Origin of the sequence: Shinella zoogloeoides, from assembly GCF_003574625.1 — a bacterium.
GTDB classification, from domain to species: domain Bacteria; phylum Pseudomonadota; class Alphaproteobacteria; order Rhizobiales; family Rhizobiaceae; genus Shinella; species Shinella zoogloeoides_A.
The window spans coordinates 167,498-224,482 of sequence record NZ_QNUJ01000003.1 but is presented as its reverse complement, the minus strand read 5'-3'; the positions used below and the strand labels follow the sequence as shown (position 1 = coordinate 224,482).

Sequence of the window (56,985 nt, the reverse complement as noted above, 5' to 3'; positions counted from 1 at the left end):
GCTACACTTTCTCCGCCGGGCTTGCCTGGGCGGAAAGCGGCGAGGAGCCGAGCGACATCTACCGCAGGGCCGATCTTGCCCTCTACGCCGCCAAGATGCGTGGCCGCGACCAGCTCAGCATCGAGATCCAGCCCCGGCGGCATCTCGGAGAGGCAAGGGCGGAACAAGGATAGTCGGCGTCATTTCCACTCGTAGGTCTTCTGCGCGCGGTGCGGGCGTTCCGCGACGAAAGCGGCCTGATCCATCGCATTCGAAACGAATTGCAGGGCATCGCCGTCGTCGTTGAACCCGGCGAAGACCATGAGCATGGAGCGGGCGGCGGGCTGGCCCTTCTTGCGATAGGAGAAGTTGACGGCGCAGTGCGGATAGCGCGCATCCAGCGTCTCGGAGGCAGCATCGGTCAGCGCGACGAACTGCCCAAGCGCAAGGAACCGGTCGATGGCGGCAAACGCCGCCGCGCGGGACATCTGCTGGTTGGCGCTGGCGGCCGCCGGCCGGCCGTAGAAAAGACTGTCCGTCTGCCCCTTGCGCCGCTTCGTCTCATAGACGACGAGGCCGCCGGCCACGGCCAGTTCCAGACGCACGTCGAAGGTCTGGAACCCTTCGGGGCGGCTGTCGAGATCCGTAAACAGCGTCCGCAGGTCGGCAATGTAATCGGCATAGAAGGCAACGTTCATCGGGTGCGTCCGTCTGTTGTCGGTCGAGTCGGGGCGGGCATATCACAGGCGCATGCCGGGCGACACTATCTCCACGCAACGTCATCCCCAGGCCCGAAGCGCGGATGTCATGCGGGTGTCATCGCGATCTGCTGAAACGAGCCCCATGTCGTTCGGCAATCGGGGCGATCGGGCGAAGCCTCACGCAAGGCTTATGCATCGCTCCCGGCCGCGGCGAGAGAGATGTTCCAGCCTGGGAAACGTACCCCGATGATCGAAACGGCCACCTCCGCCATCCCTTCTCCTGTAGCAGCGCGCGCGGACGGGGCAGCCAAGCGCCTCCATCGCGCCGTGCGCCGCAATCCGCTGCTGACGCCTTCCGGAATGTCGGAATATGTCTTTTCGCGGCTGTTCCGAAGCCTCGTCTATGCGCAGATCTGGGAAGATCCCGAGGTGGACATGGCAGCGCTGCAGATCGCGCCGGGCAACAGCATCGTCACCATCGCCTCGGGCGGGTGCAACGCACTTTCCTACCTCGTCGCCGATCCGGCCCGTATCGAGGCGGTCGACCTCAATCCCGCGCATGTGGCCTTCAACCGCCTGAAACTCGCGGCGGCGGCCCGCCTGCCGGATTACGAAACCTTCTACCGCTTCTATGGCAGTGGCGACGACCGGCGGAACATCGCGGCCTATCGCACCTATCTGCAACCCCATCTCGACGCGGAGACCCGCGCCTATTGGGAAGGCCGCACGGTGACCGGCCGCCGCCGCATCTCCATCTTCCATCGCCGCCTCTATCGCCACGGGCTTCTCGGCGGCTTCATCGGGCTCGGCCACAAGATGGCCCGGCTCTATGGCGCCGATCCGCGCGGATTGCTCGATGCCCGGACCATGGAAGACCAGCGGCGCTTCTTCGACGAGACCCTCGCGCCGCTGTTCGACAAGCGGCTCATTCGCTGGGCGACGGGGCGCAAGAGCTCGCTCTTCGGTCTCGGCATTCCGCCGCAGCAATATGAAGCGCTTTCAGGCGCGGGCGGCGACATGGCGACGATCCTGCGCCAGCGGGTCGAAAAGCTTGCCTGCGGCTTCCCGCTATCGGAGAACTACTTCGCCTGGCAGGCCTTCGGCCGCGGCTATGGCCCCGGCGACAGGGCGCCCTTGCCGCCCTACCTCGCCCGGCAGAATCACGAGACTATTCGCAGCCGCGCTTCCCGCATTTCCATCACCAACACGTCGCTGACGGAATTCCTCGCGGCCAAGCCCGCCGGTTCGGTCGACCGCTTCATCCTGCTCGATGCGCAGGACTGGATGACGGACGGGCAGCTTAATGCCCTCTGGGCCGAGATCACCCGCAGCGCGGCCCCCGGCGCGCGTGTCATCTTCCGCACGGCGCCGGCCGAAAGCCTGCTGCCCGGACGGCTCGACAATGCGCTTCTCGACCGATGGGCCTATCACGAAGCGGAATCGCGCGCCCTGCACGAGAGGGACCGCTCGTCGATCTATGGCGGCTTCCATCTTTACGTGCTGAAGGACCAGGCGGCATGAGCGCGGTCTCCGACCACGCCCTGCTGATGGACCGGATCTACCGCTGGCAGCGGCGGTTCGGCATCTATGACGCGACGCGCAAATATTACCTGCTCGGCCGCGACCCGATGCTCGCCGGCCTCCGCCCAAAGCCCGGCGGCGCGGTGCTGGAAATCGGCTGCGGCACGGGCCGCAATCTGGTGAAGGCCGCGATGCTCTACCCCGAAGCCCGCTTCCACGGCATCGACATTTCGCAGGAAATGCTCGCGGCTGCAGAAGATGCGATCGAGGGCGCCAGCCTTGGCGACAGGGTCCGGCTGGCGCGGGCCGATGCCGCCGCCTTCGATCCGCAATCGGCCTTCGGTGAGAAGGGTTACGACCGAATCTTCATTTCCTACGCCGTCTCGATGATCCCGCAATGGCGGCATGTCGTGGCGGAGGCGATGACGCGCCTTGCCCCGGGCGGCGAGCTGCACATAGCGGATTTCGGCGATATGCAAGGCCTGCCGCGCTGGTTCGGCCGCGCCATGACCCGCTGGCTCGACTGGCATCACGTGACGCCGCGCGCCGATCTCTTCACCGTCGCCGCTGAACAGGCCGGGCGCAGCGTGGAGAAGCGGCTTCACCGCGGCTTCTCATGGATCACCATCATCCGGAAGGATTGAAGGCGGACGCTCCCGGTGCGTTCGGACCGGGAGCGGCATGGTCCTACTTGCGCAGGAAGTCCTTGAGGCGCTCGAGGCCGTCGACGAGCTTGTCTTCCGAGACGGCATGGCACCAGCGCAGCCAGCCCTCGCCCTCTGCGCCGAAGGCGGCGCCCGGTGCAAGACCGAGGCCCACTTCCCGCACCAGCCGCTGCGCCAGCTCCAGCGAATTCTCGTAGCCTTCGATGCGAAGGAACGCATACATGGCGCCGCCGGCTTCCGGTACGCTCACGCGGTTCATGCCGCGCAGGCCCTCGACGAGAAGCGCGCGGGTCCTGGTGAGATGGGCGCGCAGGCGCTGTACTTCCCCCTCCCCCTCGCGGATCGCGACGGTCGCAGCCCGCTGGGTCGGCTCGAAGATGCAGGAGAAATTGTACTCGACCAGCTTGGTCGCATCCGCGATCAGCGCGTGCGGAACGACCATCCAGCCGACGCGCCAGCCGGTCATCGACCAGGCCTTGGAAAAGCTGTTGACCGCGAGAATCCGGTCGCCTTCCTGATAGTGCCGCAGGAAGGACGGGGCGAAGGACTGCGCGGCATCGTAGACCAGACGCTGGTAGACCTCGTCGGCGAGGATCCAGATGCCGTGCTTGCGGCAATGGGCGAGGATGGTGCGGATGCTCTCGTCATCGATCGTCCAGCCCGTCGGGTTGTTGGGCGAATTGATGATGACCATGCGCGTGTCCGGCGTCAGCGCGGCAAGCAGCTTGTCCACGTCGAGCGACCAGCGGCCGTCATCGACCGAGAGCGCGACGCGCTCGACATTCGCGCCGAGGATGAGCGGCGCCTCGCTGATATTCGGCCAGAGCGGCGTAACCGCCACCACGCGGTCGCCCGGCGACAGGACGAGCTGCAGGGCGATCTGCAGGCCGCTCATGCCCGAACCGACGGCGATCACCCGGTCGGCGGAAATGCTGCAGCCGAGAAGCGCACTCTGGTAGGCCGCGATTGCCTCGCGCAGATAGGGCCGGCCGAGGTTCTGGGAATAGAACGTCTCGCCTTTCAGGAGAGAGTCCGCCGCCGCATCGCGGATGAACTGCGGCGTGGGCGTGTCGGATTCGCCGAACCAGAATGGCAGGACATTGGATGCCCCCATCGCGGCATTCGCGACCTCGCGGATGAGCGAACTGGAGAGCGCGCGGACAGCAGGCCGCGCTTCGACAGCGGTGTCAATCATCGTGCGTGACTTTCGTTTATGCGTTTTGAATCAGCCGGCAGCGCCATGCATGATGGAGCTGAGGAAGGCCTTGGCGCGCTCGGTCCGCGGCGTGTCGAACAGCGCATCGGGCGCGTTCTGCTCGATGATCTGGCCGCTTTCCATGAAGACGACGCGGTGCGCTACGCGGCGGGCAAAGCCCATTTCGTGCGTCACGACGAGCATGGTGACGCCCGTTGCCGCAAGGCTCTGCATGACGTCCAGCACCTCGCCGACCATTTCCGGATCGAGCGCCGAGGTCGGCTCGTCGAAAAGCAGGACCGCCGGTTCCATGGCGAGCGCGCGGGCAATCGCCACGCGCTGCTGCTGGCCACCCGAAAGCTGGTCGGGGAACTTTTCCATATGCGCGCCGAGACCGACGCGCTCCAGAAGCTGGCGGGCGCGCTTTTCGGCTTCCGCCTTGGCGATGCCGCGCACGCGGATCGGCGCGATGGCGACGTTGCGTAGCGCCGTCATGTGCGGGAAGAGGTTGAACTGCTGGAAGACCATGCCGACTTCGGCGCGCACCAGCGCAAGGTTCTTGCCCTGCTCCACCTTCACGCCATCGACGACGATCTCGCCGGAGGAGATGGTCTCGAGACGGTTGATGCAGCGGATCAGCGTCGACTTGCCCGAGCCCGACGGCCCGATGATGGCGACCACCTCGCCGCGCTTGACTTCGAGGTTGACGCCTTGCAGCGCGTGGAAGGTGCCGTAGTGCTTTTCGACATTGCGCATCGCAATGATCGGGTCGGCGCTCGAAGGCGCAGGCGTATTCTGGCTCATGTCGGTTGCTCCGAAAAGGCTGCGGGCGCACCCATCAGCGCGAGGGCTTCTTGCGGGCTTCCAGGAAGCTGACCAGGCGCACCAGCGGCAGGAGAAGGATCAGGTACAGCAGCGCGGCGCCGACGAGGGGCGACGGATTGGCGTAGAAGGCCTGCGTCTGCGTTGCCTGCTTGAGAAGGTCGGGCATGGCGACGACCGAGCCGAGCGCGGTATCCTTGATCAGGCCGATGGACACGCCCGTGGTCGGCGGTACGACGAGACGCATCGCCTGCGGCAGGATGATGTCGGACATCATGCGCGGCCAGCCGAAACCGAGCGACTGCGCGGCCTCGAACTGCCCCTTCGGTACGGCCTCGATGCCGGCGCGGAAGGTTTCGGCCATATAGGCCGAGGCGACCGCCGAAAGCGCCGCCGCCGCCGCCCAGAAGGAGGACAGGCGGATGCCGACGAACGGCAGGGCATAATAGACGAGGATCAACAGCACCAGCAGCGGAACCGCGCGGAACAGGTCGATGTAACAGATGGACAGCCAGCGCAACGGGGTCGGCGCGTAAAGACGAACCAGAACCAGCAGAAGGCCGAGCGCTAGAGAAATCACAAGGCTCACCGCGCCGAGCTGAACCGTCAGCCAGAAGCCCTTGAGCAACAGCGGCGCCGCCTGGATCAGCACGTCGATGTTGAAGAATGTCGTGAACAGATCCATGCGATCCCTCGATGGAGTGTTCGGCCCGGACGCATCCAAGCCGAACGTTGATTGGGAGTGGACGGGAGGCTTAGCGCCCCGGAATCGGCTGAACCGTAATGGTGCTCGAATCGGCGGCGGCGTCGATGCCGAACCACTTCTTGTGCAGCTCCGCCAGCTTGCCGTCCTTCTTCAGGTCGGTGATGATGCCGTCGACCTGCTCCAGAAGCGGGCTGCCCTTCGGCAGCATCAGGCCGAACTGTTCCTGCGTCGGGATGGTCGCGACGATGGCGAACTGCGGCTTGTCCTTGATGTAATAGGCATCGATCGGGCAATCGTGCACGAGGCCGTCGATACGGCCCGTCGCGATGTCCAGCATCGGGTCCTGATTGCCGTCGTAGCGGTTGACCGAGCCGATCTTCAGCTTGCCTTCGTTCTCATTGGCCCACATCTCGCCGGTCGTGCCGGTGATGACGGCGAGTGCCTTGCCTTCGAGGCCCTCGACACCCTTGATGCCGCTGGCCGAAGCGACCGTCAGGCACTGGTTGGCATCGTAGAAGGGCTGCGTGAACGAAACGGCTTCGAGACGCTTCGGCGTGATGGTGATGGAGCCGATGGCGATATCCGAGCGGCTCGACTGAACGGCCGCGAACAGGCTCTGGAACGGCATTTCCTGGAATTCGACCGTCTTGCCGAGCTTTTCGCCGACGAGGTTCAGGAGGTCGACTTCGAAGCCCATCAGGGTGCCGGCGCCGTCCTGGAATTCGAAGGGCGGGTTGGCGATGTTGGTCGCGACATTGATGTTGTCGGCATGGGCGACGGTTGCACCGACGACGAAGAAGGCCGATGCGAGCAGAGACTTGAGTTTCATGGGGTCCTCCCGAGATTGACGTCCGCTGTCTACCAGATGCCGGCATGCCCAAATATCCTCTCGCGGGGGGACAAGCCGAGCGAAAGCCTGTGAGCCGGCGGCAGCGTTGCGGCGCATGATTGCCATGGCCGGCCCCTTACGCCTGAAACGCGGAAAGAGGAAGACAGCCGTTCAATCAGACTTGTCGATTTTATCATCTGATGATAACTGGAAGCCATCATATTATTCACAGGATCGACGGATGGCCCGGGAAAAGCGCGCGGACGAGGTGTTGGACTGGCTGGGAACGGCGATCGCCCGCGGCGACTATCCCGTCGGCCAGACGATCCCGACCGAGCCGGAACTGATGGAGCTTTGCGATGTCGGCCGCTCGACGGTGCGCGAGGCAATCCGCGTGCTCGGCAGCCTCGGGGTCGTGGAGACGGCCTTGCGCCGCGGGACCGTGGTAACGGAGCGCGCGCGCTGGAACGTCCTCAACCGCGACGTCCTGCGTTGGGTGATGGCGAGCCGCGGCCATGCGGCCGATCTCATGTCGGCGATCAACGAGGCCCGCCTCGTCTTCGAGCCCGCCGCCGCGGCCCTCGTTGCCGAGCGGGCGGACCGGATGCAGATCATCGCCATCGAGACCGCCTTCGCGCGCATGGAGGCGGCGGCGGCGGCCGGCGATACCACGGCAGCCATCACGGCCGACCGGGCCTTCCACCTCGCCATCCTGAGCGCGACCGGCAATCCCATTCTCGAAGCCTTCGATTCCGCCATCGACGGGATTCTCGGCATCCTGTTCTCGGTGGCGGCCAACCACATGGAAAACTACCGGGCCAATCTTTCCAACCACCTCGCCATCATCGAGGCGATCCGCCAGCGCGATCCCGAGGCGGCGCGCGCGGCCATGACCGCCACCATCACCTTCACCACCCGCCGCATGAAGGAGGCAGGCCTCGTCGGCTGATCCCAAGTCCCGAGCCCATGCGGCCTCACCGAACCAACCAAGGAGTAAGCGCGTGTATACAAACATGAAGGGGTCGACCCATGTCCTCGCCCCGAGCGAAATTGCCCTCAAGGCCATTCCCGACGACGATCGCGTCTGGGTTCCCCAGGCGCCGAACGTCTTCTTCCGCCCGATGTTCCTCAACACGCTGACCGGCCAGTGGTGCAACCTGCTCAAGGTCACGCGCTCGGGCATCCTGTCGCGCCACCTGCATCCTGCCCCGGTCTTCGGCATGGTGCTGAAGGGCAAGTGGCACTATTTCGAGCACGACTGGGTCGCCGAGGAAGGCTCCTTCGTCTACGAGCCGCCGGGCGAGATCCACACGCTGAACGTTCCGGAAGACTGCGGCGAGATGATCACCTTCTTCAACATCTCGGGCTGCATGGTCTACCTCAACGAGGAGAACAAGCAGATCGGCTACGAGGACGTCTTCACCAAGATCGACATGTGTCGTGCGCATTATGAGAAAGTCGGGCTCGGAGCGGATTATGTCGACCAGTTCATCCGCTGATTGGGCCGCGGGCTGGCTCGAGGGCCGCACGGTCCTGGTGACCGGCGGCACGGGCGGCATTGGCGGGGCGCTCGCGGAAGCCTTCCGCGATGCCGGCGCCCATGTCGTCGCCACCGGCGCGACGGAGCGTGAAATCGCGGAAGCCGACGCGCGGGAAAGCGCGTCCGGCATCGTCCACCGCCTCCTCGACGTGCGCAGCACCGAGGCGGTGCGCGGCTTCGTCTCCGCCTTCGAGGCCCTCGACGTCGTGGTCAATTGCGCCGGCATCATCCGCCGGGGCGAAGAGCTGGACGCGGAGGTCTTCGAGAAGGTCGTCGACATCAACCTCAACGGCTCGATGCGCGTGTGCGAGGCGGCCGCGCCGCTTCTCGAAAGGTCCGGCGGGTCGATCATCAACATCGCCTCGATGCTCAGCTTCTTCGGCGGCGGGCTGGTTCCGGGCTATTCCTCCTCCAAGGGCGGCATTGCGCAGTTGACGAAGTCCCTCGCAATCGCCTATGCCCCCAAGGGCATCCGGGTGAACGCCATCGCGCCGGGCTGGATCGCAACCCCGTTGACCGTCGCCCTGCAGAACGACCCGTCACGCGCCGGGCCGATCCTTTCCCGCACACCGATGGCCCGCTGGGGGCGCCCCGAGGATCTGCGCGGCATCGCGCTCTTCCTTGCCGGCCCCCATGCCGGGTTCATTACCGGAAGCGTTATTCCCGTGGACGGCGGTTACTCGATCAGCTGATCCGATCGAACCGACGTTCGAGATAAGGAGACGTGCATGTCCTTGTCCGATAACGCCCCTGCGACACGCTTGGCGATCCCCGAGCGTGTCCGCCCTCCGACGACGCGCCGGTCGGACGACGCGCTGGCGCGCCTCATCCAGGCTTCAGAGCGGCCCGAATTCGACCGCCACCTGACAGAGACCCTGCAGGAGCTGATCTCCTTCGACCTCGCGATGATCTCGCTCTACCGGGACAATACGCTGGTGGAAGTCAGCAGCCGCTCTGCGCCCGAACGAATTCACGAAGACGTGCTCGGCTCGTACCTGAAGCACACCTTCACGCACAGTCCGTTCTTCCAGATGCATCGCCGCAAGATGAAGAGCGGTTTCTACCTGATGGAGAAGCTCGCGCGCACCCCGCAGCTTCGCAAACCCTCCTCGGCCGCGGAGATGCTGGAGATCGACGATGGCGAGGAGATCGGCTATCTCACCGCCGGCTGGCCCAAGCGCCTGAAGGAGATGGACCTCGCCCTTCGCCTCTCGGACCAGTACACGGTGCAGGTTGCCCTGTATCGCAGCGGCAACCGCGGCTTCAGCCAGGCCGACCTCGCTTCCGTCGAGCCCATCTACGCCTCCATGCTGGCCGTCTGCAAACAGCATTGGGACAAGCGCATAAAGCATCTGGAAACCGACAACGACCCGATCCGCAACGGGCTGCGGCGGCTCGGCTCGGCGGAGCTTTCCGCGCGGGAGCTGCAGATCATGCGCTCCCTGATCGCCGGCCTTTCGGAGAAGGAAATCGCCGAGGAACTGGACGTCAGCACCGAGACCGTGAAGACGCACCGCAAACGCGCCTATCAGAAGCTGGACGTCTCCTCGCGCATCGAACTCATGGCACGGCTGCTCGGCCTCGACAGGTCGCAGCGCATCTGAGCCGGAATCGAACGGCCCGCCTCTTCGAAGCTCGATGAGGGCGGGCCGGTTCAGACTCTAGGCAGCCACTCGCGCGGGCGGCTTACGCGCCTTCGATGGCGCGGACCCAATGGTGCCTGTCTTCGCGGGTGCCGCGCTGGATGCCGACCAGCGCCTCGCGCAGCTTGTCGGTGACCGGGCCGGTCTCGCCGTTACCGATCCGGAACTCGCCGCCGGAATGCTTGACCGTGCCGATGCCGGCGACGACCGCAGCCGTGCCGCAGGCGAAGGCTTCCGTCACCTTGCCGCTCTCGACGTCGGCCTTCCACTGATCGAAGGAATAACGCTCCTCGTTGACGGTGAAGCCTTCCTCGCGCGCAAGCGCGACGAGGGACTTGCGCGTGATGCCGGGAAGGATGGTGCCGCCGAGCGGCGGCGTCGTGATCGAACCGTCCTGCATGACGAAGAAGACGTTCATGCCGCCCAGTTCCTCGATCCAGCGATGCTCGGCGGCATCGAGGAATACGACCTGGTCGCAGCCCTGCGCCGCCGCTTCCGACTGCGCGACGAGGCTTGCGGCATAGTTGCCGCCGCACTTGGCGGCGCCCGTGCCGCCGGCGGCCGCGCGGGTATAGGTCTCGGAAACCCAGATCTTCACCGGCTTTGCGCCGCCCTTGAAATAGGGGCCGACCGGCGAGGCGATGACGCAGAAGATATATTCCTTCGACGGGCGAACGCCGAGGAAGGTCTCGCTGGCGAACATGAAGGGACGCAGGTAAAGGCTCCCCTCGCCTTCAGGAATCCACTTCGCGTCGATCCGCACCAGCGCCTCGACGGCGGCGAGGAAGTCCGCCTCCGGCAGTTCCGGCATCGCCATGCGGCGGGCAGAGTCGTTGAAGCGGCGCGCGTTCTCCTCCGGGCGGAACAGGACCGCGCGGCCATCCGCCGTGCGATATGCCTTCATGCCTTCGAAGATTTCCTGCGCATAGTGCAGGACGCTGCTGGCCGGATCGATCGGGAACGGCGCGCGCGCCGTGATTTCGGCGCCATGCCAGCCCTTGTCCGCGCTCCACCGCACGACGGCCATATGGTCGGAAAACAGCGTTCCGAAGCCCAGGTTTTCGAAGGCCTTGAGACGGCTTGCCTCGTCCATGGGATGGGCGTTCGGCTTGACGTCGAAGGAAAGACGGTTGGCTTGCATGGAGATGATCTTTCAGCAGTTCTCGGAAGATGGCGAAAATGCTCTCTTACGCCCTGTTTCTCAACGTTGCCATGCGAAAAATGTCGTGGCGGCAATTCTGTTGCGGCGGGTCCGCCGCATCGAAAGGATTTTCCACCCTTCCGGCCCTCTCACGCCTGACGGACGATGGCGCCGATGACATTGACGAGGAGACGCGCGGCAGTCAGTGCCGACAGGCCCTCGATATCGGCCGGGGGATAGAGTTCGACAAGATCGAACCCGGCGATCCTTCCCCGCTTGCCGAGGCCGGCGATCAGGTCGATCACCTGCATATAGGTGAGGCCGCCGGGTGTGCGCGCCGCGACGCCCGGCATGACGGCGGGATCGAGACCGTCGCAATCGAGGGTGATCACGATCCGGGCACCTTCGGGCACATGCCTGAGGGCGGCCTCGACGCCCTCGGCATGCACCTCGCGGGCGGTCACGATGCGGCTGCCGTACTGGCGGGCCGCCCCGATCTCGACGGCGCGCGCGCTGCCGACGCCGCGCATGCCGACCTGTACCATGCCGGCGACATGCGCCATTTCGCTCGCCCGCCGCATCGGGTTCGAATAGCCGTAGCGTTCGCCATGCAACTCGTCGCGCCAGTCCATATGCGCGTCGATCTGCACGATCCAGATCGGCCCCTGATCGGCAAATCCAGCAAGGAAGGGAATAGGCACGGAATCGTCGCCGCCAAGCAGGATCGGCACGGCCCCCATTGCAAGAATCTCGCGGGTCTTCACCTCGATCTTCGCACGGTTCCCCGCATTGTCGTGCATGACGGTCGGTACGTCGCCACTATCGACGCAGCAGATCGGCCGGCCGTCGAACAGCGGGCCGCCGAGATCGAAATCCCAATGCTCCACAAGGCCGGCATCCGTCTGGCTCGCCGCACGGATGGCGTCGGCGGCCGTGGCATAGCCGGTGCTGTCCTTGCCGGGATAAGTGCTGCCATGGCTGGCCCCGAAGATCACCGCGCGGGGACTGCGGCCATCGGCAAGGCTGGAGGGCAAACCGAGGAAGAGGGGCGAGGCGGTCATGATGGCGATCCTGCAAATACATTTGACGTGAAAATCGTTCGCCGAGGAAGGTGGAAGCCGGCGCGAATGTCAACTGGGGTGGGGCGCCCGCCGGCCAAAGCGCGCCATCCGCCCCGAGGCACTAGGCGAAAACTATCACCTCGCCTTTTAGGTGAGTTTTAACGATATCCCTTCACTGTCCCGCCCCGGGAGCATTCGCTTCGACACCGCCATGAAGGCATGATTTTTCAGCATTTTTCGACATGCCAGACCTCGCGAGCCTTGAATGGCGCGCGGGCCGATGGTGGAGTACGGGGGAATTCCTTGAGCAAGCGTCTCAACCTTATGACCAAGATACTGCTGGCGGCATCGCTTGCCGTCATCGCCGCCTTCTGCGGTTTCTCGGTCTACATCGACAATCTCCAGCGCAATGCCATTTCCCGCGGGGTGGAATCGCAGATCCAGTCCTCCGGCCAGCTGGCCGCGACGGGCATCGCCAACTGGCTGAACGCCCGCGTCATGCTGACCGAGACCGCGGCGGAAGCCTCCGCGAGGACCGCCAGCAAGGAAGAGCTCCTCCAGCGTTTCGACAGCCCGCTGATGACGCACGAATTCGACATGATCTATTTCGGCGACCAGGCCGACGGCAGCTTCACCCGCATGCCGCCCGCCGAGATGCCGAAGGGCTACGATCCGCGCCAGCGCGGCTGGTACAAGGATGCCGTCGCACTCGACGCGCCGCTCCTGACCGATCCCTATAACGACGCCGCCAGCAACCAGCTGGTGATCAGCGCCGCCATCCCCGTCAAGCGCGATGGCAAGCTGCTCGGCGTCGCCGGCACGGACTTCTCGCTGAAGGGCCTGATCGGCGTGGTCGACGAAGTCACGCTCGGCGGCATGGGCTCGGCCTTCCTCGTCAACAGCGCCGGCACGGTCCTGGTGCATCCCGACGTGGCACTGGTCTCCAAGTCCCTCACCGACGTGTTTCCGGACCAGACGCCCGCCATCGATGGCAAGGGCCTGATGGAAACCCGGCTCGGCGACAAGCCCGTCCTCGTCAGCTTCATGCCGATCAAGGGCCTGCCGGTCGGCAACTGGTATCTCTGCCTGATCGTCGACCGCGACATCGCCTATGCCAGCATCGGTGAATTCCGCATCGCCGCCTCCATCGGCACGGCGGTCGGCGTCATCGCCATGGTCGGCGTTCTCGCGCTGCTTCTGTCCGCACTGGTGGTCAAGCCGGTGCTGCGCATGACGGGCATGATGAGCAAGCTCGCCCGCGGCGACGTTTCCGAACAGATTCCGGATGCCGACCGCACGGACGAGATCGGCCAGATGGCCGCCGCCGTCGCCGTGTTCCGCGAGAACATCATCGAGCGCGGCCGCCTCGCCCGCGAGGCGGAGGAGAACCAGTCGCTCACCGAGAAGGAGCGCCAGCAGCGCGAAGCGATCAAGGCCGAGGAAGCGAAAAACGTCAATTTCGCGATCGGAACCGTCGCAGATGCGCTCGGCCGCCTTGCCGAGGGCGACCTCGCCTCGCGCATCGACACGCCGTTTGCCGGCGATCTCGACCGGCTGCGCAACGACTTCAACCATTCCGTCGCAAGGCTGCACAAGGCCATGTCGACGGTCGGCGAGAAGGCCATGGCCATCGACGGCGGCGCCAGCGAGATCCGCGCTTCCGCCGACCAGCTCGCCCGCCGCACCGAGCAGCAGGCGGCCTCCGTCGAGGAAACCGCAGCGGCGTTGGAAGAGATCACCACGACCGTCAAGGATTCCACACGCCGGGCGGAAGAAGTGGGCTCTCTCGTCGCCCGCGCCCGCACGGGTGCAGAAAAGTCCGGCGAGATCGTGCGCCGCGCCGTCACGGCCATGGAGGGCATCGAGCAGTCCTCGGGCGAAATCTCCAACATCATCGGCGTCATCGACGATATCGCCTTCCAGACCAACCTTCTCGCGCTGAATGCCGGCGTCGAGGCGGCGCGGGCGGGCGAAGCCGGCAAGGGCTTTGCGGTCGTGGCACAGGAAGTGCGGGAACTTGCCCAGCGTTCGGCAAACGCGGCCAAGGAGATCAAGGCGCTCATCACCACCTCCGGCGATCAGGTGCGCTCCGGCGTGACCCTCGTCGGCGAGACGGGCGCGGCGCTGGAAGCCATCGTCCGCGAAGTGCAGGAGATCAACAGCCACGTGGATGCCATCGTTCTCGCCGCGCGCGAGCAGTCGACGGGCCTCAACGAGATCAACACCGCCGTCAACACGATGGACCAGGGCACGCAGCAGAACGCCGCTATGGTGGAGGAACAGACCGCCGCCAGCCACGGTCTTGCGACCGAGGCCGCCGAGCTCAACGCACTGCTCGCCCAGTTCAGGCTCGGCAATACGGTAGCGCCGAAGGCCGCGCGAACCGGCATGGCATACGCCGCCTGACCGGTTCCTGAAACGAAAAAGCCCGCCGCGACCATGTCGTGGCGGGCTTTTTCATGAATGGCGTATTCTAGCGAATGATGACGTCCGTCTTTTCGAAGCGGGTGACGTCGATCAGGCCGACATCGGAAATGCGCAGTTCCGGGATCACCACCAGCGCCAGCAGCGAGTGCTGCATATAGGCGTTGTTGAGCGTGCAGCCGCAGGCGCGCATGCCTTCCACCAGACGATTGGCTTTTTCCGCAACGACTTCCGCCCGCTCGTCCGACATCAGGCCGGCGACGGGAAGCTCGACCAGCGCAAGTTCCTTGCCGCCGGCAATCAGCACGATGCCGCCGCCGACTTCCTGAAGGCGATTGGCGGCCTGCGCCATGTCGGCCTTGTTGGTGCCGACGACGATCATGTGATGGCTGTCATGGGCGACCGTCGAGGCCATGGCGCAATCGGTATCGTAGCCGAAGCCGGAGACGAAGGCGTTCACCACGCCGCCCGTGCCGCGATGGCGCTCCACCAGCGCGATCTGGCAGACATCGCCCGGCCGGTCCATCGCGACCACGCCGCCCTTGACCGGCAGGCTGCGCTGCAAGGCCTTTGTTGGCGCCTGGTTCTCAACGACGCCGATCACCCGCACATCCACCTGCGCGGCGCCGGCGGCTGCGATGTCAAAGTCCGCGGCAGTCAGCGCCTTGCCGAGCTTGACCGTGTTCTTCGCGCTGGCCGGGTAGTCGTAGGCCGGAATGTCGGCGACGAGCGCCCCATCTTCCGCCAGCAGCCGCCCGCGGGCGAAGACCATCTCGACCGGAAGGGCGGCAAGGTCCGAGGTCACGATCAGGTCGGCGCGGCGGCCGGGGGCAATCGAGCCCAGTTCGCGTTCGACGCCGAAATGCTGCGCCGTGTTGAGGGTCGCCATCTGGATCGCCGTGATCGGCCTGAGGCCCTGTGCGATCGCATGGCGCACCACCCGGTTCATGTGGCCGTCATTGACCAGCGTGCCGGAATGGCTGTCGTCCGTGCAGAGCACGAAGTTCCGCGGATCGACGCCGCGTTCGGTGATGGCCTTGACCTGCGCGGCCACATCGAACCAGGCGGAGCCAAGGCGCAGCATGGCGCGCATGCCCTGGCGGACGCGCGCGATGGCATCGTCCACGGTGGTTCCCTCGTGGTCATCGGCCGGGCCGCCCGCCGCATAGGCGTGGAAGGCCCGGCCGAGGTCCGGGGAGGCATAGTGACCGCCGACCGTCAGGCGGGCGTTCTGCGTCGCGGCGATTTCCGCGACCATCTTGGGGTCGTTCGCGGCAACGCCCGGGAAATTCATCATCTCGCCGAGGCCGATGATGTTCGGCCATGCGAGGGCCTCGCGCACGTCCTCGGCGTTCAGCGTCGCGCCGGCATTTTCCAGGCCCGGCGCGCTCGGGACGCAGCTCGGAACCTGTACGAAGATGTTGAGGGGCAGGCTCTGCGCCTCGTCGTTCATCAGCTTCACGCCCGCCATGCCGAGCACGTTGGCAATCTCGTGCGGATCGATGAACATGGTGGTCGTGCCGTGCGGGGCGACCGCGCGGGCGAATTCCGTCACCGTCACGAGGCCGCTTTCCACGTGCATATGCGCATCGCAAAGGCCGGGAACGAGGTAACGTCCGCCGGCATCCACGACCTTGGTCCCCTCGCCGATCGTATGGCCGGCATCGGGGCCGACATAGGCGAAGCGCCCGGCGGCAACCGCGATGTCGGTATTCGGGACGATCTCGCCCGAATAGACGTTCACCCATCGGCCGTTGCGGATGACGAGGTCCGCGGGCTTGCGCCCCATTGCGACATCCACCAGAAGCGGCGCGGTTTCAGACCATGATTGCAGCATTTCCGCCTGTTCCTTCCTAACCCGGTTTATGCATGCGGCGGCACGTCATCGCGCCGCCGCAAATAATCATTGAACCTGCATCACCAGCATGGCGGCGAGCACCGCGACAAACCACATGACCGGCCGCACCTCCCGCGCCTTGCCGAGTACCAGCTTCATGACGACGAAGCCGATGATGGCGAGCGACAGGCCGAGCGTGATGGAGAAGGTCAGCGGGATGAGCACGATGGCGAGGAAGGCCGGAATGGCATCCTCCATGTCGCCCCAGTTGATCCGCCCCATCGGCTCGGACATGAAGAGGCCGGTCAGGATGAGGACCGGCGCCGTGGCGATTGCCGGCACCAGCGAGAGCAGCGGCGACAGGAACAGGAACGGCAGGAAGCAGAGCCCCGCAATGAAGGCGACGAGGCCGGTGCGCCCGCCCTGCGCGATGCCCGCGCCCGATTCCAGGTAGACGGTCGCCGGGCTCGTGCCGAGCGGCGCGGAGATGAGGGCCGCGACGGCATCGACATGCATCGATTCCTTCACGTTGCGCGGCATGCCGTTCTCGTCCTTCAGGTTGGCCGCTTCCGCAAGGCCGAGGAAGGTCGAGAGCGCTTCCACGAAATTGGTGAAGAGGAAGACGAAGACAAAGGGCACATAGGCGATCTGCAGCGCGCCGACCAGGTCGATCCGGCCAACGAAGCTGAAGTCCGGGGCCGCGAGAAGCCCGCTCCAGTTGACGAGCGTGTGCACGTCGGGCGTGCCGGCAAAGGCGCTGCCGTCGCCCCACCAGCGGCCGATCGGGATCGCCAGCACGGTGGTGACGATCATGCCCGCCATCATGGCGCCCGGCACCCGGCGGATCACCAGCGCGGCGGTAATGATGAAGCCGGCGATGAAGGTGAGCGTGACGGGCGTGAACTGGGTGAGCGCGACGATGGTGTCGGGGCTCGCCACGATGAACTTGGCGTTCTCGAAGCCGATCAGCGCGATGAAGAGGCCGATGCCGCAGGCAATGCCGTAGCGCAGGTCCTTCGGGATCGCGTCGATGACGGCCGTGCGAAGGTTCAGCATGGCAAGGATGGTGAAGAGCACGCCCGCCCAGAAGACGCAGCCGAGCGCGATCTCCAGCGGCACGTTCGCGCCCATCACCATCGTATAGGCAAAGAGCGCGTTGATGCCCATGCCGGGCGCGACCAGAATGGGGCTGCGCGCGTAAAGACCCATCGCGCAGCTGCCGACGAGGCTGACGAGCACCGTCGCCGTCACGCCCGCCGAAAAGGGAATGCCGGCATTCTGCAGGATCGCCGGATTGACCACGATGACATAGGACGCCGCCAGGAACGTGGTCAGGGCGGCGATGATTTCCGTGCGGATCGTCGATCCGCCCCGGGTAACCTCAAACAGGCGGTCGATGGTGCCGGCGAGCCGGGACTGTGACCGGCTCGCGGGATCTTCCGCGACTTTCGATTGATAGTTCATGTCGTTCCTCCCCTATTGAACACCATCGATGCCGCCTTGACGGTTCTCCTACTCCGCCGCAAGCGTTTTCGCAGCAGCGGACCCGTCCGGATCGAGCGGCGAAATGATCTGCAGATTGACGCAATCGACGACGCCGAGATCGGTGATGGCATAGTCGGGGATCGCGGTGATCTGCAGCACGAACATGTACATGAACGGCCAGGGCAGATCGCAGCCGAGGCCGCGCGCCGCATCGTCGAGCCGTATTTCCAGCGCCGCCATCTCCGCAGGATCGATATCGGAGACGATGCCGCCGATGGGCAGGTGCAGGAATTCCACGACCTTGCCCTTGTCGACCACCACCTGGCCGCCATTGTTGGCGATGAGGTGGTTGATGGCGATCGCCATGTCTTCCGGATCGGCGCCGATGCAGATGATGTTGTTGTCGTCGGGCGCCGTGGAGCTGGCGATGGCGCCGGATTTCAGGTTGAAGCCCGAGACGAAGGCGACGGGGCGGTTCTGCGTCTTGCCGTAACGCTCGACGACCGTCACGTACTGCACGTTCTGGCTGACATCGGCGAGGACCTTGCCGTCGACGACCGGCAGGGTGACGTCGCGCCGCGTGCGCACGAAGATCTTCTCCGGCGTCAGCGCGATTGCAAGCACCTTGGCGGAAGACGACGTGCCGTCGAAAGGCACGGCGATGTCGGCGGCGGTGACGGGCTTCGCCTTGACCGATTGCAGCAGGCCGGCGCTGCGCTTCGGCGGAACGAGTTCGATCGCCATCCGCCCGTCGCGGGCGGCGAGCTTGCCGTTCGCCACCACGGCCTCGATCTGGAAGTCGCGCAGGTCGTTGACGATCAGGATGTCCGCCGTGCGGCCCGGCGAGATCGAACCGACCTTGTGGTCGATGCGCAGCGCTTCGGCGCCGTTGATCGTCGCCATCTGGATGGCGGCCATCGGCGAGATGCCCATGGCGATGGCCATGCGGACCATGTTGTCGAGATGGCCGCGCGACAGGATATCGCTCGCCACCACGTCGTCGGTGCAGAAGCTGATGCGGCGCAGCGCCTTTACGCCCATCTCCGTGACGATGCGCAGATTGTCGGAGAGGAAGTGGGAGATGGAGGATTCACGCACGACGACGTGCATGCCGGCGCGCAGCTTTTCCAGCATCTCTTCGGGCGTGTAGCTCTCGTGGTCGGCCCGAACGCCCGACTGCATGTAGCCGTTGAGGCGTGCGCCGCGGGTCATCGGGCAGCAGCCCAGCACCGGCAGGCGGCTTGCCGCGCCGATCTCGATGGCCTGCAGGACGTCCTCGTCCTCCTCCTGGATGAATTCGCGCACCGTTTCCCAGATGCCGACGCATTCCGGCCAGTGATGGGTGTCGCGGTGGTCCTTCGGGCTGAAGTAATGGCCAACGGTGGAGCGCGGCATGGTATAGGGCGTCTTGCAGGGCGCGCCCCAGAACACCTTGAGCGGCGTCTCCTTGACCTCGTCGAGGAATTCGCGCGCTGCATCCGGCCCGCCGACGACGATGATCTGGTCGAGGCCCGTCACGATCGAGGTGGTGCCGAGCGGCACGACGGCCTTGGCGAAGCTGGTGAGCGAGAGCTTCGAGCACTCGACATGGAGGTGGCCGTCGATCATGCCCGGGGCAAGGTATTTGCCGGTCGCGTCGATGATCTCGGTCTGCGGCCCGATATATTCGCTGATGTCGCCGACGGCGATGATGCGGTCGCGGTAGATCGCGATATCCGCCTGGTAGATTTCCTCGGACACGACGTTGACCAGCCGGCCGCCCCGCACGGCAACGGTTGCCTTGGATTCCCCGCCGGATGCGGCGCGAATGAATTCTCGAATGTCGGACATGCAGACCTCCCTGTTTCGGCCCGACTATTTCAGTCCCGCACCGTTTGAACAACTGGCCGAATTCAGGCTATTATCGAACGTATCGTCCAATTTCTTGAACGAAAGGCAGGCGGGAGAATGGACCTCTCGGTGATGGAATGCTTCGTGAAGGTGGCGGATGCCCGCTCGATTTCGGCCGCCTCGCGGTTGCACCGCCTGCCGAAATCGACCCTCAGCCACCGCATACGCCAGCTCGAGGACGAATTCGGCGTCGAACTCTTCGTGCGCGAGGGGCATCAACTGCATCTGACGGATGCGGGCTCGGAACTGCTTCGCCATGCGCGAAAAATCCAGGCGAGCTGCGACGATGCCGCGACCGCGATGGCCGAGATGCATCAGGAGGTCGCCGGGACCCTGCGCGTCGGCTCGACCGGCGAATTCGGCACCACCATCACGTCGGAACTGCTCTATGCCTTCCAGAAGACCTATCCGCAGGTCATCCTCGACGTGGTCTTCCTCTCGGCGCGCCAGCCCTTCACCGATGTGTCCGACATGGCGCTCGACGGCATCTTCCACTGGGGCGAGCCGTCCGATGTCGATTATGTCAGCCGCCGGCTGGCGACGGCCTCCTACGGGCTCTATGCCAGCCCGGACTATCTCGCACAGCACGGCCATCCGGCCACGACGGACGATCTCGCCAGGCACCGGAGCCTGCTCTTCCGCAACACCACGCGGCTGCAACCCTGGTATCTCTCCCGCCAGGGCGTCGAGGAAACCGAGATCCTCGTGCCGTCGAGCCTGATCGCCAACGACTACTGGACCCTGAAATATTTCGCCGTGGCCGGACAGGGCATCACCTACCTGCCGGGTTTCTTCGTCGAAACCGAATGCCAGAGCGATCTCCTGCTGCCGGTCCTGCCCGAATGGCGCTCGCGGGAGACGGCGATCAACCTCATCTATTCCCGCCGCCGCCACGTCTCGCGCCGCTTCAAGGCCTTCGTGACCTTCTGCATGGAGTTCTACCGCCGCCGCGAGCGCGACCAGATCCCGCGCTACTTCGTCGAGAAGATCATGCGCGGCCAGAATGAAAAATAAAAATTCCGCATAAAAACAGCATGTTGCAATGCCAACACTCAAGAAGGATGCACACATCCCTTTGTACCTGTCAGCGATAGGTGAGCGCTCATACGCATATCGTCGCAACGAAGTCGGCAGCATGCGGACCGTCTGGGTCTTCAATGACAACCGCTTGCGCACTCTTCATTCGACTGGCGTTACCGGAAGAGCGCATGGAGGTCCCTGCTCATCGAATATGGGACCCGGATGCGCTCCCCGGAAACGTCAGCTCCAAATGCACGTCCAATGCACGGCAGTTTTTGCACGAAGAAGACGGTTTACAGCGGACAAAGCGTCTCCTTCCACCGGAATCAGGTTCTCCTTGAGATAGTTATTTGAGATGACGAAACCCGGCTGCGTAAATTACTTTGCTTCCGGATCATCATAGACTAATCACAACTTTTGATAACAGATAGTCGTAAAAAAGGATTAGCCCATCACTCTATATTGACCATTCCGAAAGAAGATAATGCTGCTTCTGTCCTGTTTTTTACGCGAAGTTTTTTGTATATGCTTCGAACATGCGCCTTGATGGTGTTTTCCGAGAGCTTCAGACTGTGAGCGATAAGCTTGTTTTGCGTGCCCTTGCACAGAAGATCGAGTATCTCGACCTCACGCACCGTCAGATGCGCTTCATGCATCGCCGGAAGCGGGGAGGCTGAAGGAGAAACCGGCATGCCCGCCTTTTCCGGAGATTTCAGCCGACGCAGCAACGTGGAGGGAAAATGCTCTCCGCCCTTTATGAGCAGCTCCACCCCGGTCAGAAACACGTCCAGGCGCACATCGAGCGGTAAAATGCCATCGATATGCCTGTCCTCGGCCAAAAGGCCCACAATGGGATCCAGCGCGGCGGAATCCCCAATCAGAATGCCGATGGAAATCGACGCAGTCTCCGCCTCCATATCCGTCAGAATCCGGGCAATATCGGTTGCATCCTTGCCATGAAACAGCATGAGGTCCATGCGCGCCCGATGCGTCCGCAGCAGATTTTCCGCCTCCCGATCGACCAAGATTTCATGATCGGAAAAGCGGCGTTTCAGCGCCTCCGACAAGCACTCGATCAGAAAATCCGGCTCCGCCACTATAACGATCAGACGCCGTTCGCTGCCCTCGCGCCGCTGTCGCGGCTGCCCCGGTCTCACAGCTTCACCCACAGCCCTTCCCCACCAACGCAATACAGATGAGAAACAAATGGCAGGAATTTCTTTCTCGCCTGCCAGCTTTTTAATTCTTCGATGATACAGTATTAATCAATTTTTCGTCAAATAATCACTTCGGGTGATGCCCGCGGCAAAAATCTTATCGTTCGCTCGGCGTAAATATATCGGAAAACGGGTCTTTTGGCCGCAAATGCAATCACAACAATACTATGGCGGCAGGAAATTCCCCAAATAGTTGCGAAGCGAGCTAAAACATCTGCGCTACCGCCTCTACGACCGATGGGAAGAACGGCCCTCTGCGGCACTGCCTGGCAGGTAGGAAGGCCCGGCATTCGCGCATGAGCGCGGCCTGTGTCTGCCTATCGAGCCTGCCATCGAACTGTCGAACCCGAATCCCTTTTTCACGAAGCCGGGCTTTCACGATGTAGATGAACAGGTTGCCGTTCGTCTTGGGTAACGCGCTGACGATTTGCCGCTTTTCCGGCTGGGTTAGGGCGTTGAAGCGTGTATTGAGTTTTGCAAAAGCGGAATGCCTGGCCGTTGCCGCGTCGATGAGGAAGCCCTCGATGTCCTTCTCCGGTTCGGACAGCATATCCTGCGATGCCAGCAAAATCGTCTTCGCCTTGGCGATGTCCTTGCGGACCAGCAAGGTTCGACCGTCCCGTTTGCCATCCCGATAAGCGGCAATCAGGTCGAGCGTCGCGGCAGCATCGTGATCTGCCATGGCCTGGCGAAGGACGCTCATTGCGGACTTGCTGCTCTGTTGGCGACCCCGGCCGTAGAACAGGGCCTCGGCAAGAACCGAAGGCGCGCCGGCGACCCTCGCCTCCATCGCATCGCGCAACCGGGTAAAACCCGCCGATGCGGTTCGGGCAGAGGGGCGTGAAGCCTGGAAGCGGCCAAGGGCCAGCATGGCACCGCGGTTCCCCGTCTCGACGGCGGCACGATAATGCGCTTCCGCCTCCTTGAAATTGCGACGGCCGAAGCGTCCGTCGGCATAGCCCTGCGCGAGGCGCAGCCTGGCCGAAACGCTGCCATCGGCGGCAGCCGCACGGTAATATTTAAGCGCCAGCGCCGGATCGAGCGGCGCGGCCTCGATCCGGCCGAACATATCTCCAAGCGCCAGCAGGGCATCGGCACTTCCGAGCGCCTTCAACGCGGCCTGTGCCTTGATGAGATTGCGCGGTGTTCCCTGACCCGCCGCCATCATTTGCGCCAGACGGATCTGTGCCTCTTCGCTACCCCGCCCGGCGGCCTCACGGTAGTGCGTGAGGGCCAGAGCGGGATCGGCTTTCACCGCCATGCCGTCCGCATAGAGATTGCCGAGTTGCACATGGGCATTGACCGAGCCGAGCGCGCTTGCCCGATCCAGCGCCGAAAGCGCGAGGGTGGTCTGCAGGGGAATGCGACCGGAAAGGCCAACACCGGCGAGTTCCTCGAGAACAGCAGGATTGTCGGCCTTGGCAAGCGTCCGAAGGGCGGCAAGACCGGCCTGCGGATCGCGCCGCGTGCCCTCGCCCCGGATCGTCATTTCGGCGACACGAAGGCGCGCCTGAAGATTGCCGGCCTCTGCGGCGGCGCGATAGGAGGCGAAAGCCTCCTCCGGCTTCTGCGGCCTGTAGCTGTCTCCGAGCCGCAGCAGTGCCGTAATGCTTCCATCGGCCGCTGCCTGCTGATAGTGGCTGCGGGCGCTGGCGATATCGACCGGCACTCCCTCACCCTTCGCGTAGATATCTCCAAGCGCAAGGGACGCGTCGGCGGCGCCCTGCCCTGCCAGGGCCGAAAGTTCGGCAAGCCCCGCTTTCACATCCTGCGCGACGCCTTGTCCGGCCACTTTCATTTCTGCCTGGCGCACCTTTGCCGCAGCATTGCCGAGCGTTGCGGCCCGCGCATAGGCGGCAAAGGCCTGGGTTTCATTGCCGGGGCCCAGAGCCCCCTGCGTATAAAGATCGCCGAGAGACATCGCGGCGCGGGCATCGCCTCCGGAACCTGCCAGCGCCATCAGTGCGGCCTTTGCCGCGTCCTCGTCGCGAACGATCCCCTGGCCTCGCGCCGTCATTTCCGCAAGACGGATTTTTGCAGTCGCATTGCCGTCCTGCGCCGCCTCCCGATAGTAGCTTGCCGCCTTGGGATAATCGACCGGCACAAGGCGGCCGTCGGAGTAGAAATCGCCCAGCCGCGAAAGCGCGGTCACACTGCCTCCCATTGCGGCCTGCCGATAATAGCGTCGGGCGAGTTCGGGATCGATGCCAAGTCCTTCTCCCTTTGCGTAGACGTCCGCCAGCGTCAACGCGGCATCCGTTCTTCCCTGCGCCGCCAGCGCTTCCAGTTCGACACGCGCAGCGTTCGCGTCCTGGGATACGCCTTGCCCGAGCGCTTTCATTTCGGCCCGCCGCACCTTTGCCGCCCCCTCGCCGAGCACTGCCGCGCGGCCATAGGCGGCAAACGCCATTTCCGGATCGGGCGAGCCGAAGGCACCTTCGATGTAGAGATCACCGAGCATCATGGCGGCATGGGCATCGCCTCCCGCTCCAGCCAGCTCGTCCAACGCGGCCTTCCCGGCATCCGCATCGCGGGCTGTCCCCTGCCCTCGTACCGTCATCTCGGCAAGGCGGATTTTAGCGACAGGACTGCCCTTGTCCGCGGCCGCACGGTAATATTCCACCGCATGTGCATAATCGGTCGGCACGAGCCTGCCGTCAGAATGGAGGTCTCCGAGCCGTACGAGGGCTGTTATGCTTCCGGTCGCCGCCGCCTGCCAGTAATAGGTCCGCGCCCGTTCCGGGTCTGCACTTCCCGTATCGCCCTTCGCATAGAAATCTGCCAGCGCCAGCGCCGCATCGCCCGAGCCCGCAGCGGAAAGTGTCTCCAACTCGCTCCGCCCCGCATCGACGTCCCTTGATACGCCCTGCCCGAGCATTCGCAACTCGGCCCGCCGCACCTTGCCCGCAAGGTCGCCGAGGGATGCCGCGCGATCGTAATAGGCAAAGGCCATCTCCGGATTGGCGCCCCCGAGCGCGCCTTCCGCGTAAAGGCCAGCGAGAGCCGTCGCAGCCGATGCGTTTTTCTCGATGCCTGCCAGTACATTGAGAGTGGCCTTTGCGGCGCCTGCGTCACGCGCGGTTCCCTGTCCGCGCGCCGTCATCTCGGCAAGCCGAATCTTCGCGGAAGCGTTTCCCATCCGCGCGCCATCGCGGTAGTAGCCGATCGCCCGGCCATAGTCGGCCGGAACCAGGCGACCGTCGGAATAGAAGTCCCCAAGGCGCGTGAGCGCCGTGGTGCTTCCTTCTTCGGCGGCCTGTCGGTAGCGGTCCAGCGCACGCACCGGCTCGACAGGCGTTCCCTCACCCGCCGCATAAATGTCGCCCAACGCAAGCGAGGCACCGCTTTCGCCATCCGCAGCGAGGGCCTCCAACTCGGCGAAGGCGGCCGGGCCATCCCGGGCCATGCCCTGGCCGGCCGCTTTCATTTCTGCCAGCCGCACCTTCGCGGCCACATTGTCCTGATCCGCCGCCTGACGATAGAAGCCTGCCGCGAGTGCGGGCTCGGAAGCATGTGCTTCCCCCAGCCGCACGAGCGCCGTCGTGCTGCCCTGCCTTGCGGCGTCCTGATAATATTTCAGGGAGAGCGCCGGGTCGGACGCGACAACCCGCCCATCCCGATAATAATCGCCGAGCAGGAGGGAGGCGGTTGCCTCTCCTTCGGCCGACAACTCTCTCAACGCTTTCAGCGCGCTTTCGGCATCACGAACCATTCCGCGCCCACGCGCCTGCATTTCAGCAAGCTGCACGCGGGCAACGGCGCTGCCCTGCTTGACGGCGCGACGGTAGTGGCCGATTGCCTTCGCATAATCCGCCGCCACCGCCAGACCGGACGAATAGAAATCGCCCAGTTGCAGCTCCGCATCGCGCGATCCGGAACGGGCGGCTTTTTCCAGGGCCGCGAGGGCGATGTCCGCCTGTACCGGCACCCGCCCGCTGAGGCAGAGTTCAGCGAGGGCATCGAGTGTGCGCAAGTCGCTGGTCGCCACCAAAGCGCGCAAGGCGGACAGCCCGGCAGCGAGATTGCGTTCGGTTCCCTCGCCGCGGATCGTCATTTCGGCGGCGCGCAACTGGCCTTCGGGATCGCCGTTGCGAGCCGCCGCCTGATAAGCGGCAAAGGCCTTCGCTTCGTCCCGCTCCACTATTTGCCCACGCCTGTAGAGATTGCCGAGCCCGACAAGGGCGCCATGCTCTCCATAGGCGGCGGCTCGTTCATAGAGCCGGCGCGCAAGGTCGCCATCCGGTTTTTCGTCTGTCGCGACCGGCTCGGGGCGAGGCGAGGAGACGGCGAGGATCGCATCCGGGCCTGCACTGTCCAGCATGCGGTCGTAGTCGCCCAAAAGCTTCTCGACACCGGCCGTATCGACCTGACGTGCGGCATAGAGATCCGCAAGCTGCAGGAGCGTGCGACCGAGCGCCGGCTGAAAAGCCGGTTCGGCCGTTTCCGCCGCGAAGGCAAATCTCGCCACGGCCCAGAAAAGGGCGGCGGCAAGCCCCAAGCGCAGCCCCTTTCCCATCACGGCCTCCCCGAACGCTCATGCAGCCCATCCGGCAGGAGCGTGCGGCCCCAGGCCCGTATGCGCCGCGCCGCCCGCCAGCCGGTCGCGACAAGCCTGTCGGAAGGCGGTGAGACGGGGAGCTCGCCGCCCTCGATCAGGTCGATCAGCCTTTCCGGTGTCAGATCGCTCGTCACGATGATGCGGGAGAGCGCAAAGAGATTTTCCGTACCGCTGCTCAGCGCATGACGTACGCGGCAAGCGGCAAGATAGCCGATTTCCTCCGCAAGCCGTCGTGTCACCGGCGCGGCGTAGCCGTGCGGATAGGCAAAGCTCTTCACTGCCCGGCCGAGCCCGTCCTCGAGGGCATGCTTGCTGTCCGCCATCTCGCGGCGCGCGCGGGCACGGCTTAACGTATCCAGTTCCGGGTGGCTGACCGTATGCGCCCCGATTTCGACGCCCGCCTCCTGAAGGTCACGGAGCGCCCTCCAGTCCAGCATGGGCCGGGCGCCCTCGCCCAGCGGCGCAAGCCAGCGAGCGGTCGCCCCAACGAGACCGGAGACGACGAAGAGGGTCGCGGGAAAGCCGCGCGCCGTGAGAACAGGCATGGCGCCTTCGGCAAAATCCACAAGGCCGTCATCGAAGGTGATGACACAACTCCGCTGCGGCAGGGAAAGACCGCCACGCCGTCTCATCGCGAGTTCCTGCACCGTCATCGGACGATAACCCCTCGCAGAGAGAGCCCGAAGCTGGCCGTCAAATTCGCGCGGGGTCACCAGCCAGCGGCGATAGGCCGGTGCGCAGTCCGTCGCGACGCTATGATAGACCAATATGGGAACCGGTCGCATGTCACGCCTTCCTCTCCACCGCCCGGCCGCTTGCAAGCGCCCGCAGATAACCCGGCACACCGGCAAGGATGCCGAGCCGCTCCATCCAGACGAGCCGGCGGGGATAATCGGGCGGCAGGCGGTTCGTCTTTTCCGAGGTCGGCCCGACCATATGGCGTAGCCCGGCAGGGAAGGCCGCCATCAATCGCAGCGCCCGGCGCGGTTCGTCCAGGACGATTTTCGTGAGATAGGCGCCCAGCCCCATGCCGTAGCAATAGGCCTGCCGGCGCATGCCCTCCTCGCCGCGGCGATGATAATGCCAGACGATACCCTGGGGCTGGTAGACAAGACGAAAACCGGCGCTGACGACAGAGAAGAAGGCGGCAAGATCGTCGCCGCCGCGCGCCAGCGTGCCGGCCCCGAGCGCATCGTCGAAACCGCCGATAGCCCGCAGCGCATTCACGCGGAAACCCATGTTCGCGCCCGAACCGAACTGGCCGGCGGTGAAGGGAAAGAGCACGCCGTCGGGCCGGTTTGCATCGAGATCGTAGACACGGCGCTGCAACCCCTTGCCGAAACCGCCGTGGCGCTCGGTCCAGAACTGTGCGCGGGTCTCCAGTTCGGCCGGCAGAATGAGGCCGGTCACGCAGCCGACCGCCTCGTCCTCCTCCATCGGCGCCGCCATGGCGGCCAACCAGTGCCGGTCGAGGACCACGTCATCGTCCGTGAAGAGCACGATATCCGCCGTGACATGCCGCATGCCGGCATTGTGGGCACGGCCAAGTCCCGCCACGGGCTCGAGCACGTAGCGAACCCGGTCGCTCCAGCGTGCCGCGAGCATTCGGGCGGTGGCGGCGGAAACCGGCGCATTGTCGACGACAATCACCTCGTCCGGCACCCGCGTCTGGTCGAAAAGCGACACGAGGCACCGTTCGAGGCTCTCCGCGCGTTCGCGGGTCGCAATCACCACCGAGACCCGCTCCCTCGGGCCTTGCGAGGGCTCCCCGGCGCTCGGCAAGGGATGCACGGAACCCATCGCTTCCAGCAGATCCGACGCTTCGATCACCGGCCCCGGATGTTCCATTTCGAGAATTGCGAGCGGCCGCACGCCGCAGCGCAAGAGGCAGAATATCCCGCCATAGGGGACATTTCCCGGACGCCTGAGGTCGATTGCCGGAAGCGGACGCTCAACATCGACGCTGACGATTTTTACCGGATGGAACATGTCGGCTTTCATATCCGTCCTCCCGCCGGGAAAAGACCGGCCAAGGAAAACCGCGCCGAAAGGTAGCCGGCCGCCGTGAAACCCAGCCCTGCCACGATGCCGGCTGCCCGCAAGAGGCCGGACGGATCGCGCCGGACCACAGTATCGGCAAGGCCGCGCGCAAAGCCTCCCGGCAGGGTGCGGGTCACATAGGCGCCTTCCGCCGCAAGGCCGTCTCGCGCGCCGACACTCGCCGCCACGGCCCTCTTCGAGCGGCCCTCGGCAAGGCATCGCCGGCGAAAGTAGCCCCAGCGAGCCCGAACGCCAGCCACCTGATGACGCACGATCGCCTCGGGATCGTAAAGGATCACACCATCGGGGAACGTCTGCCGTGCGCGGATGCTGAGTTCCGTCTCCTCGCAGCCGGCAGCATCCTGCCCGGTGCGGCCGATGCCTTCGCGAAATCCGCCAACGGTATCGAAAACCATCCGGCGGAAGGACATGTTACAGCCGATCGGGTTCCGGATGGGATGCAGCCCCTCGGGCAGCCCCCGATAACTGCACCCCACGACCCATTGAAATTCTTCGGGGAACCAGCGGGGGCGCCCTTCTTCCCAAAGCGGGACGACCTTTCCGCCGACACCGAGCACCGCCGGATCGTCGTAATGGCGCTCCATGCGGCCGAGCCAATCGGGCTCCGCCAGGGCATCATCGTCGAGAAAGGCGACGAGCTCCTGGCCTTCCGCGGCCCGAATGCCGGTGTTGCGGGCGCCCGAAAGCCCCCGCGCCGCGGCATTGGCAATGACCTCGGCCGCCGGGAAGGCGGCCCGGGTTTCTTCCAGCAGCCTTTCATTGTGGTCGATGACCACGATCATCCGGTCCGGTCGTCGTGTCTGACCGAGGACGGAGCGGACGGCGCCGGCGAGCTGCACACGGCGCTCGTCGGCATAGGCGCAAATGACGACGGCGATCGAGCCCATGGCCAGTCATCCCGTCAGAGAAGACCGGTTCCTGAGGGGGACGGCCACCGGCGCAGGGCGGGCCAATCCCAGGCGGGCAATAGTCTTGAGCACCCGCCAGCCATCGGGGAAGGTGCGCAGATTGCTGACCCCATGGACGCGCGGATATTCGCGGCTGGGCAGCTCGGCAACCGCCAGCCCCGCCTGAAGCGCGCGAATGTTCATGTGCGTCTCGATCTCGAAACCGGTGGCGCCTTCCACGCGCAGATGGGGCAACACATCACGCCAGAAGGCGTTGTAGCCGTAGCAAAGATCGCTGAACCGGCCGCCGAAGCGAAGGCGTACCAGTTGCAGGAGGCCCCAGTTGCCGATCCGGCGATACCACTCCATGTCGCGGGTGTCGCCCCCTTGCAGGAAGCGCGATCCCTTGACGAAATCCGCCCCCGCGAGAAGCGCGCCGACAAAGCCCGCCATTTCGGCGGGATCGGCCGAGCCATCGGCGTCGAGCGTGATGAGGATGTCTCCCCGTGCCGCTGCGAAGCCGGCGGCCAGCGCCGCGCCCTTGCCCAGGCGGGGCTGCTCGATCACGACGATGCCCGGCATCAGGCCGAGCGCCACATCGATGGTGCCGTCGGCGGAATTGCCGTCGACAAGAATGACTTCATCGACCCAGCCCGGGATGCGGGGAAGGACATGGGGGAGGTTTTTGGCCTCGTTGACGGTCGGCACTATAACGCTGACGCGAGGCACTGATATGGCGCCGAGCGGCTTTGCCGGGCGCACTGATCTTCTCAAAGCGGAATGGACCGGATCACTCATGGGACTCCAAGCTCCTATCCGAACCGGACAAAGAAAGGGCGCACCTTTCCATCGCCTAGCTCGACACTGGAAGTGAATGGTTTGAATTTTCCGCTGTATGACGCTTTTATTACAGAATTCACATATTGTAAACTATTCCTTTCTTGCGCATGAAAGGGGCGTATCTTCCGATGGGAAAGAGAGCCAGTATGGGTTCCCTTTCCGGATATCCGCGAGGTTCGCTTGCAGCCGAAACACCGCACCGCAAAGCGCCCGTCCGCCGATGAGCAGGTGAAGACGTGGATGAGCCTGATGGCAGAATGGGACGCGCTTTCCAGGGAGCTGGAAGCCGCGCGAACGGTCAAGATCGGCCGCGCCGAAGCGGCTGTCCTCGCCCGCATGCAGACGGTGAAGGAGCGGATCGATGCCTTTCTCGGGAGAGCCGCCCAAGAGCGTCGCCCCGTAAAGGGGCCCATCGTCATGGGAACGTTCACCCCGTCCTCAGGAGAGGAAATCGACTAGCCGCGGAACGACGGTGACCGCGAATGTCAGAACGCAGGCCCCTGCCACCCAGACCAGCGGCCGCAGGCGTTTACGGGAGACGCCGGCCTGCCCGGCCAGTTGCGTTGCGGCCAATGCGGCAAGGGCGGCAAGGCCACTGACCAGCGCCGGCCATCCCGTATTCGCCAGCACCGAGAGATCGGGAGGCGCCTCGTGCACCCGGACATCCATGCCGAGCCCGCCATCGCCATCATCCTTGAGGTCGATCGAAAAATCCGACACGGTCTTCAACGCCGAAAGATTGAGACGCAGCTTTTCGAAGAGTGCCCGCTCATAGCGATCGCCGGGACGGAACGGCACGGCACGGCGAATATCCGCATCGTTCAGCCTGCGCAGCCCCCTGAAAACCACCTCGCCGAAGTGAAGTCGCGGTCCCGTATCCAGGTCGAGGACCGCAGCAGCCACTCCATCCGCGCCCCGTGTCCAGGTCAGTTCCCGCTGGCGAACCAAAGGAAAATCCTGTCGGCCAATCCGCTCGATGATGCGCCGGATGAGGGTTTCCGACGCTTCCGCCGTCGCCGCACGCCCGACGAAATCCCGCACCGTTTCCGCCAGATCACTGACGATCTCGGGGCCGAAATCCGATCGGCGCACGCCCTTCAGTTCGATGGAGCCGACCGAATAGAGTCTTCCGGGAAGGGGCTTGAGGACCACCTGTCCGTCCTCATGTGCGGCGTTGATATCCGCGTCGAGATAGCCGAGATTCACCATGAGTCTCCGCAGCCGCGCCATTTCGAGCCGCACAGCCTCGTCTTCCTCGGCGGGCGAGGCCACGCCCTCGAGAACGGTCGGCAACTGAAAAGCGAGATGGAGCGCCGTGGCGACACCGGGCGCCGTTAGCCCCTCGGTTTCCAGCCGCGCGGATGCGCCTGCCGCTGGCAGGCTAGACACTGCCCAGAAAGTAACGGCCACCATCAAAGCTTTGGATTTCACGAAAGGATCGGACATTTCCGGCCTCCGGGACCAACTCACAGCCAGTAAAACATAAATTCAGAGAAATGCACCCCGGGAACGGGTTAGCCCATTTATTTTATTCTTGGTTCGTCTTATGATCGCGCCGCTCATCGTGCCTGACCCAACCAGATTGTTGGAGAAGTTGCATGATCCCCATCACAACAGTGCCGTGCTCAGGTTACACCGTCGAACCCGCTCCCATCTCGGACTCCAGTGAGCCGATCTGGCGGGATCTCTTCTGCCGCGACGGAACGGCTCTGCCGAGTCAATCGCCGGAATGGGCAAGAGCCGTAACTGACGCGGGCGGTTTCCGCGCCCTTCCGCAGTTCTTCAAGTTCGACGACGGCAGCCGGGCAGTGCTTCCGCTTTTCGTCAAGGGAGCAGGCCGGCTGCGCTACGCTTGGTCGCCGCCGCCCGCCTGGGGCTTCGGCGGGGTCCTGAGCGATGGAGAAATGACGCCAGCCAAGCTCTCCATCGTGCTGGAACACCTGGAAACGCTGCCATCCCTCGGCTTCAAGATCAGACCCAATCCCCTGACTGCGGGACTCTGGGCCCAGGCGGCCCGGCCCGGCTGGAGCGCCATAGACCGTTGCGCCCATGTGATCGATCTGGCGGGCGGCTTTTTGGCCGTGCGGGCCCGTTTTCGTCCGAACGCGGGCACCTATATCCGTCGCGCCCAGAAAAGCGGCGTGGAAATCGAGGTGGGCAACCACGAGGGCCTTATCGACGAGTTCCATCACCTGCTTCAACTGTCCCTGGTGCGTTGGGCGCGCAAGCAACACGAGCCGGCGGTGCTGGCGCGCATGCGTGGGTTACGCCGCGACCCAAAGGCAAAATTCATCACCATGGCCTCGCAAATGGGCGATCGTTTCCGCCTCTATGTCGCGCGGCTCAATGGGCGGGCCGTTGCCGCCATCCTCGTTCTCATGGGGCGGCAGGCCCATTATACGCGCGGAGCGGTGGACGAAGCGCTGGCCGGCGAAAGCAGGGCCGCCTATCTGCTTCAGGCAACGGCAATCGAAGATGCCTGCCGGTTCGGCTGCACCCATTATCACATGGGTGAAACCGGCAATTCCGCCTCGCTGGCCCAGTTCAAATCCCGGTTCGGCGCCGTTGCCGTTCCCTATTGCGAATACCGCTACGAAACACTTCCACTGGCCCGACTGGATGGCCTTGCCCGCCGGACCGTCAAGCGCATTCTGGGGTTCCGCGATGCACCCTGACCGAGTAGCTGCGTTTCTGGGATTTGCCATACCGCTTTTCTTTCTCTCGTACCCTACTTTCGCCGCCGATCCCGCTCCGCTTTCCGCGGACGGACAGTGGCGCCTGATCTTTCAGGACGAGTTCGAGGCGGAGACCCTCGACGGCGGAAAATGGACGACCTGCTATTGGTGGAACAAGGATGGCTGCACCAATCTCGGCAACAGGGAATTGCAATGGTACAGGCCTGAAAACGTTTCGCTTTCCGATGGGATGCTCCATCTTACGGCGCGACGTAAGAAGGCGACGGGTATCGAGGGCCGCAAGTTCAGATATACGTCCGGCATGGTAACGACGGGGCGCGACTATGCGGAATTGCCCCGTCCTTCCCGCATGCGTTTTCGCTACGGGCACGTCGAGGTTCGGGCCAAGGCGCCGGCGGGAAAGGGCTTCTGGTCCGCGATCTGGCTGCTTCCGGAAACGCGTGAATCCCGGCCGGAGATCGACCTCATGGAGGTGCTCGGCGATTCCGGCACCTCGCTGCGGATGCACTATCACTATACCGACGACAAAGGGAAGGAACAGGACCCCGGCAAAACGGCCACCGTGGCGAACCTCACGCGGGACTGGCACGTCTACGGCCTGACCTGGGACAAGGACAAGCTCGTCTGGTACCTCGACGGTAAGGAGGTATGGCGCTGGACCGACGCGGCTTCGATCGCCAGCGAGGACATGTACCTGCTGCTCAATCTCGCCGTGGGCGGCGAGTGGCCCGGCCCGCCGGGCAAGCGGACGAAATTCCCCTCCAGCTACCTCATCGACTACGTCCGTATCTGGCAACGGAGCGAGAAATGATGACCGTTGCCACTTTCCGCCGCCTTGCGAGCTACCCGCCGCTGCTGCAGGCTCTCGTCGCCTCCCCGCTCCTGCGCAATGGCTATGCACTCGTTGCCAGCGCCGGGCTGACCTCGCTGCTGGGCCTCGTCTTCTGGGGGCTCGCCGCCAGGCTTTATACGCCGGAGCAGGTCGGTATCGGGGCGGCCATGATTTCCACCATGCTGACGCTCGGCAATATTTCCCAGCTCAACCTCGGCAATCTCCTGAACCGCTATCTGCCCGCCGCCGGCATGGGAGCACGCAGGCTGGTGCAGGTGTCCTACGGGCTGGCCGCGGTAGCCGCCGGCCTGCTGTCAGGACTGGCCGTCGTGGTCGTCCCGAATTTCGTTCCGGAACTTGCCTTCCTCCACGATCAGCCGCTGGCCGGGGCCGGATTCGTGATCGCCACCATCGTCTGGACGCTCTTCGCGCTCCAGGACAGCGTATTGGCAGGACTGCGCCGGGCTACCATAGCCCCGATCGAAAATGCCCTGTTCTCGCTTGCGAAGCTTCTTCTTCTGGTGGTTTTTGCCGGCGTGGCGCTTCCCGGCTCGGGGCTCTATGCCGCCTGGGTCCTGCCGTTGCCCTTGCTGTTGCTGCTCGTCAACTGGCTGATCTTCTTCCGCTTCCTGCCTCGCCATCGCATGACCGGCGCCGAACGTCCGGACAGGCGCTCCCTCGCCCGTTATTTCGGCTGGGATTATGCCGGAACGCTCGCCTCCATGACCGCGATGGGCGTGGCGCCGCTGATCGTGCTGCACCATGGCGGCTCGAAAGAGCTCGCCGTCTATTACATTTCGTGGGAAATCGCTTACGGCGTCTATCTGATCAGCCGTTCCATGGGCATCTCGCTCCTTGCCGAAATCGCCTTCGACCGCACGAAATTCCACCTTCTCGCCATCAACGCACTGTTCTACACGCTGATGCCGCTGGCCGTCGCCGTCGCCGTCATCTTCCTCGGCGCACCGCTCCTGCTGCGCCTTCTCGGCACGCAATATGCCGGCGAGAGTTCCCTCATGCTGCGGCTTCTCGTTCTCTCCTGTCTGCCCTGGAGCGTGGTGACACTGATGCTCGCCCTGGCGCGCGCCAACGGCCGCACGCAGGCCGTCGCTGCTGCGCAGATCGTCACGCTGGCCGTTGTTCTGGGTGTCGGCACGCCTCTTGCAGCGACCTACGGCGCGGCGGGAATGGCAACCGCCTGGCTCGCTGCCCATTGCCTTACCCTGGCCGGCCTGCTGATCGATCTCTTCCGCCGCCTCGACCCCTCCGGCCGCGTGGAGCTTGTGCTGCGCCTGTTGTCCGCGCTGGCTCGGATGCGCGGCCATCTTCTGCCTGCGGCGCGGTCCGGGCCATCTCTCCTTCCCGACATTGCCCGGTTCTGCGCAGAGGAGGGTATTGCCACTCCCGATCCCGGCAGCATCCGGGAATTTCGCCGCGAAAGCGATGTGCGGACCGCCGCTTTCCAAACGTCCACAGCCGAATGCTTCATCTTCAAGCAGGCGACATCGCTGGAAGGAGCAGCGGCCCTTTCCCGCCACATCGTCCAAAGCGAGGCCCTGGCCCAAAACGCGGGCATCGGGCTTTCGACGAGCCGCATTGTCGCCAGCCGTTCGTCCTTGTTCTGCAGCCTCGTTGAACGCGCTTTTCCCGGCGAAGACGGACGGGCGACGCTGGCAACCCCGGCCCGGCATTTTCCAGCCCTCGCCCTTGCCATTCAGGCCATCGGCGAGATCCATCGAAGCACGGCGCGAATCCAGTACCTCGACGACGGCTGGATGAGCCGCTGGGTTGACGATGACGTCGCACGGGTTGCGCCTTCCCGTTCTCTCCTGGTGGATCGTGCCGGCGGGCTTTCGGTCTTCCGGGACGCACAGCACAGGTTCTGGGCGGGTCGGCATATGCCGCTCGGGCTTGGCCACGGGGATTTCGCACCCGGAAACCTGCTTTTCCTCGTCGGTCCGGGTGAGGCCGAGGTAAAGTTCAGCGCCATCATAGACTGGGAAGCGGCCTGCCCCGACTCCCCTCCGGGGTTGGATGAGATATTCCTGCTTCTGACGGCGCGGGCGCAGCGGAGCGGGGAGGAATTCGGGTTTGCCGTGCGAGGCTTGCTGTCGGAACCTCGCCTGTCGTCCGAAGAACAGAAGGCAATGGAAAGCTCCCGCAGCGCGCTGGACAACGCCTATGGCGCCTTCACCGATCCGAAGGTCATCCACGCCCTGTGCGGCCTCGCCTGGTGGCGGCACGTTGCGGCCAACCTCCAAAAGTCCCCGCGCTTTGCAGAAAATCCACTTTGGATGGCGGTCAATATCGACCTTGTCCTCTCCACGTTCATCAGATCGCAAGGGGTGGAAAGATGAGCCAGGCAGCAGAGATGGACCTCACGACGACCTCCGGAACGGTCGCGCCAGCCCGGCTCGGCACGATCATCCTTACCATCATGCTCGCCGGGGCGCTCTTCCTGTGGACGCGCTCCCTTGGCATGAGCGACCCGGACCGGATGACCGATCTCGGGCTCGTTTCGATCGTTCCGCCTATCTTTCACCTCTCCATCGCCCTGCTCGCGGCAGGTTTTTCCTGGCTGATGATCCGAGGACGCACGAGCGGCCCGCTGCCGCTTCTTTACCTTGCCGCTCTCATCCTCGTTCTCGCCGCAACGCCGCCGATCGTTTACGGCACGCTGCGCTATTCCTGGGCCTGGAAGCATCTCGGCATCGTGGATTACATCCAGCGTCACGGCAGCGTGGACCGCACTGCGCCGTTTCTTGCGGCCTATCACAACTGGCCCGGCCTCTTCGCGGCCACGGCCTGGATCGCCGACCGGTTCGGGGTGAGGGCCGTCGATCTGGCGCCCATCCTGCGCTTTACGCCCCCCGCCCTCGACCTCGCGATCTGTGCAGCCTATCTGCAACTGATACGCCGGTTGACGGATGATCCTCGCCTTCCCCTGACAGCCGCATGGCTCTTCATTACAGCCAACTGGATCGGCCAGGACTATTTTTCGCCACAGGGCTTTTCCTTCCTCTTCTACATCATTCTTCTCGGTCTGTTCCTCGGCCCCTTGCGCCGGACGGCTGCCCCTTCGCCGTCCGGCGGATTTTCCGGAGTGCTTGCCAGTGCCGTCGCCATGGTGCTCATCGTCGCCGTCGTCGTAACGCATCAGTTGACGCCCCTGCTGGTCATTCTTTCCATCGGCGTGCTGACGGTGGGGCGCCGGCTCTCGCCGGTCTATCTTTTCTTCGCGCTGATCGCCCAGCTGCTCTGGCTGCTCTGGGGCGCGGCCCCCTTCGTTATTGAGCGGATTCATGACGAGCTTGCCGCCATAGGCACGTTGTCGGAAGCGACCAGTAAAATGGCCAATGTCGGGACGGTCAGCGCCGAGCGGGGCCAGGCCATCATGATCGGCCGGGCGCTGACCGCTACCATCGCGCTCTTCGCCGTTGCCGGCGGCCTCCGCCGCCTATGGAACGGATTCTTCGATTATACCGCCGTCGCGCTGCTTCTTGCACCGGCGCCCCTCCTGCTGGTCGCCTATGGTGGAGAGGCGGTGTTCCGGGTCTATATGTTCGCGTCCCCGTTTCTCGCCTTCTTCGCGGCCGCGCTCTTCTTCCCGTCGCCCGCCGCCGGCAGGACGATCCTCAGCTTTCCACTGCTCTTCCTGCTCTGCCTGTTTTCGGCGACAGGCTTCCTTTTCGCCAACAATGGCAAGGACCGCGAGTATCGCTTCACCAGGGATGAAGTCGCGACGGCCAAATGGCTCTACACGATAGCCCCTCCGGGAACGCTGCTCGTCGAAGGCGCGCGAAGCTACCCCTCGCAATTCGTGAATTACGAGAATTTCACCTATCTGCCGATCTCCGAGGAAGATCACGCGGCAAGACGGGAGATCGTCACCGACCCGGCCGGTGTGTTTTACCGCTGGATGACCGACCCGCGCTGGAACGACGCATTCCTGATCCTGACCCGAAGCCAGAAGGCCTATCTGCAAGCGTCGGGCATGCCGCCGGGTGATTTCGACCGCATGGAGAATATCCTGCTGGCCTCGCCGCGCTTCCATCTCGTGCGCGCTTCCCCCAATGCAAGGATTTTCAGGCTGCAGGCCGACCGGCCGCGGGCGGGCGGTTATCTGCCCTCGCGGCGATAGGACATGACCGCCGCCGTCCTGTTGGTGACATGCAGCTTCCTGTAGATGCTGCGAATATGGGTCTTTACGGTATTTTCGGAGAGATGAAGCCGATGGGCTATCAGTTTGTTCTGCGTTCCCTTGCACAGTAACTGGAGAATATCGGTCTCCCGGGCTGTCAGCTGGGAACAATCCATCATGATTTCACTGCCCGTCGCCCGCTCCTCATGCTTGCACTCACGGCGATGCAGCAACGCCGACGGAAAATACTCTCCTCCCTTCAGAAGGAGGTCCACGCTGGTCAGCAAAACACCAAGATGCATGTTCAACTGCAGAATACCGTCGATTTGACGCTCTCGCGCCATTCCCTCCAGCAAAGGATGGATCCCGGACGCATCATCCACGATGACGGCAACGGAAACCCGGAAGGCTGGGTGCCTCGCACGCTCGATTTGGGCGATTTCGACCGGGTCGCGACGATAGTACAAGATGAGGTTGGCACCCCCGTTCCCCGTATCCCGATGATCGTCGACAACCACTTCGCGATCCTGGAACCGCCGGCGAAGCGCTTCCGCCAGACATTCCACGAGGCAATCCGGCCGTGCGACAATGACGATCCGCCCCGGATCGTCGCCGCGATCGGCCGGGCATACGGGATCCAATAGCGCTGTTTCGGAAACGAACATGGCCACCTCCGCAGACCAAGACGTTTCAGATGGCGAATTATTCGCATTATCTAAAATTTTTTTTACGCATATTTGGAAGACCCATGCGGAGCCAAGTGGCGATGTGCTATTCTCGCGATGTCATGAATGCACGCGAGGTCGCCCCATGCCGGAGTCCGACAACGCTTTCACCGGCTCGGTCCCGGAGAACTACGATCGGTACATGGTGCCGCTGATTTTCGAACCCTATGCGGAGGACATGGCTCGACGCGCTGCCGCCTTTTTTCCGGGCAGCGTCCTGGAGATCGCGGCAGGAACGGGCGCCGTTACACGCGCACTGGCGCCGAAGCTGGCGGCTGACGCGCGCTATGTCGTGACCGACCTCAACCAGCCGATGCTCGACTATGCCGCGTCGCGGCAACCTGCCGGCGGACACATCGAGTGGCGGCAGGCAGATGCGATGGCGCTACCGTTTTCCGACGGAAGCTTCGACCTCGTCTGCTGTCAGTTCGGCGCAATGTTCTTTCCCGACCGCCCGGCGGCCTATCGCGAGGCAAGGCGGGTTCTCAAGCCTGAAGGACGGTTTCTACTGAGCGTCTGGGATCGGATCGAGGAGAACGTCTTTGCCGACGAGGTGACGAATGTGCTGGCGGGGATGTTCCCGGACGATCCGCCGCGCTTCCTGGCACGCACGCCGCACGGCTATCACGACAGGGACCGGATTCGTCGCGATCTGGAGGAGGCCGGTTTTATCGACATCGGGATCGATACCCGCGCGGAACTAAGCCGCGCGCCCTCACCCCGCCTCCCCGCCGTCGCCTATTGCCAGGGAACCGTGCTTCGCAGCGAAATAGAAGCCAGGGCGCCCGGAATGCTGGAGGCCGCGACCGATCGCGCCGCATCGACAATCGCCAGCCGGCACGGCAATGGCGAAGTCGTCGCGAAGATTCAGGCCCATGTCATCGTGGCGAGGGCCTAGCCTCTGCGACATGCGCCCGCGTCGTATACAACCACCTTGGCCCGGACTTCCGGCAACGGCTATCCCGCGACCGAGGCGACGATCTCTCCGAGACGCCCTCGTCGCTCTTCTTCACCGGCTTCATGCGCAAGAGCGAGGAAGGCGCCGATGCGGCGCTCGATCTTTTGCGCGTGGTTCTGGGCGATATCGGCGAGCCGGTGATCGAGATAGGGATTGGCGAAGCGCTCCAGCGTGACGGCCATGTATCGCTCCGCCGCCTCGCGCTGTCCAAGAGCGGCGAAGACGGGCAGCACTTCATCCCGGCAGATCGCCGTCAATTCCGCATGCACCTCGGGACGCGCGATGAATTCGCGCACGATCGGATCGCCCTCTCCGCCCTGACGCCGCCAGATGTCGACGAGGACGGTGTGGCCGAGGTTGAGGATATGCAGCTTCAGCCGCTCGATCTGCTTGAGATCGTCGACCATCTCGATGGCCAGATGGGTGGAAGGGGCGACGACCCCGGGCCCCTTCTGGATCGCCCAGAGCGCATAGGGTTCCGCGACGGCGCCGGCGGGTTCCAGCGATTCCGAGACGATGCGGTCGACGAGGCTGCAGGCCCAGACCACGTCGTTCTCGATATAGGAGAGGAGGTCCGGACTGCCCGCCTGCGCGGCCGCAACCGCAAGGACGGCCTCCTTCAGCACCTTGCCGTTGTCTACCACAAGCTCCATCGGCATCACGACGAGCGGTCTTGCGCCCGCTGCATGGCGGGCGGCGAGCAGGTGGTAGAGTTTTGCCGGATAGCTCATCGCCGGATGGTAGGCCCGCTCCCCGTCTTCCGGCCGCGGCTGGTAGCCGGCATCGCCGGTGTTGGAGAGCACGAATTCCGCCTCCTCGACGAAGACCCGCACGACCTCCGGCCAATCGGTCGCAGCCGAAAGGCAGCGCTTCACGGAAGTGACAGTGTGCGTCTCGTCCACGGCCTGCCCATTGGCGAGCCCGCGAATGCGGACCGGATAGCCCTCGGGCGCGGCGAGCGCGGCAAGCCTCCGGCCGCGTGACGCATCACCGGAGGTCTGGACGACGGTGATCGCCCGCGCCGGATCTCCCTCGGAGAGGAACAGGTCCGCATGGGCCTGCAGGAACCGGCTGGTGCCGAACTGGATGACGGGCGTCTTCACCGTGATCTCCGCCGTCAGAGCGCGAGTTCGCGCCGGAGCGTTTCGAGCCGTTCCATGGCGACGACGCCGTCGCGGATCGTCGGCGCGGGCGTTTCCGTTCCGGCGAGCGCCGGAACGACGTCGGCGAGCAGCGAGTGATAGCCCTTCGGGTCCTCGTTGGCGGCGGCGGTGAAGTTCGGCTTCCAGGTCAGCGTGTCGACGGCGTCCGAAAGGGTCGCTGCCGGGTCGTCCACCTTGAAGGGCGGATTGCGGTTCCAGCGCACTTCGATGACATTATCGACCTCGATGCGCTGGTGGTCGCCCATGATCTCGATGCGTTCGACGGGCGTGCCGCGCGACTGCGCCGTGCCCATGGCGATGGTGCCGATGGCGCCGCATTCGAAATCGAAATTCACATGGAAGAGCACCTTGCCGGGCGCCTTCTCCACCTTGCGCGCGGTCAGCCTGGTGACCGGCGAGACGAGGAAGGAGACAAGGTCCATGTAGTGCACGCAATGGTGCAGGAAGAAGCCGGTATAATCGACATTGCCGGCGAAATAGCCGGGCGCCGTCATGTAATAGCCGGTGATGCCGTAGATATCGCCGAAGCGGCCGGAGCGCAGGATGTTCGCCGCGATCTTGTTGCCGGCGGAATAACGCTTCATGAAGCCGACGAGGAGCGGCTTGCCCGACTTCTCCGAGGCCGCCAGCAATTCGCGCGCGCCGGCGGCGCTGCCCGACGGCGGCTTTTCCATGAAGACGGGAAGCCCGCGCTCCAATGCCATCCTGCCGAAGCGCAGATGCTGGTCCGGCCCGACAGCCATGCCGACCGCCTCGATATCGGCGCGGCGGATGAGCTCCTCCGCATCGCTCGTCAGGTTCGTCACGCCGAACTGCCGGCCGGCCGAGGCCAGCCGGTTGCCGTCGATGTCGCAGAGCGCGACGATCTGCACGTCATGGCGAACGAGCTGCGGAAGCAGCATCTGGGTGGCGTGGACGCCGCAGCCGATCCAACCGATCTTGAGTGTCATCGACGATATTCCGTGAGCAGGATGTGGGACTTGATGAATTTTGCGCTTTCGGCGAGGCGTTCGCTCTCGTCCTCGTGCGGCGCGCGCCACTGGGCGAAGGGAACGCCGAAGCGGTCGTCGTTGCGGCGGAAGGGTTCGAGCGAGACGGGACCTTCGTAGCCGATCTCGTGCAGCGCCCGGAACACCTCGACCCAGTCGGTCGCGCCCGTGCCGGGGAAACCGCGATGGTTCTCGTTCGCCTGGAAATGTACGACGCGCCTGCCGCCGAGCCGGATGGCCTCCGCGATGGAAGCCTCTTCCATATGCATGTGGAATGTGTCGAGCATGAGTTGCACGGCGGGGTGGTCGACCGCGTCCAGCAATTCGATCGCCTGCTGCGTCGTGCACAGGACATCGCTCTCGAAGCGGTTGAGCGGCTCGACCGCGAGCACGACGCCGAGGCCTGCGGCATGGTCGCCGGCTTCCTTGAGGCCCGCCACGCAGCGGGCCTTGCGGGCAAGGCGCTCCTCCTCGGCGACCGGCTGCGGCGGGCGGCCGGCGAAGACCAGCGGATTGCCGGTGAGCGGGCCGCCGACAATGGTCGCCCCGAGCGCGGCGGCGCAGTCGGCCGCATATTTCAGGTAGTCGATGCCGGCGCGGTGGGCGGCCGGATCGTCCGAGGAAAGGTTGCGCTGCAGGTTGACGCGGGCGGCGAGCACGACGCCGAGGCCGGCAGCCTCCAGCGCGCGGCGCGTCTCGGCAAGGTCGAGCTCGCCGGGTTCGGGCACGAGAAGCTCGACGAAGTCGTAGCCGAGCCTTCGCATTTCGGTGAAGAGCGGGAAGTGCTCGGCCGTGAAGGGCCGCGCATATTGCATGGAGATCAACCCGACGGGGTTCATTGTCTGTCCTCTTTCATTCGCATTCAGCCCTTCACCGCGCCCTGGGTCAGCCCGCCGATCAGGCGGCGCTGCACGAGAAGGAAAAGGATGGTGGCGGGCATGGCGCCCACGACGGCGCCCGCGGCAAGCAGGCCCCATTCGATCTGGTATTCGCCGATCAGCGTCTGGATCGCGACCGTGACGGGCCGCACGTTCTTGCCGCCGAGCGTCAGCGCGTAGAGATATTCGTTCCAGGCGGTGATGAAGATGTAGATGCCGGTGGAGATGATGCCGGGCATCGTCAGCGGCAGCACGACGCGGCGCAGCGCCGTCAGCCGCGAGCAGCCGTCGATCATCGCCGCCTCGTCGAGGCTCTTCGGGATCGCGCCGACATAGCTCGTCAGCATCCATACCGCGAAGGGAATGGCGACCGTCGCATTGGCGAGGATGAGGCCAAAATGCGTGTCGAGGATGCCCGCTTTGCGCATCAGCACGAAGAGCGGCAGGATGAGCAGCACGATCGGGAACATGTTGATGAGCAGGAACTGCAGCATCAGCACCTTGCGGCCGGCAAAGCGGAAGCGCGAGAAGGCGTAGGCCGCCGTCACCGCGACGGCAAGGCCCAGAACCACCGTGCCGCAGGCGATGATGAGACTGTCGAGCATGTTGCCGAGGAACGAGGTCTGGCGCAGCAGCCGCACATAGTTGTCGAGGCTCCAGCCGGCGGGCGAGACGGAGACGCCCGTGGCGTTCAGCGTCGCGGTCGGGGTCAGCGAGGTCAGCACCATCCAGGCGAACGGCCCCATGGCGAAGAGCACGATCACCAGCACCGGCAGGTCGGTGGTGAGGATGCGACGGAGCGTGGACGGCTTGTTCATCGTTCGACCTCCCGCATGGTCCGGGCGAGATAGACGGCGACGATCGCGCCGAGGAGGATGGTGAAGGTCACGGCGATGGTCGTGCCATAGCCGAAATCGAGGTTCTGGCGGGCGCGCACGAAGGCGTAGAGCGGCAGCGTATGGGTCGCATAGCCCGGCCCGCCGCCGGTCATCACGAAAATGACGTCCATGGAATTGGCGACCCAGATGACGCGCAGCAGCCCCGCCGTCGCCAGCACCGGCGCGATGCCGGGCAGCGTGATATGCACGAACTGCCGCCACGCCGACGCGCCGTCGATGGAGGCGGCCTCGTAGTGGCTGCGCGGAATGCCCTGGAGGCCGGCGAGGATCATCACCGCGAAGAACGGGAAGCCCTGCCAGGTCAGCGTCGCGATGATCGCATAGAGCGCGAGCTTCGGATCGGCGAGCCACGGCACGGCGGACTGCACGACGGAGAGATAGAGCAGGATATCGTTCAGGACGCCCGTATTGGGATCATAGATCCAGCGCCACATCAGCGCGATCACCACGCTCGGCAAGGCCCAGGGAATGATGATGAGGGCGCGCGCGAGGCCGCGCCAGGGGAATTCCCGGTTGAGCAGCAGCGCCGTAACGAGGCCGAGCCCCATCTGAAGAGGCACGGTCAGGCCGATCCAGATCGCGGTGTTGCCGAGCGCCGTCCAGAAGACGGGGTCGGCGAAGAGCTTGACGTAGTTGCCGAAGCCGACGAAGCGGCTGGCATTCGGCTTCCAGAGGATGAGGTCGTAGAAGCTGGTGATCAGCGCCTGCACCATCGGGAAGAAGACGATGAACAGGGTGACGAGCACCGCGGGCGCCAGCAGCATGTAGGGCATCAGCCGGACGCTCCAGGGCGTCGGGATGATCACGGCAGTCGATGGTGAGGCGGTGGTCGCGGTCATGCGGTCGTTCCCGGCCGGTTGGCATTCGAAAGATCCCATCCGCCCAGATGTTCGGGCGGGGCGGATGGGAGGGGTGGAGCGGGCGCAGGACCGTCCGCTCCGGGGAGGTCACTGCTGCGCGAAGAGCGCCTCGAGCTGCTGCATCATCTGCTCGGAGGTGATCTGACCGGTCAGCGCCTGCTGCATCGCGGTCTGCCAGGCCGTGTTGACGAATTCCGAGGTCGCCGTGTTCTGCGGCAGCACATGGGCGAAGGGCAGCGACTGAACGGTGGCATCGACGAAGCGGCGCTCATGCTGCGTCCAGTTTGCCGAGCCGCTCTTGGTGACGGTCATCTGGCCGGTCGCCTTGTTGAACTCGACATTGTTCTCGCCCTCGGCGAGGAAGGAGATCCACTTCCAGGCCGCGTCCTTCACTTCCGAACTGGAGAAGATCGCAAGGGATTCGTCGCCATAGGACGTCCAGCGACCGCCGCCGCATTCAGGCACCGGCACGGCCGAGACCTTGTCGCCGAGCGCCTTGACCATGTCGTTCGACGAGCCGATGTGATGGATCGTCATCGCCGTAGTGCCGTTCTTGAAGGCGGCGGTGATTTCCTGGAAGCCGTCGTTCGGTGCGGAGGCCGGAATGACCTTGTCCTTCTGGAACAGATCGATGAGCCACTGGTTGGCGGCGATCGCCTGCGGCGTCGTCAGGCCGCCCGGTTCCAGCTTGGCGCCCTGCGAGAGCACGAAGGCGCCCCACTGGTCCCAGCCGCCCTTGCCGCCGCGAAGGCCGAAGCCGTAGGTCGCCGGCGCCTTGGTAAGCTTGATCGCGGCGTCGCGGAACTCATCGCAGGTCGTCGGCGGCTTCAGGCCGGCTTCGGCGAAGAGGTCGGCGCGATAGTAAAGATAGAGCACGACATACTGGATCGGCAGGTAGTATTGCTGGCCTTCCGGCCCCTTGTTGAGCTCCAGCAGGTTGTCGAGCAGGTCCGCCTTGCCCGGCCAGGCGTCGATGCGCTCGGCAAGCGGCTCCAAAGCACCCATTTCCACGAGGCGCGGCTGGGCGAAGAGCTTCACCATCGCCGCATCCGGCGCATTGCCGCCGACCAGCGCGGTATAGAGGTTATCGTAGTAGCTGTTCCACGGAACGTTCTCCGCTTCCACCTTGATGCCCGGATTGGCCGCCTCGAACTTGGCGACGAGATCGCCCATCGGGTTTTCCGGATTGTCGAAGTGATACCAGAAGCGAACGGTTTCCGCCGATGCGGTGCTGGCAAGCAGCGCCGTCGCAAGCGCGGCCCCGACCGCAAGTTTCCTCCAGATTTTCATTGTCTCCTCCTTTGAAAATCGAATTCAGTTTGTACCGGTCATCCGCCGGGCATCGGCGCCCGCTGCCGCCAGCGCCTCGCGCGCGGCGGCAAGATCGAGCGTGTTCTGCAAAAAGCCGTGCGTGACGCCCGGCACAACCGTCAGGGTCTCGTCGCGGCCGAGGCCCTTCAGGCGCTCGTGCAGCACGATGCTGTCGGACAGCAGCGGATCGACGCCCGCCGCCATCAAATGCAGCGGCGGCAAGGCGATCAGCGCCTCGTCCGATGCGAGCAGCGGACAGGCCAGCGGATCGGCCGAAACATCGCGGCCGCCGACATACCAGCGCCAGTAGCGCTGCATCTTCGCGGTGGTCAGGCCCGGCCCGTTCTCGAAATCGCGATAGGAATCAGTGCGGAAATCGCCCGCATAGGTTCCGTAGAAGAGCAGCGCGCCGGCGACGGGCGGGCGCCCTTCGGCCTGCTCGTGCAGCATGGCGGCGAGCGCGAGGTTGGCCCCGGCGGAATCGCCGGAAAGGATGAGCGGACCGGCGGTCACGCCGAGCGGCGCGGACGCGGCAAAGGCGAAGCGGATCGTCGCAACGACATCCATGAGCCCCGCGGGATAGGGATGTTCCGGCGAGAGGCGGTAATCGGGCAGCAGCACCGGCAGGCCGCATTCCAGCGCGAGGACGCGCGCGCAACGCTCATGCGTTTCCGGGCTGCAGAAGGCAAAGCCACCGCCATGCACGAAGACGACCGCGCCGGCGCCGTGCCCCGGCGGCACGAGGACCTTGAGGCGCACCCGCGCCGAGCCGAGGCCCGCATCCGCGTCGATCCACGCTTCGCCGACGGCCGCCATCTCGGGCAGGTCGACATTCCAGCGCCGGTTGCTTTCCTCCGAGAGCGCCCTGCCCTCGGCCGGCGACAGCGTCGTCGGATCGGGCTGCGGCCCGGTCTCGGCGGCCACGCGGGCAAGCAGCGCGGCCATTTCCGGCGAAAGCCGGGTAATGTCGGGCACGATGCTCATTGCGTCGCCTCGGGAAAGACGTCGGGACCGAGGTCGACGATGGTTGCGATGTGGTGGCGAAGCGCCGCGCTCGCCTGCGCGACATCCCTGTTCTCTATCGCCTCGATGATCGCGCCGTGGCGCTGGGCGGTCGCCACCAGATCGCGCGGCGTGGTGCTGCGCGAAATCTTGAAGCGGTGATTGTGCACGAGGCAGCGGTGCAGGATCGGATCGAGCGCGGGAAGCTGCGCATCCTGGAAGATGCGGCGGTGGAAGTCCCGGTCGAGGGATGCAAGCTCGAGCTCGTCGCCGGCGGCGGCCGTATCGAGCATTTCGGCGAAGAGCGCCTTGAGGTCGGAAACGAGCGTGCGGCTCGGCATCTGCAGCGCGCGCAGGATGCCACTGCATTCGATCTGCTGGCGCACGCGGAACATCTCCACGGCCTCGGCCTCGGTGCATTCGGAGACCTGCGTGCCGCGATGCCCCTGCCGGCGCACCAGCCCCTCTTCCTGCAACTGGAGCAGCGCCTCGCGCACCGTGCCCTGGCTGCAGGAGAAATGCGCGGCGAGATCCAGCTCCGTCAGCGCCGCGCCGGCCGGCAGGACCCCGAGCATGATGTCGCGCTTGAGCGCGTTGAAGGCGGCCGCCGACTTTGCCGGCCTTGCCGCGCCTCGCGCATTCGACGGTGCAGAAAAATAGGTCATCGGCCGGCTCGCATGGTTGCCAATCGCGTCTTGTATCATTATTGATATTGATATCGATAATGAAGGTCAAGGGCAGAGTTGACCTTTCGGAGGAGAAAGCCGTGACAGCAATCGCCTTGAGGCAGATCCGCAAGACCTATGGGTCCCTGGAGGTCATCCACGACGTCGACATCGATATCGCCAGCGGCGAATTCCTGGTCCTCGTCGGCCCGTCCGGCTGCGGCAAGTCCACCCTCCTGCGCATGATCGCCGGGCTGGAGGAGATTTCCGGCGGAACCCTCGATATCGGCGGAAACATCGTCAACGCGCTGCCGCCCTCCGACCGCGACATCGCCATGGTCTTCCAGGACTACGCGCTCTATCCGCATATGAGCGTACGCGAGAACATGGCCTTCGGCCTGAAGATGCGCGGCACGGAGACGGCGACCATCGACGGCCGCGTGTCGCAGGCCGCCGACATCCTGAAGATCGAGCCCTTCCTCGAACGCCGGCCGGCGCAGCTTTCGGGCGGCCAGCGCCAGCGCGTCGCCATGGGCCGCGCCATCGTGCGGGAGCCCTCGGCCTTCCTGTTCGACGAGCCGCTTTCCAATCTCGACGCCGCCCTGCGCGTCGAGATGCGTCTTGAGATCGCCAAGCTGCACAATCGCATGAAGGCGACGACCGTCTATGTCACCCATGACCAGGTCGAGGCCATGACGCTCGCCGACCGCATCGTGGTCCTCAATGCCGGCAAGATCGAGCAGATCGGCCCGCCGCTCGATCTCTACCACCGCCCCGCAAGCCTCTTCGTCGCGCGCTTCATCGGCAGCCCGACCATGAACACCATGCCGGCGGCGATCATCGCCACGGACACCGGCAGCGCAATCCGCCTCAGCGACCGCACCCTGCCGCTTGCCGGTCTCGACACCCCTCCTCCGCCCGGCGCCGCAACCTTCGGCATCCGTCCCGAGGACCTGATCGCCTGTCCGCAGGAGGAAGCCTGGTTCAGCGGCGAGCTCGCCGTCGCCGAACGGCTCGGCAGCCAGACCTACGGCTATGTGGAGATCGGCCAGCCCCGCATGCTGACCGTCGAATTCCCGCGCGACACGCCGATCCGCGTCGGCGACCGGATCCACGTTCGCCCGAACATGCAAGCGATCCACCTTTTCGACGCGGCCTCGGGCCTCCGCATCAACTGAGCGGGGGCGCGAGCAGACCGGCGCCCGGCGCGGAGGCCAGGTCCTGCTGCCTGCCAATGGTCAGCAGCCATTTGTGGAACCGCTGGCCGACGGGTCTTTCGAGGGCCGCCCGGTCCCAGGCAAGATAGTAGCTTTCCGGCAGCTTCATGCGGATATCGAAGGGAACCACCAGGCTGCCGGCGGCGACCTCGTCCCGCACCATGGAGATCTGCGCAAGAACGAAGCCCCTGCCATTGGCGGCGGCATCGATGGCGCTGCTCGACAGGGTGAAGGAAAGGCCGGAGAACGTCTGGCTGCCATCGGCGTCAATCAGCCGTGCCCAGTCCCGCCATTGCGGCGACGCCTTGTAGTCGGATTCCCACTCGACATTGAGGAGCGGGAATTTGAGGATATCCTGCGGACAGTCGAGAACCCGGTTGGCGAGGAGCGCCGGCGAGCACGCCGGCACCACCCAGTCGGTGAAGAGGTTGGCGACATGCTCGTGCACATTCGCGCGCCGGCCGTAGGTGATGCGGAAATCCACATGCTCGATGCCGATGCGCGGCTCCTGCTCCTCGCCGAGAATGCGCACGCTCGATTCCGGACAGAGGGACTGCCAGTCGAAGATCTTGCGGCTGACCCACTTGTTGGCGACGGATGTCAGCGCGCTCAGCACGATCCCCGTCTCGTTGCGGGCGCGCGTCAGCACGCCGGCAGCGTGGGAAAGTTGCTGGAAACCCTTCGCCACTTCCCGGTAATACACCCGCCCCCATGACGACAGCTCGACCCGCCGGCCGCGCCGCTCCAGCAGCGTCAGCCCCAGACATTGCTCCAGATTGCGAACCAGCTGGCTCACCGCGCCGGGCGAAACGCCGAGGTCCTCGGCCGCCGCGCTGACCGAGCCGCACCGTCCGATCGCCTCGAAGGCTTGCAGGCCGCGCAGGGACGGGTTCGGCATGGTGAAGCTCCTCCGGAAGCGACGCAGTTTAGAATTTCTAAAAAAGAACGCAGCCGCTGGCAACTTGTTGGCACGAAAAAATCAACGAACATTCGCTTGGCAAAACGCAAGGAGAGCGAGATGTTTCTCAAAAACGCCTGGTATGTTGCGGCCTGGGACAACGAGGTCGGCCGCGAACTGAAACCCGTGACCATCCTGGGCGAGAACATCGTCCTCTACCGCCTTCAGGACGGCACGCCCGCCGCACTGGAAGATGCCTGTCCCCATCGCAAGCTGCCGCTCTCCATGGGCCGCATCAAGGGTGACGACGTGGAATGCGGCTATCATGGCCTGACCTTCGACTGTTCGGGCACCTGTACCCGCGTTCCCGGCGCCGAGCGCATCCCGCATGTCGCCAAGGTGCGGTCCTATCCGGTTCACGAGCGCTACGGCCTGTTGTGGATCTGGATGGGGGATGCCGCCAAGGCGGACCCGAAGGACATCTTCGAGGTCGAGCATTTCGACGATCCCGCCTGGGGCATCAACCGTGGCGAATCCATGATGCTCCACTGCAACTATCTCTACATGACGGACAACCTGCTCGATCCGTCCCATGTCGCCTGGGTGCACCAGTCGTCCTTCGCCAGCTCGGCCTGCGAGGAGACACCGCTGGAGACGACCGTCAAGGAAGACGGCGTGACCGTCTGGCGCTGGATGATCGATTCCGAGCCCGCCCCCTTCTATGCGCCCTTCCTGCAATTCGAGGGCAATACCGACCGCAAGCAGCACTACGAGGTGCGCTATCCGAGCAATGCCATCATCAAGGCGATCTTCGCGCCGGCCCACACGGGCGGGGAAGGCCGCGACCTGCCGGACAACACCTTCCTCATGGACAGCTACAACTTCATGACCCCTGTCGATGAGAACCGCACCAAGTATTACTGGTTCCAGATGCGCAATTTCGCGCCCGACGACGCCAAGGTCTCCGCGAGCTTCGCAAAGTCCGTGCGCGGCGCCTTCGAGGAGGACCGCGTGGTGCTGGAAGCGGTTCATCACGGCATGGCCAACATGCAGACGCCCAATCTCGATCTGAAGATCGATGTCGGGCCGATGCGCTTCCGCCGCAAGCTCGCCCAGATGATCGCCGCCGAGACGCAGGCCGCCACCGTCGCGGACGCCGCAGAGTAAGGATAGACCCCGGATGCCCGATGCCGCGGCTTCGCGCTTCCGCCCCTTCGAGGTCGTTTCGAAGGTGCGCGAAAGCGCCACCATCACGTCTTTCCGCCTGGCGCCCCTCGAACGGCAGCATTGGCGGCCGTTCGAGGCGGGACAGTTCCTCACCATGCGCGTTCCCGACCGCAAGGGCGGACATGTCCTGCGCAACTACACCGTCTCCTCATCGCCGCGCGAGGAAGGCAGCTACCGCATCACGGTGAAGCGCGAGGCAGCGCCCTCGAAGGACGTGCCGGAAGGGCTGAGCTCCTGCTGGCTGCATGACGAGATCGAGCCGGGCGCCGTGCTGGAGATCGATCCGCCGCGCGGCGCTTTCCGGCTCGATGCCGCAAGCCGCCGGCCCGTCCTGCTCCTGTCCGGTGGGGTCGGGCTCACGCCGACGGTCTCGATGCTGGACGTGCTGGCGAGGGAAAGCGATCGCCCGGTCTGGTTCATCCATGCCTGCGACGGCGCGGCCGTCCATGCCTTGCGCGACGAAGTGGAGCGCCTTGCGGCGTTGCGGCCGGGCATATCGGTGCATTTCTGCTACCGCTTCGCCAAAGACGGCGAGCTCGCTGCGGGCCGCTGCCATTCCACCGGCTTCGTCTCCCGCGCGACGCTCCAGAGCCTTCTGCCGCTCGACGACTACGAGGTCTATATGTGCGGGCCGCCGCCCTTCATGCAGGCTCTCTACGGCATCCTCACCGGGCTCGGCATCGGCAAGGAACGCATCGCCTACGAATTCTTCGGCCCGGCAAGTCTCCTGTCGGAGAGCGGCGCGGCGCCGGTGCAGCCGGAAACGCCGTCGGCCGTCACGCCGGTCGCGGACGAGGATGGCGATGGGTTGCGCATCGTCCTGCAGAAATCCGGGCGCAGCCTCGCATGGGATGGCAAGAGCGAATCCATCCTCGCCTTCCTGGAGGCGAAGGGGATCGAGCCCGCCTTCTCCTGCCGGGCGGGCGTCTGCGGAACCTGCGAGCAGGGCCTCGTCTCGGGAGAGGTGGATTACTTCGAGGAACCGCTCGACGAAATGCCGGCAGACCGGGTACTCCTGTGCTGCACCCGCCCGAAATCCTCCATCGTGCTCGATCTCTGACGCCGGAGAGGCCTGCGGGAAAGGGCCCATTGCCTGCAAGGAAAGGCGCAAGCCGCCTTCCTTGAAACCAGACCAAGACAGGCCGGCCAACGGCCTCACAGGGGAATGAGAATGAACGCCAAAGCAGTTCTGCACACAGACAACCGGGAGCACTGTCGCATGTCCCCTTCCGCCCTCTTTTCCGGCGATTTTTCGGACCTGCGCAGCCGGTTTCTCGCTGCTGCAAGCCAGGCGGGCGCCAGCCTCGTCGCCTACCCCCATCCTCTGCACGGGCCGAACGGCGAGCAGCTTTCGACCGACATCGCCTATCTCGGACGCCCCGACGCTGCAAAGCTGCTGGTGCTGATCTCCGGCACGCATGGCGTCGAAGGCTCCTTCGGCTCGGCCTGCCAGACGGCCTGGCTCTCGCAGAACACGCCCTGGCAGCTTCCCGACGACACCGCCGTCCTCGCCATCCACCTGATCAATCCCTGGGGCACCGCCTGGAGCCGCAGGGTGAACGAGGACAATGTCGACCTGAACCGCAACTTCATCGACTGGCAGAAGGGGCCGCCGCGCAACGAACGCTACGCCACGCTGCACGACGCCGTCGTCTGGCGTACCTGGGAAGGCCCGGAGCGCGAGCGGGCGGCCGAGGCCTATGACGCGGCGAAACGGCGCTTCGGCGGCTATGCCGGCCTCGCCCCCATGATCGAGGCGGGCCAGTATGCCTTTTCGGACGGCCTCTACTATGGCGGCGACGGTCCCGTCTGGTCCAACCGCACGCTCATCGAGATCCTCTCGACATTCGCCCGGCAGGCGTCCGAGGTCGTCGTCTTCGACCTGCATACGGGCGCCGGTCCCTATGGCTATCCGGCCCTCCTCTCGGTGGCCGAAGGCGAGCATGCCGGTCTCGACTGGGGGCGGCATATCTTCGGCCCCGCCCTTTCCGTCGTCCTCACCGGCACGGACGCGACGACCGACACGGGCATCGCCGCGACCGCCACCGGCTATGTTTCGGCCGCCGTGCGCAAGGCGCTGCCGAAGGCGCGCGTCCTGCCGCTGGTGGTGGAATGCGGCACGCTCAACGGCGAAACGGTCATCGAGGCCGTCCAGGCGGACAACTGGCTGCATCTCTACGGCAAGGTGGACACGCCGCTCGGCGAGCGCATCAAGAAGGCGCTGCGCGCCGCCTTCATTCCCGAGGACGAGGACTGGCGGAACACGTGCCTCGCCACGGCGCTGCGCCATTTCGACCGCGCCTTTGCCGATCTCAAGGCCGTCGGCGGCGCGGGTGCCGAAAAGCCCGTCCCCGCCGCCGCGCCGGTTGCCGTCATCGCCCATGCGGAGACCGTGCATCCGGGCGCCGGCGAGCGTCCGGCGCTGGAAGTGCACGACCTTCACAAGCGCTTCGGGCAGCTTTCGGTGCTGAACGGTGTCAGCCTTACGGCCCAGCCCGGCGAAGTGGTCTCGATGATCGGCTCCTCGGGCTCCGGCAAGAGCACGTTCCTGCGCTGCATCAACCTGCTGGAACAGCCGCATGACGGGCGCGTCGTCATCGACGGCGAGGAAATCCGCATGAAGAAGACACCGGACGGCAATGCCGCGCCGACCGACATGCGGCAGGTCGAGCGCATCCGCTCGCGGGTCGGCATGGTGTTTCAGAACTTCAATCTCTGGCCGCACATGACGGTGCTGGAGAACATCATCGAGGCGCCGCTGCATGTGCTGAAGGAAGAGCGGCAGGCCGCCGTCGATCACGCGCATGCGCTCCTGAAGAAGGTCGGCCTTTCCGAAAAGCACGCCCAATATCCCGGCCAGCTCTCCGGCGGCCAGCAGCAGCGCGCGGCCATCGCCCGCACGCTCGCCATGCGCCCAAAACTCATCCTGCTCGACGAGCCGACCTCCGCGCTCGATCCCGAGCTTGTCGGCGAGGTGCTGCGCGTGATCCGGCAGCTGGCCGAAGAAGGAAATACGATGATCCTCGTGACGCACGAAATGCAGTTCGCGCGCGAGGTTTCGCACAAGATCCTCTTCCTCCACCAGGGAAAAGTGGAGGAAGAGGGTGCACCGGCGGACGTCTTCACCAATCCGCGCTCCGAACGCATGCGCCAGTTCCTGGCCCGTACGCTCTGACGCCCGCCGGCCGACAACAACGTTCAACATGGGGAACCAGAACATGAAGCTGATGAAAAGCCTGCTGCTCGCCGCGTGCTTCGCCGCCGGCACTACCGCCGTCTGGGCGGCCGAAGGCGAATTGTCGATCGGAACGGAAGGCGCCTACCCGCCATGGAGCATGGCGGACGCCGCCGGCAACGTCACCGGCTTCGACGCCGATGTCGGCAACCTGCTCTGCGCCAAGCTTGAGGTGAAGTGCCAGTTCGTCGTGCAGGCCTTCGACGGCCTCATCCCGGCGCTGAAGGCCAAGCGCTTCGACGTCATCATCTCGGGCATGTCGATCACCGACGACCGCAAGAAGGAGATCGACTTCTCTATCGGCTATGCCGAGCTTGCCAACATGTTCGTGGCACCGAAGAGCTCCGACCTTGCCGGCATCAAGGACCTCGACAGCCTGGTCAAGGCGCTCGACAGCAAGAAGGTCGGCGTGCAGGCTGGTACCACCCACGCGCACTATCTCGAGAAGAACGTGCCGAACGCCGACCTGAAGACCTACGACACGCTCGACCAGATGCAGATCGACCTGGCCAGCGGCCGCGTCGACACCGCGTTTTCCGACGTGTCGGCGCTGGAAGACTTTCTCGCCAAGCCCGACGGCAAGGATTTCCAGCTTGTCGACGTCAAGATCGCCAGCTCTTCCGATCCGACCCTCGGCGAAGGCATCGGCGTCGGCATCGCCAAGGACAATACCGAGCTGAAGGCCCGTATCGACAAGGCGCTCTGCGAGCTGGTCGCCGACGGTTCCATCGGCAAGGCCAGCCAGACCTGGTTCAAGTCGGACATCTCCCGGCCCTGTCAGCAGTAGCAACAGCGCGTTCCCCGGCAGCAGGCGCCGGGGAACGCCGCATCCGGAAGGCATGAAGGGTTCGGGCGGGAACGATGGAACTGGGAATCTGGCAGGTATGGGAGGGCGGCTGGATCGCCGCGATCCTGCGCGGGGCGGCGGTCACGGTCGCCCTCGGCATAGCGAGCATGGTCTTCGGCATCGTCATCGGCGTCGCCTGCGGGCTCATCAAGTGGGGGCGGATCTTCCCGCTGACGCTGGTCGTCGACTTCTATACGTCGATCGTGCGCGGCGTACCCGAGCTCCTGATCATCTATCTCCTCTTCTTCTCCTCGGTTGAGTTCGTGGCGCGCGTGGCGGCGGCCTTCGGCTATGCGGGGCTAGCCGGCAACGGCTATGCCTTCGTCATCGCCGTCATCGCCATCGCCTCCATTTCGGGCGCCTATTCGACCGAGGTGGTGCGCGGAGCCCTCGCTGCCATCCCGGCCGGCCATATCGAGGCGGCGCGGGCGCTCGGCATTCCGGGACGCCGCATCTTCCGCCGCATCATCGCGCCGCAGATGCTGCGGATCGCCGTACCCGGCATGAACAATGTCTGGCAGACGACGATCAAGGACACCGCGCTCGTCTCTGTGGTGGGCTTGCAGGAGCTGATGCGCGCGGCCTTCGTCGGCGCGGGCTCCACTCGCCATCCCTTCATCTTCTATTTCATCGCCGCCGTCGTCTACCTTGCGATCACGCTGGTGAGCCAGGGCGGCTTCGACCGGATCGAGCGCCTGCTCCAGCCGAAGAACAGGAGCTAGGCCATGGATCTCGAACTCGTTCGCCTTGCCGTGCCGACGCTTGCCAAGGGCGTGTGGCTGACGGCCATGCTGACCGTCGCCTCCGTCGCCATGGGCTTCAATCTCGGGCTGGCGCTCGCGGTCATGCGGCTGTCGAAGAACCGGCTGCTGAGCAGCTTCGCCAAGGGCTACAGCACGGTCTTCCGCGGCACGCCGCTGCTCGTGCAGCTCTTCCTCTTCTACTACGGGCTCGGCCAGCTTTCCTTCGTGCGCGACAATCCGGTGCTCTGGTGGATCGTCGGTGACGGCGTGCGCTGCGCCGTTCTGGCGCTGGCGCTCAACACGGCAGCCTATACGTCGGAAATCCTGCGCGGCGGCCTCATGTCCATTCCCGGCGGCCTGATGGAGGCGGCGCAGGCCTGCGGCATGTCGCGCTTCCTGTGCTTCCGCCGCATCGCGTTTCCACTCGCCATCCGCCAGGCGCTGCCCGCCTATGGCAACGAGCTGGTGCTGGTGGTGAAGGGAACGAGCCTTGCCTCGACGATCACCGTGCTGGAGATCACCGGCCACGCCAAGCGGCTGATGAGCCAGACCTACGCGATCCTCGAGATCTTCGCCATTGCCGGCATGCTCTATCTCCTGATCAACCTGATCCTCATCACGCTCATCCGCCTTCTGGAGGCAAGCCTCACGCGCTACCTGCCGCGCTGAGCGGCATAAGGGGAAGGCAGCCCTCACTTCGGATTAATGTTTTCATATTAGGACTTGTTGTAAGGGGCCTTGCTACCAGCCGGTGACGAAGATGGAAAATCCAGCAACGAGCGCGCAACCGAGTGCCGACACTCAAGCCACACCGCAATCGGCGCTCTATGGCCTGCTGGAACGGCTGCGGCGCACCCTTGCCGGCCCCTTCGACCGCCGGACGATCCTGGAATTGCGCCGGCAGATCGAGCGTCAGTCGGCCCTCACTCGCCGGATCGAGGCGGCGCTTGCCGGCGCCGACATCTTCGAGCGCGCCTCCATGGCCGCGGGCATGGGCACCTGGCAATGCGAACTGCCCAGCGAGCAGCTGACCTGGAGCAGCGGCACCTACCATCTCTTCGGCCTGCCGCAGAATTGCGGCCTGGTGCGCGGCGATATCCTCAGAAGCTACAGCGAGGATTCGCTCGCGCGGCTGCAGAGGATCCGTGGCGAGGCGATCCGCAACGGGGACGGCTTCGGACTGGACACGGAGATCGAGAGCCCGGAATTCGGCCGGCGCTGGATACGGATTTCCGCGACGGTCGAACGCCGCGACGGCGAGCCCGTCCGGCTTTTCGGCATCAAGCAGGACATTACCGCCGAAAAGACCATGCTCGATCACATGCGCCATCTCGCCGAGCACGACGTGATGACCGGCCTTGCCAATCGCACCCGCTTCCAGATGCGGCTCGCCGACATGTGCGGACCGGACGGATCGGGCGGCGTGCTGATGCTCGTCGACCTGGACGGCTTCAAGGAGATCAACGACACGCTCGGCCACGCCCTCGGCGACGAGTGCATCATCGAATTCACCCGGCGGCTCCGCGCGACCTGCACGGGCGCCGAACTGGTCGCCCGCATCGGCGGCGACGAGTTCGCGATCCTCTTCGGCCCTTCCAGCAGCCGGGAGGCGATCGAGCGCACCGCGCGGCAGGTAGTCGATGCCGGCAAGCTGCCGATGAGCTGTTCCGGGCATGT

50 protein-coding genes (2 of these 50 only partly in view) are annotated in these 56,985 nt (G+C 64.8%); 23 read left to right on the top strand and 27 right to left on the bottom strand.

All coding sequences use genetic code 11. The annotated features are described in order from the left end of the window. Window positions 1–173 carry the end of a sensor domain-containing diguanylate cyclase gene (locus DSD28_RS07085; RefSeq protein WP_162911286.1) on the top strand. It extends 790 nt beyond the left edge of the window, so the window shows 173 of its 963 coding nt (coding positions 791–963); its start codon lies off the left edge, out of view; its stop codon occupies window positions 171–173. 6 nt (window positions 174–179) lie between these two features. On the opposite strand, the gene DSD28_RS07080 is transcribed toward DSD28_RS07085, so the two are convergent. After that, complete coding sequence (locus DSD28_RS07080; protein WP_119255677.1) at window positions 180–677, bottom strand: hypothetical protein; 498 nt, start codon at window positions 675–677, stop codon at window positions 180–182. Between the two features lie 249 nt (window positions 678–926). Here DSD28_RS07080 and DSD28_RS07075 point away from each other — a divergent pair, with 249 nt between their 5' ends. Further along, complete coding sequence (locus DSD28_RS07075) at window positions 927–2,201, top strand: DUF3419 family protein (RefSeq protein ID WP_119255676.1); 1,275 nt, start codon at window positions 927–929, stop codon at window positions 2,199–2,201. Beyond that, on the top strand, window positions 2,198–2,845 hold the full coding sequence (locus DSD28_RS07070; protein WP_119255675.1) for a class I SAM-dependent methyltransferase: 648 nt from the start codon (window positions 2,198–2,200) through the stop codon (window positions 2,843–2,845). The genes DSD28_RS07075 and DSD28_RS07070 overlap by 4 nt, the downstream gene beginning before the upstream one ends. A 43-nt stretch (window positions 2,846–2,888) precedes the next feature. On the opposite strand, the gene DSD28_RS07065 is transcribed toward DSD28_RS07070, so the two are convergent. From DSD28_RS07065 to DSD28_RS07050, 4 genes are all read right to left on the bottom strand, one after another. After that, window positions 2,889–4,061 carry a pyridoxal phosphate-dependent aminotransferase gene (locus DSD28_RS07065; RefSeq protein WP_119255674.1) on the bottom strand — a complete coding sequence of 391 codons (1,173 nt, stop codon included), beginning with the start codon at window positions 4,059–4,061 and terminating at the stop codon, window positions 2,889–2,891. Window positions 4,062–4,091: 30 nt separating this feature from the next. Beyond that, window positions 4,092–4,865 carry an amino acid ABC transporter ATP-binding protein gene (locus DSD28_RS07060; protein ID WP_119255673.1) on the bottom strand — a complete coding sequence of 258 codons (774 nt, stop codon included), beginning with the start codon at window positions 4,863–4,865 and terminating at the stop codon, window positions 4,092–4,094. Between the two features lie 34 nt (window positions 4,866–4,899). Next, window positions 4,900–5,568, bottom strand: a complete 669-nt coding sequence (locus DSD28_RS07055) for an amino acid ABC transporter permease (protein WP_119255672.1) — start codon at window positions 5,566–5,568, stop codon at window positions 4,900–4,902. A gap of 70 nt (window positions 5,569–5,638) precedes the next feature. After that, window positions 5,639–6,418, bottom strand: a complete 780-nt coding sequence (locus tag DSD28_RS07050; protein ID WP_119255671.1) for an ABC transporter substrate-binding protein — start codon at window positions 6,416–6,418, stop codon at window positions 5,639–5,641. Between the two features lie 241 nt (window positions 6,419–6,659). On the opposite strand from DSD28_RS07050, the gene DSD28_RS07045 reads away from it, so the two are divergent. From DSD28_RS07045 to DSD28_RS07030, 4 genes are all read left to right on the top strand, one after another. Next, a complete protein-coding gene (locus DSD28_RS07045; protein ID WP_162911285.1) occupies window positions 6,660–7,367 on the top strand; it encodes a FadR/GntR family transcriptional regulator in 708 nt (235 codons plus the stop codon). A 64-nt stretch (window positions 7,368–7,431) separates the two neighbouring features. Beyond that, the gene (locus tag DSD28_RS07040) at window positions 7,432–7,917 is read left to right on the top strand and encodes a 2,4'-dihydroxyacetophenone dioxygenase family protein (protein WP_119255669.1); all 486 of its coding nucleotides are present in this window, start codon (window positions 7,432–7,434) and stop codon (window positions 7,915–7,917) included. Then, the gene (locus tag DSD28_RS07035; protein ID WP_119255668.1) at window positions 7,895–8,650 is read left to right on the top strand and encodes an SDR family NAD(P)-dependent oxidoreductase; all 756 of its coding nucleotides are present in this window, start codon (window positions 7,895–7,897) and stop codon (window positions 8,648–8,650) included. Before DSD28_RS07040 ends, DSD28_RS07035 begins: the two co-directional genes overlap by 23 nt. A gap of 36 nt (window positions 8,651–8,686) precedes the next feature. Then, window positions 8,687–9,562, top strand: coding sequence for a helix-turn-helix transcriptional regulator (locus DSD28_RS07030; RefSeq protein WP_119255667.1), 876 nt, complete (start codon window positions 8,687–8,689; stop codon window positions 9,560–9,562). 82 nt (window positions 9,563–9,644) lie between these two features. Here the strand turns inward: DSD28_RS07030 and DSD28_RS07025 are convergent, their stop codons facing one another. Together DSD28_RS07025 and DSD28_RS07020 are read right to left on the bottom strand one after the other, a co-directional pair. Continuing rightward, window positions 9,645–10,742 (bottom strand): branched-chain amino acid aminotransferase, encoded by a 1,098-nt coding sequence (locus DSD28_RS07025; protein ID WP_119255666.1) that lies wholly within the window; start codon window positions 10,740–10,742, stop codon window positions 9,645–9,647. Between the two features lie 149 nt (window positions 10,743–10,891). Next, window positions 10,892–11,803 carry an agmatinase gene (locus DSD28_RS07020; protein ID WP_119255665.1) on the bottom strand — a complete coding sequence of 304 codons (912 nt, stop codon included), beginning with the start codon at window positions 11,801–11,803 and terminating at the stop codon, window positions 10,892–10,894. Window positions 11,804–12,106: 303 nt separating this feature from the next. Between DSD28_RS07020 and DSD28_RS07015 the strand changes: the two genes are divergently transcribed. Continuing rightward, the gene (locus tag DSD28_RS07015) at window positions 12,107–14,209 is read left to right on the top strand and encodes a methyl-accepting chemotaxis protein (protein WP_119255664.1); all 2,103 of its coding nucleotides are present in this window, start codon (window positions 12,107–12,109) and stop codon (window positions 14,207–14,209) included. A gap of 67 nt (window positions 14,210–14,276) precedes the next feature. On the opposite strand, the gene ade is transcribed toward DSD28_RS07015, so the two are convergent. The 3 genes from ade to DSD28_RS07000 all read right to left on the bottom strand — a co-directional run bounded on the left by ade (window position 14,277) and on the right by DSD28_RS07000 (window position 19,379). After that, window positions 14,277–16,064: an adenine deaminase gene (gene ade, locus DSD28_RS07010; protein WP_119255663.1), complete on the bottom strand. Its 1,788-nt coding sequence runs from the start codon at window positions 16,062–16,064 to the stop codon at window positions 14,277–14,279. A gap of 66 nt (window positions 16,065–16,130) precedes the next feature. Beyond that, on the bottom strand, window positions 16,131–17,528 hold the full coding sequence (locus tag DSD28_RS07005; RefSeq protein WP_119255662.1) for an NCS2 family permease: 1,398 nt from the start codon (window positions 17,526–17,528) through the stop codon (window positions 16,131–16,133). A gap of 48 nt (window positions 17,529–17,576) precedes the next feature. After that, the gene (locus DSD28_RS07000) at window positions 17,577–19,379 is read right to left on the bottom strand and encodes an adenine deaminase (protein WP_119255661.1); all 1,803 of its coding nucleotides are present in this window, start codon (window positions 19,377–19,379) and stop codon (window positions 17,577–17,579) included. A 117-nt stretch (window positions 19,380–19,496) separates the two neighbouring features. On the opposite strand from DSD28_RS07000, the gene DSD28_RS06995 reads away from it, so the two are divergent. Next, window positions 19,497–20,453, top strand: a complete 957-nt coding sequence (locus tag DSD28_RS06995; RefSeq protein WP_119255660.1) for a LysR family transcriptional regulator — start codon at window positions 19,497–19,499, stop codon at window positions 20,451–20,453. A 458-nt stretch (window positions 20,454–20,911) separates the two neighbouring features. Here DSD28_RS06995 and DSD28_RS06990 read toward each other — a convergent pair whose 3' ends face one another. The 6 genes from DSD28_RS06990 to DSD28_RS06965 all read right to left on the bottom strand — a co-directional run bounded on the left by DSD28_RS06990 (window position 20,912) and on the right by DSD28_RS06965 (window position 29,980). After that, on the bottom strand, window positions 20,912–21,628 hold the full coding sequence (locus DSD28_RS06990) for a response regulator transcription factor (protein WP_119255659.1): 717 nt from the start codon (window positions 21,626–21,628) through the stop codon (window positions 20,912–20,914). Window positions 21,629–21,881: 253 nt separating this feature from the next. After that, complete coding sequence (locus DSD28_RS06985; protein ID WP_119255658.1) at window positions 21,882–26,192, bottom strand: tetratricopeptide repeat protein; 4,311 nt, start codon at window positions 26,190–26,192, stop codon at window positions 21,882–21,884. Continuing rightward, entirely contained in the window at window positions 26,192–27,019 is an 828-nt protein-coding gene (locus tag DSD28_RS06980; RefSeq protein WP_119255657.1) for a polysaccharide deacetylase family protein, read from the bottom strand. The genes DSD28_RS06985 and DSD28_RS06980 overlap by 1 nt, the downstream gene beginning before the upstream one ends. 1 nt (window position 27,020) lies before the next feature. Then, window positions 27,021–28,235 (bottom strand): glycosyltransferase family 2 protein, encoded by a 1,215-nt coding sequence (locus DSD28_RS06975; RefSeq protein ID WP_119255656.1) that lies wholly within the window; start codon window positions 28,233–28,235, stop codon window positions 27,021–27,023. Next, a complete protein-coding gene (locus tag DSD28_RS06970) occupies window positions 28,232–29,182 on the bottom strand; it encodes a glycosyltransferase family 2 protein (protein ID WP_119255655.1) in 951 nt (316 codons plus the stop codon). The genes DSD28_RS06975 and DSD28_RS06970 overlap by 4 nt, the downstream gene beginning before the upstream one ends. Window positions 29,183–29,188: 6 nt before the next feature. After that, window positions 29,189–29,980, bottom strand: a complete 792-nt coding sequence (locus DSD28_RS06965; RefSeq protein ID WP_119255654.1) for a glycosyltransferase family 2 protein — start codon at window positions 29,978–29,980, stop codon at window positions 29,189–29,191. 291 nt (window positions 29,981–30,271) lie between these two features. Between DSD28_RS06965 and DSD28_RS06960 the strand changes: the two genes are divergently transcribed. Further along, a complete protein-coding gene (locus tag DSD28_RS06960; protein ID WP_162911284.1) occupies window positions 30,272–30,481 on the top strand; it encodes a hypothetical protein in 210 nt (69 codons plus the stop codon). Here DSD28_RS06960 and DSD28_RS06955 read toward each other — a convergent pair. Beyond that, a complete protein-coding gene (locus DSD28_RS06955; protein ID WP_119255652.1) occupies window positions 30,461–31,468 on the bottom strand; it encodes a POTRA domain-containing protein in 1,008 nt (335 codons plus the stop codon). The genes DSD28_RS06960 and DSD28_RS06955 overlap by 21 nt on opposite strands. Before the next feature lie 152 nt (window positions 31,469–31,620). On the opposite strand from DSD28_RS06955, the gene DSD28_RS06950 reads away from it, so the two are divergent. Genes DSD28_RS06950 through DSD28_RS06935 form a run of 4 tightly spaced genes read left to right on the top strand, consistent with a single transcriptional unit; the run spans window position 31,621 to window position 37,691 of the window. Further along, window positions 31,621–32,697 carry a GNAT family N-acetyltransferase gene (locus DSD28_RS06950; RefSeq protein ID WP_119255651.1) on the top strand — a complete coding sequence of 359 codons (1,077 nt, stop codon included), beginning with the start codon at window positions 31,621–31,623 and terminating at the stop codon, window positions 32,695–32,697. Continuing rightward, window positions 32,642–33,529 (top strand): glycoside hydrolase family 16 protein, encoded by an 888-nt coding sequence (locus DSD28_RS06945; protein WP_162911283.1) that lies wholly within the window; start codon window positions 32,642–32,644, stop codon window positions 33,527–33,529. The genes DSD28_RS06950 and DSD28_RS06945 overlap by 56 nt, the downstream gene beginning before the upstream one ends. Further along, window positions 33,442–35,907, top strand: coding sequence for a phosphotransferase (locus tag DSD28_RS06940; RefSeq protein WP_162911282.1), 2,466 nt, complete (start codon window positions 33,442–33,444; stop codon window positions 35,905–35,907). Before DSD28_RS06945 ends, DSD28_RS06940 begins: the two co-directional genes overlap by 88 nt. Beyond that, window positions 35,904–37,691 carry a hypothetical protein gene (locus tag DSD28_RS06935; protein ID WP_162911281.1) on the top strand — a complete coding sequence of 596 codons (1,788 nt, stop codon included), beginning with the start codon at window positions 35,904–35,906 and terminating at the stop codon, window positions 37,689–37,691. Before DSD28_RS06940 ends, DSD28_RS06935 begins: the two co-directional genes overlap by 4 nt. On the opposite strand, the gene DSD28_RS06930 is transcribed toward DSD28_RS06935, so the two are convergent. Further along, window positions 37,670–38,356, bottom strand: a complete 687-nt coding sequence (locus DSD28_RS06930) for a response regulator transcription factor (protein ID WP_119255647.1) — start codon at window positions 38,354–38,356, stop codon at window positions 37,670–37,672. The two genes, DSD28_RS06935 and DSD28_RS06930, sit on opposite strands and share 22 nt — an antisense overlap. A 145-nt stretch (window positions 38,357–38,501) precedes the next feature. Here DSD28_RS06930 and DSD28_RS06925 point away from each other — a divergent pair, with 145 nt between their 5' ends. Continuing rightward, on the top strand, window positions 38,502–39,314 hold the full coding sequence (locus tag DSD28_RS06925; RefSeq protein ID WP_119255646.1) for a class I SAM-dependent methyltransferase: 813 nt from the start codon (window positions 38,502–38,504) through the stop codon (window positions 39,312–39,314). Window positions 39,315–39,373: 59 nt separating this feature from the next. Here the strand turns inward: DSD28_RS06925 and DSD28_RS06920 are convergent, their stop codons facing one another. The 8 genes from DSD28_RS06920 to DSD28_RS06885 all read right to left on the bottom strand — a co-directional run bounded on the left by DSD28_RS06920 (window position 39,374) and on the right by DSD28_RS06885 (window position 47,141). Next, entirely contained in the window at window positions 39,374–40,477 is a 1,104-nt protein-coding gene (locus tag DSD28_RS06920; protein ID WP_119255645.1) for a mannitol dehydrogenase family protein, read from the bottom strand. Window positions 40,478–40,491: 14 nt separating this feature from the next. After that, the gene (locus DSD28_RS06915) at window positions 40,492–41,487 is read right to left on the bottom strand and encodes a Gfo/Idh/MocA family protein (RefSeq protein WP_119255644.1); all 996 of its coding nucleotides are present in this window, start codon (window positions 41,485–41,487) and stop codon (window positions 40,492–40,494) included. Next, window positions 41,484–42,365 (bottom strand): sugar phosphate isomerase/epimerase family protein, encoded by an 882-nt coding sequence (locus DSD28_RS06910; protein WP_119255643.1) that lies wholly within the window; start codon window positions 42,363–42,365, stop codon window positions 41,484–41,486. The genes DSD28_RS06915 and DSD28_RS06910 overlap by 4 nt, the downstream gene beginning before the upstream one ends. A gap of 23 nt (window positions 42,366–42,388) precedes the next feature. Continuing rightward, a complete protein-coding gene (locus DSD28_RS06905; protein ID WP_119255642.1) occupies window positions 42,389–43,222 on the bottom strand; it encodes a carbohydrate ABC transporter permease in 834 nt (277 codons plus the stop codon). Then, window positions 43,219–44,142 carry a carbohydrate ABC transporter permease gene (locus tag DSD28_RS06900; RefSeq protein ID WP_119255641.1) on the bottom strand — a complete coding sequence of 308 codons (924 nt, stop codon included), beginning with the start codon at window positions 44,140–44,142 and terminating at the stop codon, window positions 43,219–43,221. Before DSD28_RS06900 ends, DSD28_RS06905 begins: the two co-directional genes overlap by 4 nt. A gap of 108 nt (window positions 44,143–44,250) precedes the next feature. Beyond that, on the bottom strand, window positions 44,251–45,453 hold the full coding sequence (locus DSD28_RS06895) for an ABC transporter substrate-binding protein (RefSeq protein ID WP_119255640.1): 1,203 nt from the start codon (window positions 45,451–45,453) through the stop codon (window positions 44,251–44,253). Window positions 45,454–45,477: 24 nt separating this feature from the next. Further along, window positions 45,478–46,458, bottom strand: a complete 981-nt coding sequence (locus tag DSD28_RS06890) for an alpha/beta hydrolase (RefSeq protein WP_119255639.1) — start codon at window positions 46,456–46,458, stop codon at window positions 45,478–45,480. Beyond that, the gene (locus DSD28_RS06885) at window positions 46,455–47,141 is read right to left on the bottom strand and encodes a GntR family transcriptional regulator (protein ID WP_119255638.1); all 687 of its coding nucleotides are present in this window, start codon (window positions 47,139–47,141) and stop codon (window positions 46,455–46,457) included. Before DSD28_RS06885 ends, DSD28_RS06890 begins: the two co-directional genes overlap by 4 nt. Window positions 47,142–47,242: 101 nt before the next feature. On the opposite strand from DSD28_RS06885, the gene DSD28_RS06880 reads away from it, so the two are divergent. Beyond that, complete coding sequence (locus tag DSD28_RS06880) at window positions 47,243–48,319, top strand: ABC transporter ATP-binding protein (protein ID WP_119255937.1); 1,077 nt, start codon at window positions 47,243–47,245, stop codon at window positions 48,317–48,319. Here the strand turns inward: DSD28_RS06880 and DSD28_RS06875 are convergent. Continuing rightward, entirely contained in the window at window positions 48,312–49,256 is a 945-nt protein-coding gene (locus tag DSD28_RS06875) for a LysR family transcriptional regulator (protein WP_119255637.1), read from the bottom strand. The two genes, DSD28_RS06880 and DSD28_RS06875, sit on opposite strands and share 8 nt — an antisense overlap. Window positions 49,257–49,376: 120 nt before the next feature. On the opposite strand from DSD28_RS06875, the gene DSD28_RS06870 reads away from it, so the two are divergent. The 7 genes from DSD28_RS06870 to DSD28_RS06840 form a co-directional block, all read left to right on the top strand. After that, window positions 49,377–50,423, top strand: coding sequence for an aromatic ring-hydroxylating dioxygenase subunit alpha (locus DSD28_RS06870; RefSeq protein WP_119255636.1), 1,047 nt, complete (start codon window positions 49,377–49,379; stop codon window positions 50,421–50,423). Between the two features lie 13 nt (window positions 50,424–50,436). Further along, window positions 50,437–51,543, top strand: coding sequence for an FAD-binding oxidoreductase (locus DSD28_RS06865; RefSeq protein WP_119255635.1), 1,107 nt, complete (start codon window positions 50,437–50,439; stop codon window positions 51,541–51,543). Between the two features lie 159 nt (window positions 51,544–51,702). Further along, a complete protein-coding gene (locus DSD28_RS26475) occupies window positions 51,703–53,658 on the top strand; it encodes a DUF2817 domain-containing protein (protein WP_119255634.1) in 1,956 nt (651 codons plus the stop codon). Window positions 53,659–53,701: 43 nt separating this feature from the next. Further along, window positions 53,702–54,505, top strand: coding sequence for a transporter substrate-binding domain-containing protein (locus DSD28_RS06855; RefSeq protein ID WP_119255633.1), 804 nt, complete (start codon window positions 53,702–53,704; stop codon window positions 54,503–54,505). Between the two features lie 74 nt (window positions 54,506–54,579). After that, window positions 54,580–55,287 carry an ABC transporter permease gene (locus DSD28_RS06850; protein WP_119255632.1) on the top strand — a complete coding sequence of 236 codons (708 nt, stop codon included), beginning with the start codon at window positions 54,580–54,582 and terminating at the stop codon, window positions 55,285–55,287. Window positions 55,288–55,290: 3 nt separating this feature from the next. Then, entirely contained in the window at window positions 55,291–55,977 is a 687-nt protein-coding gene (locus DSD28_RS06845) for an ABC transporter permease (RefSeq protein WP_119255631.1), read from the top strand. A gap of 91 nt (window positions 55,978–56,068) precedes the next feature. Further along, on the top strand, window positions 56,069–56,985 hold the 5' portion of the coding sequence (locus DSD28_RS06840; protein ID WP_119255630.1) for a diguanylate cyclase domain-containing protein. It continues 136 nt past the right edge of the window; only the first 917 of its 1,053 coding nucleotides appear in the window; the start codon lies at window positions 56,069–56,071; its stop codon lies off the right edge, out of view.

Excerpts from the sequence above, each read along its gene's own strand:
- DSD28_RS07080 (WP_119255677.1), bottom strand. The coding sequence starts at position 677 with ATGAACGTTGCCTTCTATGCCGATTACATTGCCGACCTGCGGACGCTG.
- DSD28_RS07075 (WP_119255676.1), top strand. The coding sequence starts at position 927 with ATGATCGAAACGGCCACCTCCGCCATCCCTTCTCCTGTAGCAGCGCGC.
- DSD28_RS07070 (WP_119255675.1), top strand. The coding sequence starts at position 2,198 with ATGAGCGCGGTCTCCGACCACGCCCTGCTGATGGACCGGATCTACCGC.
- DSD28_RS07065 (WP_119255674.1), bottom strand. The coding sequence starts at position 4,061 with ATGATTGACACCGCTGTCGAAGCGCGGCCTGCTGTCCGCGCGCTCTCC.
- DSD28_RS07060 (WP_119255673.1), bottom strand. The coding sequence starts at position 4,865 with ATGAGCCAGAATACGCCTGCGCCTTCGAGCGCCGACCCGATCATTGCG.
- DSD28_RS07055 (WP_119255672.1), bottom strand. The coding sequence starts at position 5,568 with ATGGATCTGTTCACGACATTCTTCAACATCGACGTGCTGATCCAGGCG.
- DSD28_RS07050 (WP_119255671.1), bottom strand. The coding sequence starts at position 6,418 with ATGAAACTCAAGTCTCTGCTCGCATCGGCCTTCTTCGTCGTCGGTGCA.
- DSD28_RS07045 (WP_162911285.1), top strand. The coding sequence starts at position 6,660 with ATGGCCCGGGAAAAGCGCGCGGACGAGGTGTTGGACTGGCTGGGAACG.
- DSD28_RS07040 (WP_119255669.1), top strand. The coding sequence starts at position 7,432 with ATGAAGGGGTCGACCCATGTCCTCGCCCCGAGCGAAATTGCCCTCAAG.
- DSD28_RS07035 (WP_119255668.1), top strand. The coding sequence starts at position 7,895 with ATGTCGACCAGTTCATCCGCTGATTGGGCCGCGGGCTGGCTCGAGGGC.
- DSD28_RS07030 (WP_119255667.1), top strand. The coding sequence starts at position 8,687 with ATGTCCTTGTCCGATAACGCCCCTGCGACACGCTTGGCGATCCCCGAG.
- DSD28_RS07025 (WP_119255666.1), bottom strand. The coding sequence starts at position 10,742 with ATGCAAGCCAACCGTCTTTCCTTCGACGTCAAGCCGAACGCCCATCCC.
- DSD28_RS07020 (WP_119255665.1), bottom strand. The coding sequence starts at position 11,803 with ATGACCGCCTCGCCCCTCTTCCTCGGTTTGCCCTCCAGCCTTGCCGAT.
- ade (WP_119255663.1), bottom strand. The coding sequence starts at position 16,064 with ATGCTGCAATCATGGTCTGAAACCGCGCCGCTTCTGGTGGATGTCGCA.
- DSD28_RS07005 (WP_119255662.1), bottom strand. The coding sequence starts at position 17,528 with ATGAACTATCAATCGAAAGTCGCGGAAGATCCCGCGAGCCGGTCACAG.
- DSD28_RS07000 (WP_119255661.1), bottom strand. The coding sequence starts at position 19,379 with ATGTCCGACATTCGAGAATTCATTCGCGCCGCATCCGGCGGGGAATCC.
- DSD28_RS06995 (WP_119255660.1), top strand. The coding sequence starts at position 19,497 with ATGGACCTCTCGGTGATGGAATGCTTCGTGAAGGTGGCGGATGCCCGC.
- DSD28_RS06985 (WP_119255658.1), bottom strand. The coding sequence starts at position 26,192 with ATGGGAAAGGGGCTGCGCTTGGGGCTTGCCGCCGCCCTTTTCTGGGCC.
- DSD28_RS06980 (WP_119255657.1), bottom strand. The coding sequence starts at position 27,019 with ATGCGACCGGTTCCCATATTGGTCTATCATAGCGTCGCGACGGACTGC.
- DSD28_RS06975 (WP_119255656.1), bottom strand. The coding sequence starts at position 28,235 with ATGAAAGCCGACATGTTCCATCCGGTAAAAATCGTCAGCGTCGATGTT.
- DSD28_RS06970 (WP_119255655.1), bottom strand. The coding sequence starts at position 29,182 with ATGGGCTCGATCGCCGTCGTCATTTGCGCCTATGCCGACGAGCGCCGT.
- DSD28_RS06965 (WP_119255654.1), bottom strand. The coding sequence starts at position 29,980 with ATGAGTGATCCGGTCCATTCCGCTTTGAGAAGATCAGTGCGCCCGGCA.
- DSD28_RS06960 (WP_162911284.1), top strand. The coding sequence starts at position 30,272 with ATGGCAGAATGGGACGCGCTTTCCAGGGAGCTGGAAGCCGCGCGAACG.
- DSD28_RS06955 (WP_119255652.1), bottom strand. The coding sequence starts at position 31,468 with ATGTCCGATCCTTTCGTGAAATCCAAAGCTTTGATGGTGGCCGTTACT.
- DSD28_RS06950 (WP_119255651.1), top strand. The coding sequence starts at position 31,621 with ATGATCCCCATCACAACAGTGCCGTGCTCAGGTTACACCGTCGAACCC.
- DSD28_RS06945 (WP_162911283.1), top strand. The coding sequence starts at position 32,642 with ATGGCCTTGCCCGCCGGACCGTCAAGCGCATTCTGGGGTTCCGCGATG.
- DSD28_RS06935 (WP_162911281.1), top strand. The coding sequence starts at position 35,904 with ATGAGCCAGGCAGCAGAGATGGACCTCACGACGACCTCCGGAACGGTC.
- DSD28_RS06930 (WP_119255647.1), bottom strand. The coding sequence starts at position 38,356 with ATGTTCGTTTCCGAAACAGCGCTATTGGATCCCGTATGCCCGGCCGAT.
- DSD28_RS06925 (WP_119255646.1), top strand. The coding sequence starts at position 38,502 with ATGCCGGAGTCCGACAACGCTTTCACCGGCTCGGTCCCGGAGAACTAC.
- DSD28_RS06915 (WP_119255644.1), bottom strand. The coding sequence starts at position 41,487 with ATGACACTCAAGATCGGTTGGATCGGCTGCGGCGTCCACGCCACCCAG.
- DSD28_RS06910 (WP_119255643.1), bottom strand. The coding sequence starts at position 42,365 with ATGAACCCCGTCGGGTTGATCTCCATGCAATATGCGCGGCCCTTCACG.
- DSD28_RS06905 (WP_119255642.1), bottom strand. The coding sequence starts at position 43,222 with ATGAACAAGCCGTCCACGCTCCGTCGCATCCTCACCACCGACCTGCCG.
- DSD28_RS06900 (WP_119255641.1), bottom strand. The coding sequence starts at position 44,142 with ATGACCGCGACCACCGCCTCACCATCGACTGCCGTGATCATCCCGACG.
- DSD28_RS06895 (WP_119255640.1), bottom strand. The coding sequence starts at position 45,453 with ATGAAAATCTGGAGGAAACTTGCGGTCGGGGCCGCGCTTGCGACGGCG.
- DSD28_RS06890 (WP_119255639.1), bottom strand. The coding sequence starts at position 46,458 with ATGAGCATCGTGCCCGACATTACCCGGCTTTCGCCGGAAATGGCCGCG.
- DSD28_RS06885 (WP_119255638.1), bottom strand. The coding sequence starts at position 47,141 with ATGACCTATTTTTCTGCACCGTCGAATGCGCGAGGCGCGGCAAGGCCG.
- DSD28_RS06875 (WP_119255637.1), bottom strand. The coding sequence starts at position 49,256 with ATGCCGAACCCGTCCCTGCGCGGCCTGCAAGCCTTCGAGGCGATCGGA.
- DSD28_RS06870 (WP_119255636.1), top strand. The coding sequence starts at position 49,377 with ATGTTTCTCAAAAACGCCTGGTATGTTGCGGCCTGGGACAACGAGGTC.
- DSD28_RS06865 (WP_119255635.1), top strand. The coding sequence starts at position 50,437 with ATGCCCGATGCCGCGGCTTCGCGCTTCCGCCCCTTCGAGGTCGTTTCG.
- DSD28_RS26475 (WP_119255634.1), top strand. The coding sequence starts at position 51,703 with ATGTCCCCTTCCGCCCTCTTTTCCGGCGATTTTTCGGACCTGCGCAGC.
- DSD28_RS06855 (WP_119255633.1), top strand. The coding sequence starts at position 53,702 with ATGAAGCTGATGAAAAGCCTGCTGCTCGCCGCGTGCTTCGCCGCCGGC.
- DSD28_RS06850 (WP_119255632.1), top strand. The coding sequence starts at position 54,580 with ATGGAACTGGGAATCTGGCAGGTATGGGAGGGCGGCTGGATCGCCGCG.
- DSD28_RS06845 (WP_119255631.1), top strand. The coding sequence starts at position 55,291 with ATGGATCTCGAACTCGTTCGCCTTGCCGTGCCGACGCTTGCCAAGGGC.